General features: G+C 36.1%; 43 protein-coding genes (1 of these 43 only partly in view). 8 read left to right on the forward strand and 35 right to left on the reverse strand.

Going from position 1 to position 52,523, the window contains the following annotated elements; translation table 11 throughout:
* Nucleotides 1-826: the 3' portion of a GGDEF domain-containing protein gene (locus C794_RS19965; RefSeq protein WP_017798318.1), read on the forward strand. It extends 452 nt beyond the left edge of the window; the window shows 826 of its 1,278 coding nt (coding positions 453-1,278); its start codon lies off the left edge, out of view; the stop codon is at nt 824-826.
* A gap of 103 nt (nt 827-929) precedes the next feature.
* On the opposite strand, the gene C794_RS16730 is transcribed toward C794_RS19965, so the two are convergent.
* From C794_RS16730 to gltB, 4 genes are all read right to left on the reverse strand, one after another.
* Nucleotides 930-1,403, reverse strand: coding sequence for a GNAT family N-acetyltransferase (locus tag C794_RS16730; protein WP_017798319.1), 474 nt, complete (start codon nt 1,401-1,403; stop codon nt 930-932).
* Between the two features lie 62 nt (nt 1,404-1,465).
* Nucleotides 1,466-2,533, reverse strand: a complete 1,068-nt coding sequence (gene rlmN / locus C794_RS16735; protein WP_017798320.1) for a dual-specificity RNA methyltransferase RlmN — start codon at nt 2,531-2,533, stop codon at nt 1,466-1,468.
* 388 nt (nt 2,534-2,921) lie between these two features.
* The gene (locus tag C794_RS16740) at nt 2,922-4,406 is read right to left on the reverse strand and encodes a glutamate synthase subunit beta (protein ID WP_017798321.1); all 1,485 of its coding nucleotides are present in this window, start codon (nt 4,404-4,406) and stop codon (nt 2,922-2,924) included.
* 34 nt (nt 4,407-4,440) lie between these two features.
* On the reverse strand, nt 4,441-9,033 hold the full coding sequence (gene gltB / locus C794_RS16745; RefSeq protein WP_017798322.1) for a glutamate synthase large subunit: 4,593 nt from the start codon (nt 9,031-9,033) through the stop codon (nt 4,441-4,443).
* Nucleotides 9,034-9,483: 450 nt separating this feature from the next.
* On the opposite strand from gltB, the gene C794_RS16750 reads away from it, so the two are divergent.
* A complete protein-coding gene (locus C794_RS16750) occupies nt 9,484-10,503 on the forward strand; it encodes an LLM class flavin-dependent oxidoreductase (RefSeq protein ID WP_017798323.1) in 1,020 nt (339 codons plus the stop codon).
* A gap of 488 nt (nt 10,504-10,991) precedes the next feature.
* Here the strand turns inward: C794_RS16750 and C794_RS16755 are convergent, their stop codons facing one another.
* From C794_RS16755 to C794_RS16795, 9 genes are all read right to left on the reverse strand, one after another.
* Nucleotides 10,992-12,239, reverse strand: a complete 1,248-nt coding sequence (locus C794_RS16755; RefSeq protein ID WP_017798324.1) for a cytochrome P450 — start codon at nt 12,237-12,239, stop codon at nt 10,992-10,994.
* Between the two features lie 98 nt (nt 12,240-12,337).
* Nucleotides 12,338-12,937: an NAD(P)H:quinone oxidoreductase gene (wrbA, locus tag C794_RS16760; protein ID WP_017798325.1), complete on the reverse strand. Its 600-nt coding sequence runs from the start codon at nt 12,935-12,937 to the stop codon at nt 12,338-12,340.
* A gap of 399 nt (nt 12,938-13,336) precedes the next feature.
* The gene (locus C794_RS16765) at nt 13,337-13,807 is read right to left on the reverse strand and encodes a Na+/H+ antiporter subunit G (RefSeq protein WP_017798326.1); all 471 of its coding nucleotides are present in this window, start codon (nt 13,805-13,807) and stop codon (nt 13,337-13,339) included.
* Nucleotides 13,785-14,069 (reverse strand): Na(+)/H(+) antiporter subunit F1, encoded by a 285-nt coding sequence (locus tag C794_RS16770; protein WP_017798327.1) that lies wholly within the window; start codon nt 14,067-14,069, stop codon nt 13,785-13,787. Before C794_RS16770 ends, C794_RS16765 begins: the two co-directional genes overlap by 23 nt.
* Nucleotides 14,069-14,551, reverse strand: a complete 483-nt coding sequence (locus C794_RS16775) for a Na+/H+ antiporter subunit E (protein ID WP_017798328.1) — start codon at nt 14,549-14,551, stop codon at nt 14,069-14,071. Before C794_RS16775 ends, C794_RS16770 begins: the two co-directional genes overlap by 1 nt.
* 27 nt (nt 14,552-14,578) lie before the next feature.
* On the reverse strand, nt 14,579-16,060 hold the full coding sequence (locus tag C794_RS16780) for a Na+/H+ antiporter subunit D (RefSeq protein WP_017798329.1): 1,482 nt from the start codon (nt 16,058-16,060) through the stop codon (nt 14,579-14,581).
* On the reverse strand, nt 16,053-16,391 hold the full coding sequence (locus C794_RS16785) for a Na(+)/H(+) antiporter subunit C (RefSeq protein ID WP_017798330.1): 339 nt from the start codon (nt 16,389-16,391) through the stop codon (nt 16,053-16,055). Before C794_RS16785 ends, C794_RS16780 begins: the two co-directional genes overlap by 8 nt.
* Before the next feature lie 2 nt (nt 16,392-16,393).
* The gene (locus tag C794_RS16790) at nt 16,394-16,816 is read right to left on the reverse strand and encodes a Na(+)/H(+) antiporter subunit B (RefSeq protein ID WP_017798331.1); all 423 of its coding nucleotides are present in this window, start codon (nt 16,814-16,816) and stop codon (nt 16,394-16,396) included.
* Complete coding sequence (locus tag C794_RS16795; RefSeq protein ID WP_017798332.1) at nt 16,803-19,220, reverse strand: Na+/H+ antiporter subunit A; 2,418 nt, start codon at nt 19,218-19,220, stop codon at nt 16,803-16,805. Before C794_RS16795 ends, C794_RS16790 begins: the two co-directional genes overlap by 14 nt.
* A 571-nt stretch (nt 19,221-19,791) precedes the next feature.
* Here C794_RS16795 and C794_RS16800 point away from each other — a divergent pair.
* Nucleotides 19,792-20,481, forward strand: coding sequence for an adenine nucleotide alpha hydrolase family protein (locus C794_RS16800; protein WP_017798333.1), 690 nt, complete (start codon nt 19,792-19,794; stop codon nt 20,479-20,481).
* A gap of 87 nt (nt 20,482-20,568) precedes the next feature.
* On the opposite strand, the gene C794_RS16805 is transcribed toward C794_RS16800, so the two are convergent.
* The gene (locus C794_RS16805) at nt 20,569-21,354 is read right to left on the reverse strand and encodes a carbon-nitrogen family hydrolase (RefSeq protein WP_017798334.1); all 786 of its coding nucleotides are present in this window, start codon (nt 21,352-21,354) and stop codon (nt 20,569-20,571) included.
* 351 nt (nt 21,355-21,705) lie between these two features.
* Between C794_RS16805 and C794_RS16810 the strand changes: the two genes are divergently transcribed.
* Nucleotides 21,706-22,335, forward strand: coding sequence for an NUDIX hydrolase (locus tag C794_RS16810; protein WP_017798335.1), 630 nt, complete (start codon nt 21,706-21,708; stop codon nt 22,333-22,335).
* A gap of 27 nt (nt 22,336-22,362) precedes the next feature.
* On the opposite strand, the gene C794_RS16815 is transcribed toward C794_RS16810, so the two are convergent.
* The 4 genes from C794_RS16815 to C794_RS16830 all read right to left on the reverse strand — a co-directional run bounded on the left by C794_RS16815 (nt 22,363) and on the right by C794_RS16830 (nt 28,730).
* Nucleotides 22,363-24,222, reverse strand: coding sequence for a DUF2207 domain-containing protein (locus tag C794_RS16815; RefSeq protein ID WP_017798336.1), 1,860 nt, complete (start codon nt 24,220-24,222; stop codon nt 22,363-22,365).
* Nucleotides 24,223-24,314: 92 nt separating this feature from the next.
* Entirely contained in the window at nt 24,315-26,219 is a 1,905-nt protein-coding gene (locus tag C794_RS16820; protein WP_017798337.1) for an ATP-dependent DNA helicase, read from the reverse strand.
* 221 nt (nt 26,220-26,440) lie between these two features.
* Nucleotides 26,441-27,955, reverse strand: coding sequence for an acetyl-CoA hydrolase/transferase family protein (locus C794_RS16825; RefSeq protein WP_017798338.1), 1,515 nt, complete (start codon nt 27,953-27,955; stop codon nt 26,441-26,443).
* A 130-nt stretch (nt 27,956-28,085) separates the two neighbouring features.
* Entirely contained in the window at nt 28,086-28,730 is a 645-nt protein-coding gene (locus C794_RS16830) for a LytTR family DNA-binding domain-containing protein (protein ID WP_017798339.1), read from the reverse strand.
* A 338-nt stretch (nt 28,731-29,068) separates the two neighbouring features.
* Between C794_RS16830 and C794_RS16835 the strand changes: the two genes are divergently transcribed.
* Nucleotides 29,069-30,130: an NAD(P)/FAD-dependent oxidoreductase gene (locus tag C794_RS16835; protein ID WP_017798340.1), complete on the forward strand. Its 1,062-nt coding sequence runs from the start codon at nt 29,069-29,071 to the stop codon at nt 30,128-30,130.
* Nucleotides 30,131-30,479: 349 nt separating this feature from the next.
* Here C794_RS16835 and xylB read toward each other — a convergent pair whose 3' ends face one another.
* Nucleotides 30,480-31,979, reverse strand: coding sequence for a xylulokinase (gene xylB, locus C794_RS16840; RefSeq protein WP_017798341.1), 1,500 nt, complete (start codon nt 31,977-31,979; stop codon nt 30,480-30,482).
* Between the two features lie 82 nt (nt 31,980-32,061).
* Nucleotides 32,062-33,381, reverse strand: a complete 1,320-nt coding sequence (gene xylA, locus C794_RS16845) for a xylose isomerase (RefSeq protein WP_017798342.1) — start codon at nt 33,379-33,381, stop codon at nt 32,062-32,064.
* Between the two features lie 113 nt (nt 33,382-33,494).
* On the opposite strand from xylA, the gene C794_RS16850 reads away from it, so the two are divergent.
* Nucleotides 33,495-34,109, forward strand: coding sequence for a YesL family protein (locus tag C794_RS16850; RefSeq protein ID WP_017798343.1), 615 nt, complete (start codon nt 33,495-33,497; stop codon nt 34,107-34,109).
* 5 nt (nt 34,110-34,114) lie between these two features.
* On the opposite strand, the gene C794_RS16855 is transcribed toward C794_RS16850, so the two are convergent.
* The 3 genes from C794_RS16855 to C794_RS16865 all read right to left on the reverse strand — a co-directional run bounded on the left by C794_RS16855 (nt 34,115) and on the right by C794_RS16865 (nt 37,215).
* Nucleotides 34,115-34,936 carry a carbohydrate ABC transporter permease gene (locus C794_RS16855; RefSeq protein WP_017798344.1) on the reverse strand — a complete coding sequence of 274 codons (822 nt, stop codon included), beginning with the start codon at nt 34,934-34,936 and terminating at the stop codon, nt 34,115-34,117.
* Nucleotides 34,937-34,951: 15 nt separating this feature from the next.
* Nucleotides 34,952-35,830: a carbohydrate ABC transporter permease gene (locus C794_RS16860; RefSeq protein WP_017798345.1), complete on the reverse strand. Its 879-nt coding sequence runs from the start codon at nt 35,828-35,830 to the stop codon at nt 34,952-34,954.
* An 80-nt stretch (nt 35,831-35,910) separates the two neighbouring features.
* Nucleotides 35,911-37,215, reverse strand: coding sequence for an extracellular solute-binding protein (locus tag C794_RS16865; RefSeq protein WP_017798346.1), 1,305 nt, complete (start codon nt 37,213-37,215; stop codon nt 35,911-35,913).
* A gap of 160 nt (nt 37,216-37,375) precedes the next feature.
* Here C794_RS16865 and C794_RS16870 point away from each other — a divergent pair, with 160 nt between their 5' ends.
* Complete coding sequence (locus tag C794_RS16870) at nt 37,376-38,578, forward strand: ROK family transcriptional regulator (RefSeq protein WP_017798347.1); 1,203 nt, start codon at nt 37,376-37,378, stop codon at nt 38,576-38,578.
* 124 nt (nt 38,579-38,702) lie between these two features.
* On the forward strand, nt 38,703-40,322 hold the full coding sequence (locus C794_RS16875) for a glycoside hydrolase family 43 protein (RefSeq protein ID WP_017798348.1): 1,620 nt from the start codon (nt 38,703-38,705) through the stop codon (nt 40,320-40,322).
* Nucleotides 40,323-40,616: 294 nt separating this feature from the next.
* Here C794_RS16875 and C794_RS16880 read toward each other — a convergent pair whose 3' ends face one another.
* The 12 genes from C794_RS16880 to C794_RS16935 form a co-directional block, all read right to left on the reverse strand.
* Entirely contained in the window at nt 40,617-41,285 is a 669-nt protein-coding gene (locus C794_RS16880; RefSeq protein ID WP_017798349.1) for an NAD(P)H-dependent oxidoreductase, read from the reverse strand.
* Between the two features lie 229 nt (nt 41,286-41,514).
* Entirely contained in the window at nt 41,515-42,399 is an 885-nt protein-coding gene (locus tag C794_RS16885) for a Cof-type HAD-IIB family hydrolase (protein WP_017798350.1), read from the reverse strand.
* A gap of 51 nt (nt 42,400-42,450) precedes the next feature.
* Nucleotides 42,451-43,830, reverse strand: coding sequence for an argininosuccinate lyase (gene argH / locus C794_RS16890; protein WP_017798351.1), 1,380 nt, complete (start codon nt 43,828-43,830; stop codon nt 42,451-42,453).
* Complete coding sequence (locus C794_RS16895; protein WP_017798352.1) at nt 43,827-45,080, reverse strand: argininosuccinate synthase; 1,254 nt, start codon at nt 45,078-45,080, stop codon at nt 43,827-43,829. Before C794_RS16895 ends, argH begins: the two co-directional genes overlap by 4 nt.
* A 438-nt stretch (nt 45,081-45,518) precedes the next feature.
* The gene (locus C794_RS16900; protein ID WP_017798353.1) at nt 45,519-46,166 is read right to left on the reverse strand and encodes an SDR family oxidoreductase; all 648 of its coding nucleotides are present in this window, start codon (nt 46,164-46,166) and stop codon (nt 45,519-45,521) included.
* A gap of 81 nt (nt 46,167-46,247) precedes the next feature.
* Nucleotides 46,248-46,937 (reverse strand): LrgB family protein, encoded by a 690-nt coding sequence (locus C794_RS16905; RefSeq protein ID WP_017798354.1) that lies wholly within the window; start codon nt 46,935-46,937, stop codon nt 46,248-46,250.
* Complete coding sequence (locus C794_RS16910; protein ID WP_039819845.1) at nt 46,930-47,307, reverse strand: CidA/LrgA family protein; 378 nt, start codon at nt 47,305-47,307, stop codon at nt 46,930-46,932. Before C794_RS16910 ends, C794_RS16905 begins: the two co-directional genes overlap by 8 nt.
* A 121-nt stretch (nt 47,308-47,428) precedes the next feature.
* Complete coding sequence (locus C794_RS16915) at nt 47,429-48,187, reverse strand: class I SAM-dependent methyltransferase (RefSeq protein ID WP_017798356.1); 759 nt, start codon at nt 48,185-48,187, stop codon at nt 47,429-47,431.
* Between the two features lie 291 nt (nt 48,188-48,478).
* The gene (gene pstB / locus C794_RS16920) at nt 48,479-49,309 is read right to left on the reverse strand and encodes a phosphate ABC transporter ATP-binding protein PstB (protein ID WP_017798357.1); all 831 of its coding nucleotides are present in this window, start codon (nt 49,307-49,309) and stop codon (nt 48,479-48,481) included.
* Between the two features lie 25 nt (nt 49,310-49,334).
* Nucleotides 49,335-50,225: a phosphate ABC transporter permease PstA gene (gene pstA / locus C794_RS16925; protein WP_017798358.1), complete on the reverse strand. Its 891-nt coding sequence runs from the start codon at nt 50,223-50,225 to the stop codon at nt 49,335-49,337.
* Nucleotides 50,226-51,176, reverse strand: a complete 951-nt coding sequence (pstC, locus tag C794_RS16930) for a phosphate ABC transporter permease subunit PstC (RefSeq protein ID WP_017798359.1) — start codon at nt 51,174-51,176, stop codon at nt 50,226-50,228. It lies immediately after the preceding gene.
* Between the two features lie 93 nt (nt 51,177-51,269).
* Nucleotides 51,270-52,241, reverse strand: a complete 972-nt coding sequence (locus C794_RS16935; RefSeq protein ID WP_017798360.1) for a PstS family phosphate ABC transporter substrate-binding protein — start codon at nt 52,239-52,241, stop codon at nt 51,270-51,272.
* Between the last annotated feature and the right edge of the window lie 282 nt (nt 52,242-52,523).

The following is a 52,523-nucleotide window of genomic DNA, read 5'->3' on the forward strand; positions in this document are numbered from 1 at the left end:
TGATATTTTATCTTCTATTCTATTACTTATAATATTCCATTTTGCAGGCAATATTAGTACTGGCCAAGATGCATGGGCGTTTATAAAAGGAAAAAGCATGTTAGACACGTTAAAAGGTGCTATTTCCAATGGTTTACTTTTTTTATTTTTAACACAACAACATTGGGAAGCACTTATTGGATTGTTTATACTAAACTACTTAGTAAGCCGATCAGCAGTTCTTCAATCTCGAACTCTACAACATAAGATAGAAAGAGATCGATTTGAACAAATGGCGTATACTGATTTCCTTACAAAACTACATAATCGCACCTATATGAATAAGATAATGAACGAACTCAATGAATCTGAACAGTATGTAGGCATAGTTGTAACCGATATTGATACCTTCAAACGAATTAACGACACGTATAACCACAACGTGGGTGATAAGGTAATTCAACACTTTGCCAACCATATTAAAAGTAAACTTAATCACCATGATTATGTATTTCGTAGTGGTGGAGAAGAATTTACAATTATACTAACAAATAGAACATATGAGGAGTGTCAAAAACTTGTTATGCTTCTAAAAGAAGAAGTAGAACGAACTAGTGCACCAGCAGAATACAGGGGAAATACTATTGATGTAGACTACACTGCTACATTTGGTTTAAATTACTATCGTAGCGAAGAAAACAATGATATTCGAAAAGCCTATATCCAAGCTGACGAACTATTAATCAAGGCGAAAAATAATGGGAAAAATAGAGTACACTTATTCAATAGTACGAGCTCTACCGACCAAGAGGAAATACTAACTATTGAAAATGAAAATCCAACGTAGCAATTAAATAGTCCAGATTTAATTAAAACATTACTCTGGACTATTTAATATAAACTAATATCAAAATTTGCTTCATATGATACTCTCTGAGAAGAATATAATACTATAGTTCAATTATGTACCAACGATCCATAAATGAATGTTCTGAGCCTTCTATTGGACTCGATAATAAAGCAAAGCCATTTTGTTCGTATAATTTATTGGCTTGTATTAGCTCATGTCTGGTTTCTAAGTAACATTGATTATATTTCTTTTTAGCAAAGTCCAAAGCAGTATTTAACAACCTTCTACCAACTCCTTTACCTTGTTGATCTTGGCGGACGTAAAATTTTTGTAATTCACATACACCTTTCTCTATTACATACGGGGCAATACCAATTCCCCCAATTATTTCTTCACCTTCACACGCTACCCAGTACGAAGCATCTTTAATTGAATTATAGTAAGTAGATAAACGGGGTAATTCCGGATCATAATAAGCCGTCCCTTCTCGATCAAGATCTAGCGATTCCAATGAATCTTTTATTAGGTTTTCAATTTGATAATTATCTTTTTCCTCAATTTCTCTAATGAACATGCACCATCTCTCCTCCATATATAAAAAGCTCCCTTATCGAAAAGGAAGCTTTCTTATTAAACTTAGACTGCTTTTGATTTCTTAATTTGTTTACTTCGTAGTTGTCCACATGCTGCGTCAATATCTGCGCCATTTTCCCAACGAACACCGCAGTTAATACCCTGTTCCGTTAATGTTTCATAAAAAGCTTGAATATTTTCTGATTTACTACGACGATAGTCAATATGTTCATCTACCGTATTATATGGAATTAAGTTAACATAAGCAAGATGACGATGATTTTTAATTAAATTCGCTAGTTCTATCGCTTCTTTCTTATGATCATTTACGTCATCTAACATAATGTATTCATACGTAATTCGGCGATTTTTCTTCTGTAAGTAATATTCAACAGATTTCATCAACTTATCTATTGGAAAAGCTCGGTTGATCTTCATTATTTTCGTGCGTAGCTCATCATTAGGTGCATGTAATGAGATAGCCAAGTTTACTTGAATTGGATCGTCTGCAAACTCATAGATTTTATGTGCTAATCCACTAGTAGATACCGTTATATGCCTTGCACCAATATTTAGCCCTCGGTCATCATTGACTGTGTACAAGAAGTCCATGAGATTTTTATAATTATCAAATGGTTCGCCAATCCCCATTACAACAATGTGACTTACTCGTTCCTTTTCACCACGTTCATCGAGATGTTTTTGTACATTCATAATTTGCTCTACAACTTCTCCACTAGAGAGATCCCTACTTTTCCTCAAAAGACCACTAGCACAGAAGGTACAGCCAATATTACAACCGACCTGGGTAGTTACACAAACCGATAAGCCATAATGGAATCGCATCAATACAGTCTCAATTAAGTTCCCATCTTCCAGCTTAAATAAAAACTTTATAGTGCCATCTTGAGATTCTTGGCGTATCTCCTCACCCATTGTATGTAACACAAAGTTATCTTTTAACAATTGAATTGCTGATTGATTCACATTATTCATTTCATCAAAATTATTAATTCTCTTTTTATAAAGCCAATTCCATACTTGTTCTGCACGGAAACGCTTCTCACCGTGTTCCATTAGCCAATCTTTCAACTTTTCATACGTTAAGCCATATATAGATGATTTACTCATCAATAACCCTCATTTCCATTTTTACTCCTACACTATATTACTTGATATAGATTTGTATATCAAATAGTTTTTCAAGAATTTAGCTAATTGAGTCTTTGTTTAATTTCCATTACAGACAGACGAATTCCGTAGACACAGCTTCAATATACTTGAAAAGAAGAACACTTTTAAATGGATCTTCAGCTCGCGCTATTCTGAGCAGAGATAGCCGTCTTTTATTACAATAAACGCCAAAGTTAATGCTATAATTCAAACATTATTATATAACCATCACAAAAGGTTCGTTTTTTAACTTAGCAATTATGAAATTGATTCAATTAAAAATATAAAAGCACTCCCTGTTAATTTTGACTAACAGGAGTGCTTTTAGACATTTTATAATAAATATTTATGGAAGCATCGTATCTCCCATCAAGAAACGATCACACTCCCGTGCCGCTCCTCGACCTTCATTGATCGCCCAAACGATTAGACTTTGTCCTCGTCGCATATCTCCGGCTGCAAAAACACCTTCAATATTCGTTTGAAATTCGCCGTATTTTGCTTTTACAGTAGTACGAGTTGTAGTTTCTACATCTAGAGATTCTATTAGCCCTTGATCTGGACCTTGGAAACCAATAGCAACTAATACTAAATCTGCTGGCCAAACCTTTTCTGTTCCTGGTATTTCTTCACGTATTTTTTTTCCACCTTCATAACGTGTTTTTACATTAATCGTGTGTACTTCTTTAACATGACCATTTTCATCGCCAACAAACTTTGTAGTCTGAACTGCAAAAGCACGTGGATCATCACCAAATTGCGCTTCAGCTTCTTTATGACCATACTCCACACGATGAATTTTCGGATATTGGGGCCATGGATTAGCTTCTTCATCACGTAAGAGATTACGTTTTTCATAGATATCAAATTGTGTAAGACTTTTACAATTATGACGAACTGAGGTAGCAAGACAATCCGTTCCTGTATCACCACCACCAATGACGATAACATCCTTATCTTTTGCAGATATATAATTCCCATCTTCCAAATTAGAATCTAGTAAACTTTCAACATTTGCATGTAAAAAGTCCATAGCAGGATGTACTCCTTTAAGATGACTACCTTCCACTGGCATGTCACGATGTAAGCTTGCTCCGCCACAGAGTACAACAGAATCATATATCTCTTGTAACTCTTCATTGGTAATATCTTTACCAACTTCCGTATTCGTAATAAACTCAATGCCCTCTTGTTCTAAAATGGACACACGCCTGATTACAATATCATAAGATAGTTTCATTTCTGGAATCCCATATGTTAAAAGTCCACCAACGCGCTTGTCTCTCTCATAAACTGTAACAGAATGTCCTGCTTTGTTTAACTGATCGGCTGCAGCTAAACCGGCAGGACCAGACCCAACGATTGCTACACGTTTACCGGTACGGATTTTTGGTGGGTTTGGTACAACCCATCCTTCCTCAAATCCTTTTTCAATAATTGATCTTTCCACCGTACGAATAGCTACCGCAGGTTCATTAATTCCTAACACACACGCGCCTTCGCAAGGCGCCGGACATGCAATCCCAGTGAACTCAGGAAAATTATTCATCTGATGTTCCTTATCTAGTGCTTCTCGCCATTTCCCCTCGTACACTAGGTTATTCCACTCTGGAATTAAGTGATAGACAGGGCAACCTGATGTTACCCCTGCTATCTCAATTCCTTGATGACATGTAGGAACACCACAATCCATACAACGAGCACCTTGTTTTTGCACTTCCTCATCTGACATCGGAGCCGTATAATCGTTCCAGTCTTTAACACGCTCTTGTGGATTTCTGCCAGGACGTGCTTGCCTTTCATACTCCATAAAACCTGTTTGTTTTCCCATCAAAAGCCTCCCTTTCTGCTGACATGAATCATACTTATACGTTCACCTTATCTTTTTGTACTTTAATTTGATTGGTTTCCTCAAAAGCTTGTAGTTCTGCTTGATATTTAGTTAATCCTGTATTCATTAACATGGATATACGTTCTCTCATTGCTAAATATGCTTTTGGAATTACACGAATAAATGATGTTGAATATTTTTCCCAATACGAAAGGATTCTTGCAGCATGACCACTATCTGTATATTCCACATGCTTTTCAATTGAATTGTATAAGTCTACCAATTCTTTTTCATCCGTAACACGTTCAACATGAACGAGAGAATTATTTACCATATTATTAAATTCGTCTTTTTCATCAAATACATAAGCAACTCCACCTGACATACCAGCAGCAAAGTTTCTACCGGTTTTTCCAAGGACGATTACTTGGCCACCAGTCATATATTCACAGCCATGATCACCGATACCTTCTACAACAATCGACGCTCCACTATTTCGAACTGCAAAACGTTCTCCTGCTATGCCTCGAATGTATGCTTCACCTGCAGATGCACCATAAAATGCGACGTTTCCTATGATAATATTCTTTTCGGGCTCAAATGTAACCGTTGAAGATGGTCTAACGATTATTTTTCCACCAGACAATCCTTTACCAACAAAGTCATTGGCATCTCCTATTAATTTTAGAGACATTCCTTTTGGAATAAATGCACCGAAACTTTGTCCTGCGGAACCATTAAAGTTTAGTTTAATCGTATCTTCAGGTAAACCATGTTCACCATATTTTTCTGTAATCGCGTGACCTAATAAAGTCCCTGTTACACGGTTAATATTTCGAATGGCAACTGAAAATTCTATAGGTGTTCCATCTTCTATTGTCGATTCACAAATCGGTAGTAACTCCTGATAATCCAATGTTTTATCAATACCATGATCCTGCTGTTGCGTTGCATACTGATCTATTTTAAAAGGTAGCTCCGGTCTATATAATAATGCAGATAAATCAATATCTTTCGCTTTCCAATGATCCAGCTGTTTTGCCTCTAGCACATCGGAGCGTCCAATCATTTCATTAATCGTACGGAAGCCAAGTGATGCCATAATCTCTCTGGCTTCTTGAGCGATAAATTGCATGAAATTAACGACATGATCCGGGTCACCAGAAAACTTTTCTCTTAAAGCAGGATTTTGTGTTGCAATTCCAACTGGGCAAGTGTCTAAGTGACAAACACGCATCATTACACAGCCTAATGCTACCAATGGCGCTGTAGAGAAGCCGTACTCTTCTGCTCCTAATAAAGCAGCAACAACTACATCTCTACCAGTCATCATCTTACCGTCTGTTTCCACAGTAATACGGTCACGTAATCCGTTTAATAATAATGTTTGATGTGTTTCAGCCAAACCAATTTCCCAAGGAAGTCCAGTATGCTTCAAGCTAGTACGAGGTGCTGCACCTGTACCGCCATCATAACCACTAATCACAACATGGTCCGCTCTTCCTTTCGCTACACCTGCTGCAATTGTTCCAACTCCTACAGCTGCCACTAGTTTTACACTAATACGCGCATTAGGATTGGCATTTTTCAAGTTATAGATTAATTCCGCAAGATCTTCGATGGAATAAATATCGTGGTGAGGTGGTGGAGAGATTAATTCAACTCCAGGAGTTGATCCACGCACTTCCGCTACCCATGGGTATACTTTTTTGCCAGGGAGCTGGCCACCTTCACCTGGTTTGGCTCCTTGTGCTACTTTTATTTGAATCTCATCTGCATTTACTAAATAATTACTAGTTACACCAAAACGTCCAGAGGCAACTTGTTTTACGGCACTTCTTCTTAAGTCACCATTTTCATCTGGTATAAACCGATCGATGGACTCACCACCTTCTCCAGTATTACTGCGTCCACCTAATCGATTCATTGCGATCGCTAAAGCTTCATGTGCTTCTTTACTAATCGATCCAAAAGACATTGCTCCTGTTTTAAATCGTTTTACAATATTTTCTACAGGCTCTACTTCTTCAATTGGTACCGGCGTCCTGTCTTTAAAATCTACTAATCCACGCAAGGATTGTAAGTTTAATGCATCATCGGTAAGCATATTAGAATACTCTTTAAAGAGCTCGTAGTTATTGGATCTTACAGAATGTTGCAATGTTTGAATCGTCTGTGGATTATATTGATGATCTTCACCATTAACTCTGTATTGGAACTCATCACCAGGTATTAAATTACGTTTTCCATCTCGAGCTTCTGCAAATGCTAGCTGATGTCTCATCATTGCTTCTTTTTCGATAGTATCAAGCTTAATGCCCCCTAATCGAGAAGCTGTTCCAGTAAAGTAATAATCGGTAACATCCTGATGTATACCTACCGCCTCAAAAATTTGAGCACCACGATAACTTTGAATTGTAGAAATGCCCATTTTAGATAATATTTTGATAATTCCGTCAGTTACAGCAGTAATATATCTCGTATACGCCTCATCTACTGAATCTACCTTTATTTCATCCGCTTGGAATAAATTAAAATACGTATCGAAAGCAAGATAAGGGTTAATCGCTTCTGCTCCATATCCTAATAAAGCTGCAAAATGATGTACCTCTCTAGGCTCTCCTGACTCAACTAATAAACTAACTTTCGTACGAACTCCCTTACGAATCAAATGATGATGCAAACCAGAAACTGCTAACAAGGCTGGAATTGCTGCTTGTTTCTCATTTACTCCCCTGTCTGACAGGATAAGTAAACTGACGCCTCTCTTCATTGCTCTATCCGCCTGTACAAATAGTGTATCAAGCGCTTCTTTCATATTTCCTTCTTTTTCAGTATCAAACAATGTAGATAGCGTTTCTACGGATAGCCTTTCTAAGCGCTGATGTCGTATTGCTTCTAACTCTTCATTACGTAAAACGGGTGTCTCTAGACGAATATGTCTACAATTATCCGCTGTAGGCTTCGTTAAGTTCCCTTCAGCTCCGATTGTCGTCTCCACCATTGTAATTATCTTCTCTCGAATCGCATCCAAAGGTGGATTAGTTACTTGAGCAAACAGTTGTTTAAAGTAATTATATAGCAGTTGAGGGCGTTTCGATAAGACTGCTAAAGGCGAATCATACCCCATCGAACCTACTGGATCTTTTCCATCTGAAACTAATGGTTTCATAATTTTATTTAATTCTTCTTGTGTATAACCAAAAGCTAACTGCTGTTCTAACAATTTATCACCGTGGTTAACAGGATAATCACTTGTCGGTTTCGGAAGGTCTTGCAAATCAACTTTATTTTTTAGCCATTCTTTGTAAGGTTTTTCAGAGGATATTTGCATTTTTATCGTTTCATCAGGAACGATAACTCCTTTTTCTAAATCAACAAGTAACATTTTTCCTGGTGCTAAACGATCTTTATACAAGATATCATCAGCAAAAATATCTAATGCCCCTACTTCAGATCCTAAAACAACCATTCCATCCTTTGTAACATAATATCTTGCTGGTCTTAATCCATTCCGGTCTAAACATGCTCCGATTTGGCTTCCATTCGTAAACACTAGTGCAGCTGGACCGTCCCATGGTTCCATTAATGTACTATGATATTCATAAAAATCACGCTTTTCATCTTTAATATTGTCATCATTCGACCAAGGTTCTGGAACCATCATCATTGCCGTATGAGCTAATGATCTTCCTGAAAGATGTAAAAATTCAAATGTATTATCAAATATAGAGGAATCACTTCCATCTGTATCCATAACTGGTAATATTTTTTCCAAATCTTCTTCACTAAAATGATCAGATACACAGAGTTGTTCTCTGGCTTGCATCCAATTTACATTACCGCGTAACGTATTAAATTCTCCATTATGGATGGTATATCGATTAGGGTGAGATCTTTTCCAACTTGGGAATGTGTTGGTACTAAAGCGTGAGTGAACGAGTGCTAACGCAGATTTAAAATCTGGATGGTTGAGGTCAATATAGTAGGCATCTAATTGTTCCGGTACTAACATACCTTTATAAACAATTGTTCTTGTAGATAAACTACAAATGTATACATCCTCATATTCTGGTTGACCTGCAACAATATTTTCGATGCATTTACGTATCACAAATAATCTACGTTCAAATTCCATCTGATCCTTAATGCTATCCGAGCATTGAATAAAAAATTGTCGAACCGATGGAGCACTCTTAGATGCAACTTTCCCTATAAAAGATTCATTCGTTGGTACAGGCCTCCAGCCTAGAAATGTTTGTCCTTCATCTTCAACAATTTGTTCTATCATTTTTCTACAAGTCATTCTTAATTGACGATCTCTAGGTAAGAAAATCATCCCTACGCCATAGTCACCTTCACGAGGTAAGTGAATATTCTCTTTCACACATTGAAGTTGAAAGAAACGATCGGGTATTTGGGTCATAATACCAGCCCCATCACCCGTGCTTGTATCTGCTGATTGTCCACCTCGATGTTCTAGGTTACACAATATATTAATCGCATTTTGTACTATATTGTGAGTTTTCTTACCATTTATATTGGCAATCATCCCTATTCCACATGCTTCATGTTCAAAGTCTGGATGATATAGTCCCTGTTGATCAGGATATCCTTGTTTACTCATCACAACAGCTCCTCTCTTGTATAGTTTCCGTTTTAAATCAATCTGTTTTTTGAAGGACAACGCATGTTGTTTTGTTATTATATCATAAATTCAATTTAGACATAAAATTCTGATTACATGTTTTTATTGATTTATTCTTGCTTCTCAAAATGTAATCGCTACCATCGTTAACATATTAACTTTTAAATTTTTAAAATTTTTTATGCTAAAAATCGATTTCGAATCAGATATGGCGTAATTGAGCCTGAATACTACTATTCTTATTACTGATTTATCAAACAGTCGTTTTCTTTTTCAATTTTTAAGAACATTCTTTTTTCGTAAGTTAGTTGATTTTTCCTATTATTCCGTTATATTGGTAACTCTCATAATCCCAAACAAATAAGTAGACTCTAAAAGAAGAAACACTTATCATTGTTCTCATAACCTAGAAAGCAAGGAGGTTACTTGATGTTAACAAACAACGAACACAAAACATTTCAAGATATACCACTCTCTGTATTAGATTTAGCACCTATTGTTCAAGGTTCTAATGCCAAACAAGCTTTCCAAGACAGTGTGCGATTAGCACAACATGTAGAAAAGTTAGGTTTCAATCGTTATTGGCTAGCAGAGCATCACAATATGCAGGGTATTGGTAGTTCTGCAACGTCGGTTCTAATAGGACATATAGCTGGTCATACTAATCATATGCGTATTGGATCCGGCGGAGTAATGTTGCCGAATCATGCTACTCTTGTGATTGCAGAGCAATTTGGAACATTGGAATCTCTATATCCAGGACGAATTGATCTTGGTCTGGGTAGAGCTCCTGGAAGCGACCAAGCTACTGCCTACGCATTAAGAAGAACGTTACATGCAGGATCTGAAGAGTTCCCAATGCAAGTAAACGAACTTCAAGATTATTTTTCTAATGATCCTGTATCACAAGTAAAAGCAGTTCCTGGTCAGGGCTTGGATATTCCCATATGGTTACTAGGATCTAGTGACTTTAGCGCTCGATTAGCAGCTGAAAAAGGACTTCCTTTCTCATTTGCTTCTCATTTCGCACCACAGTATACAGTACCAGCGATACAGTTATATCGAAGAAATTTCCAGCCATCTACAATAATGGATAAGCCTTATGCAATGGTGGGGATAAATGTTATTGCCGCAGATACGGATGAAGAAGCAGATTACTTAGCTAACTCCCACCGTATTCAATTTCTTAATTTACGTAGAGGAAAAGAATCGAAGCTTCAGCCACCTGTAGAGAATATGGACACCATATGGTCTCCAATGGAGAAAGCTGCTGTCGAAGAATCTCTTGATCCTCGTACAACGATAGTCGGCAGTAAAGAAACAATCAAAAAAGGAATCGAAGCATTTCGTAAAGAAACAGATGCTGACGAGATGATTATTACCTCCCAAATATATGATATGAAGGCACGTCTTCGCTCTTATGAGATTATTGGAGAGATTATGGATTAACATTAAAATATCCGAACCATCCTAGGTTGGCACAAAAGTATTTACTCAAAAGATAATCTGAATGAACTGGTTATGATACTCGTTTCAGAAATGTACTCTGCTTATCCTAAGGCGGCCGGTGAGCCTCCGAATGCCTATGCATCGGGGCCTCACTCCCACAGGACAAGGAAGACCTAGGCAGCATTGCAACACACGGAAAATCGTCTTTTGATTTCAAGGAGTCTCCGTATATTTCTTACGCTTATTTTAGCTATCATTCGTCTTTTGACCAAAATCTTTTGTTATAACTTATTCTCTTGGTTCGGATATTATATATATATATTTGAATCAATTTTGTAACTGCTATGTCTATTTAAAAAAACGACTATTTGGTAATAGTTTTATTTCATGTTCGGAATATAGGAAAAAACAATGACTTCTATTATACTGGAAACCGCGACTCTTCTAAAGCCAAAAAAACTCATTATGGGACTGACTCGTTTTTTTGATTATCCTTTATTCCGTATATTTTGCAATCTAATTTTACTAGGTTGAGCAGGGATTTGATTGAGCTTAAAATTCAAGTCTTGATCAGGCAAATCATAATCTAATTGCAACAAGTACTCCAAGCTTATTCGCATCATTTGTGTTGTTATCTCCTCTCCCACACAACGGTGACCGAACTCTAAGTCACCCGCCCCTTGTGGAATAAGTCTGTAACGGTCTTTTTCATCTAAAAATTGAAACCGTTCAGGTACAAAATTTTCTGGTTCATCCCACGTATCTGGATGATGATTAGATCCGTATAAATCTAGCAAGACAAGTCTGTTTTTTGGAAAATAGATATCTTCCCAAATAAAACTCTCTCGTGCCTTTGCTATAACAAAAGGAACTGCAGGATAAAATCTCTTCACTTCTTGAATAAACCAGCTGACATATTGTGAATCTTTACGAAGTCTTTGCCTTACATTTGGATTTTCTAGTAATGCTAATTGACTAAAACAAGCATATCTTGTAATTGCAACAAACGGACGTATTATATTTAATACCTCTTCCGCAGCATTTGGAATAGATAATAATTTACCGTTAGAACGTTCATACCAAGCTAATTGATACAAGGGAGATTGCTCTTGTGGGTGGATTCTACCTGTTCGTACTTGTCTAATAATGTAAGATATCCATTTAAGCGCCCGCTTTTTCGCTTGATTTCCCTGGAAATAATTTAATCCTTTGTTTGTAAAAGCCGTCAGCATGGAACGAATATCTTTTGTACGTAAGGAAACATTTTTGGCATACAAAGGAATGCCTATCCAATTACAAACAATAATGGTGAATAATTGTTCCAATTCATCTAACAATACTACTTCACCAGTTTGTTCCCAACGTTCTATAGCAATTTTCCATTGATTCCTGCTAATTTGTTCTAGTTTTATTCGCTGTTCTTCATTCATTACATTTATCAGCATTTGTTTTCGTTTATGATGTTGTCCATCATCGAATTGAAATACACTATTCTTTCCAATGATTACATCTGCTACATTTTTGGGAATTGCACCATAACGAATAAAACGGGATGAATCGTAGAATAACTCAGCCGCTTTAGGTCCACGCATTGCTATAAACTTTTTTCCAAGTATCTTCGTTTCTACAACATCTGAGTTAAATTGATTCATACGATTGGAGAGAAATAAATACCCTTCATTCATCCAAGCAACTGTATGATCAAGACCTTCTTCTTTTGGTATTGGTTTTACCATGGCAATATCCTCCTACTATTTGTAGCATTCCCTTATCCAATATATTAAAACGAAAAAAAGAGCTTATCAACGTTTAACGCTAATCAGCTCTACAAACATTACTCTGAAATTATTTTTTTAGTTATTTCAATTAATCTTTTTGTCTGTACAGAAACTGCAGGTTGAACATCCTTTGTAAAGTTCCCATCTTGATCTACCGTAGCACTTGCTCCATATGGATTACCACCTGTGGTGAAAAGTACTGGGTCAGTATATCCAGGAGGAACAATAATCGCTCCCCAGTGCATTAATGAAGTATAAAAACTTAAGATACTTGCCTCTTGTCCTCCATGGTCATTTTGAGCAGAAGACATTGCACTGACAGTCTTATTTATTAAAGCGCCTTTTGCCCAAAGCCCTCCCTGTATATCTAAGAATTGTTTCATTTGCGACGCATAGCCTCCAAACCGAGTAGCCGTGCTAAAAAGTATTGCATCCGCCCATTCTAGTTCATCCGAAGAAGCCACTGGTATATCCTTTGTTTCTTCTACGTTCTTTTTCCAAGCTGGATTAGATTCGATTGCTTGATGTGGAGCCAGTTCTTGAACTTTTAAAACTTTCACTTCAGCTCCTGCTTCTTTCCCGGCTTCTTCTGCCCACTTTGCCATCTGATAATTTGTTCCAGTTGCACTATAATATATAATCGCTAATTTAACCACTTTATAACCCCTTTAAAACTTATTTTCTATATTTACTTTCTCCATCTATGTGAGGAACTATACGAAGATAAAGGTGAAAGCGATCGTTTAGCAACGCAGCGAGTGATTCGACAGTAGTAGAACTTCCTTTTCCTTTGAGATAAAGGTATCACGATGAGGTGCTCACCCAAGGGTATAAGTGCGACTAAGCCTCATATAATACATTCGGCAGTCTTCTTTTCACCGCAAGGGTATAAGTGCGACTAAGCCTCATATAATACATTCGGCAGTCTTCTTTATCGTAGGGCGATTCGTGAAGTCACCTAGTTGATGGACGATGGAGTCAAAAGTGGCTATTTAATTATTTCGTTATCCACAAGTACCTAATTTAAAAACTCCACCCAAGGAATGGATGGAGTCTCAACTATTCACGTTTCTCTCTGCGTTCGAATCATTTTTGTCTATTTTTTCAACATTTACTTCATCTGTATTTTCTTTAAATTCCTCTATACTTTTCTTTTCTTCTTGCGTTTCTTCTTGGACTTCCTTGATAACATCCTTTAATTCGTCTTCTATTGTTGTATCAGCCATTTTCACACTCGCACGGTAAGCCGCTCTTGTTATTAAATGTCCAGCCACTGGAGCAGTTAAGAATACAAAAGCTATACCTAATAAAAGACGTACACTATAAAACCCTTGTTCAGAAGCAAAGTAAATAAAAGCGCCTAATAAAGTCATCAAGACTGCTAAAGTAGAACTTTTTGTACCAGCATGAGAGCGAGTATATACATCGGGGAAGCGAATTATTCCGATTGCACTAATTACTGCCATAATTGCTCCACCTAACATAAATAGTGCTGCAACAAATTCAATCATTTCGTTTCCGCTCAATGATAACCCCCCTCTCAATATATTTCGAGAAGGCAATCGTACTTATAAAAGCAAGAATTGCAAGTATTAAAATAACCTCTAGATAAGCTTTTGTTCCCTGAAGCACAGATATTATTGCTATGGATGATACAAGCATAACACCGATCATATCTAAAGCCACAACACGATCAGGTAGGCTAGGCCCAATAATAATGCGGTATGCACTTATCGCTATTCCAATACCATACAAAGTTAGTGCTGCAATTAACATACCTTGAATCATCACCTAGTCACCCCCATAATCGCTTTCTCAAATTTATTTAATGACCGTAACAACATATCTTTTGATTCTTCTACATCCATCGCATGAATATAAAATGCATCTCCTTCTTGCGTTACCTCTATAACTACAGAACCGGGAGTCAGCATTAATAATAGTGCTAGAGCGGTTATTTCCCAGTCCCCACGAAGTACTGTTTCATATTTAAACAACCCTGGTTTAATTTTAATTTTCGGGCTTAAAATATGCCTTAAAACTAGTTTCGTTGATAAAACTAATTCTCGGATATAGATAAATATCAACTTAATCAAGGCAAAGAATCTACCTAAGTAGAAACGTTCACCAAAAAATCGATGCATTAAAAATACGATCACGATACCTACTAGATATCCTGCAACAAACGTTGTAAATCTTAACTCATCTTCATCACTTATTAATGTCCACAAAACTGCTATAAACACATTTAATAAAAACTGGGCGGGCATTTATATCCACCTCCTCTAAGACAATCCTTAGTTATCATATAAAACCGCATCAATGTAAATTTGTGGATTTGCTAGGACCTCAGCTGCATCTTTTACATAAACAGTTAAAGGTTCAACCCCTATTCCAAGAATAAATGATCCTGCTGCTAATATCACACAAGGGATGATCCAGCCTTTTTTCATTGGAATTTTGTCTTCTTTACTTATAATCGTCTCTCCCCAAAAACTAGTAAGGAAGACACGCATTAAAGAATATAGAACAAAAATGCTGGAAATAAACGCTAATGCAAGTAGAATATATGCCCCGCCCTCAACAGCTCCTTGTCCTACCAAGACTTTTCCAATAAATCCACTTAACGGTGGAATACCTGCTAACGCAAGTGTAACAATGAAGAAAATCCAACCAAATAACGGATAATTTCGGATTAGTCCACTCATATAATCAATTCTCGTCTCTCTTGTCACAGCAATCATCGTTCCAGCAAGTAAGAATAAGAGTGCTTTTACAATCATGTCATGGATTAAATAAAATATAGATCCTTCCAACGCAGTAGGTGTTGCAACAGCTAACCCTACCAATATAAATCCGACCGCTATAACCACATTGTAAGAAGCGATTAACCGCACATCTTTATATGCTACCGCCCCAATACTTCCTAGTATCAATGTAACACCTGCAAGTATTCCAATAAATGTATGAGTAATATGTGGTTCATGATAAAACATCAATGTAAACACACGGAACATAGCATAGATACCAACTTTTGTTAGCAATGCACCAAATAGTGCGGCAATTGCTGTTGAAGGTACACTATACGAACCTGGCAACCAGAAAAATAGTAACAATCCTGCTTTCAAAGCAAAGACGATTAAAAATACAATGCTAACAACAGTCAGCATTGGTGTCTGTCCTTGTTCAGCAATTCGCTCTGAAAGATGAGCAAAATTAAGGGTTCCTAATCCTCCATACGTGTAAGCAATTGCAATTAAGAATATCCAAGACGACACAACATTTATAATGACATATTTAATCGATTCCCTTAATTGACCCTTACGACCGCCAAACGCAATTAACACATAAGAAGCTAAGAGCATAATTTCAAAACAAACAAAAAGGTTAAATAAATCACCAGTTAGGAAAGAACCATTTACACCTGCCACAAGAAAATTAATAAAAGGGTAGAAAAACATGTGCTCATAAGACTTTTCTGTGGAAGAAAAAGCATAAACAAGACATATTGCAGCAACAATACTTGTCGTTAATACAAGTAGCATTGAAAATGAATCAGCCACAAATAATATTCCAAATGGTGGTTCCCATCCACCGAAATCGAGACGGAGAATTCCATTTTGTTGAATCTGATGCAAAATATATGCACTGATTCCGATATTGACAATCATCACAGAAAAACTACCCCATCGTTGTAGTTTTAAATTATGACGGAAAAATATTAAAAGAATTCCAGCAAGTATAGGGATCATCATAGGCATAGCAATAATATTATTCATTTCGATCCCCCCGTAACTCGTCTAGTTTATCTGTTCCTGTTTCCTGATACGTACGGTAAGCTAACACTAGGGACACTGCTGTAACAGCAAAGCTAATAACAATAGAAGTTAATATTAGCGCCTGCGGCAATGGATCCACCGGAATTGCATCTCCTTCACCAATAATTGGTACGCTCCCGTTTTTTAGCCCAGCCATTGTGATGATCAATAAGTGGGCAGCATGAGATAAAATAGCAGTCCCTAAGATTACTCTAATTAAACTTTTAGATAAAATTAGATACGTAGCTACCGTTACTAATATACCTGCTAGGATGGTTATTAATGTTTCCATAGTTATACATCCTCACTAATACTTAAAATAATCGTAACTACGACGCCTACAACAGCCAATGCAACTCCTGCTTCAAATAACATCACTGTTGCAAGCTCTGTCTCACCAAAGAAAGGCAAATCAAAATATGAAAATGTTTGACTTAAAAATTCCTCTCCAAATATAAGTGCTCCTAAGCCTGTTCCGACCGAAAGAAATGCTCCAAACGCGGCCACCTTTTTAAAATCAAATGGTAGAGCGTTTCGAATTGTCTCGATATCATAAACGATAAATAACAATACGAGTGCTGAAGCTAATACAAGTCCTCCGATGAAACCTCCTCCTGGACTATGGTGTCCAGAAAGAAACAAATAAACTGCAAGGGTGAGTATGATAAATGAAACTAGCTTTGCAACGGTACGAAGAATAACATTATTTATCTTCATACTGCTCACCCTCCTTATTGTTATTCTTTAATTTAATAAATACATAGACACCTATTCCGGCAATGAGTAGAACCACTACCTCTAACATGGTATCTAATGCGCGAAAATCACCGAGGATGGAATTAACCATATTCTTTCCACCAGCAAGCTCATAAGAATTCTCGAAGAATTTCGAGATGGATTCAAATGTTTTTCCACTTTGGACCATTAATGCGACGACCGTAAATACCACTCCGACACAAATGGAAATTACCAAATTAGTGTTGCGCGTTTTCTTTGGAGCGTCTTCCTTCTTCCATTCAGGAAGGAAATAGTAAGCTGCTAAAAATAGTACAGTTGTAACAGATTCTACGATGGTTTGCGTTAGAGCTAAATCTGGTGCTCTAAATAATACAAAGAATATCGCTACTCCAAACCCTAAAATACTATTTAAAAGAATTGCAGTAAGTCTTGATTTGGCAAATAATATAGCAATTGCCGCTGACATCATCACCAAAGCAGTAATTAGCTCAAAATTAGAAATAGCAGCATTTGTTGGCAATTCAAACTGATAAGCACCTGTATATAAGAGCATTCCACCTATAGAAATAATAAAGAATAAATAAATATATACTAAATAGTCTCTTAAGTTTTGTGTCATATACGAATTAGTAAATCCAGTCGATTTCTCTTCTATTTGATCTAGAATGAAGCCATAAAATACATTAATTGACCACTTTTCTGGAAATAGTCTATATACTCCCGTCCAGTACTTCCTTGTATAGAATAATGCTAAACCAAGAAGTACCACTCCGATGGTCATAAATAATTCAAGTTCAAATCCATGCCACGCATAGATAGATTCGCCAAGTTCTACACCTTCAGCAGCAAGAGTTGGAAATATTCCAGACATAGCTGGTGTAATTAAATTCTTTCCAATAATATTCGGGAAGAAAAAAACACCAATAACTAACAAAGCTAAAATAATTGGAGAAACAAGCATCCCTGGTTTTGGTTCATGGGCAGGATGTTCTAATTTTTCTTCTTGATATGGACCTAGGAAAGTCTTTACAACTATTATTGCGGAATACACAAAAGTAAATACACTTGCAACCCAGGCAACTATCGGTAGAAGGATTCCCCAAGTTTCTAAAGCAAAGAATCCTGCTTCACTTATATTAACAACCGCCATGAAGAACATTTCTTTACTTAAGAACCCATTAAATGGTGGTAAACCTGCCATAGACAAGCTTCCAATTAACGCAATAGAGAAAGTCACAGGCATCAAGGTAATCAATCCACCAAGTCGACGTATATCTCGAGTCCCTACACTATGGTCGACGATACCTACCACCATAAATAGCGCACCTTTAAACGTAGAGTGATTTACAAGATGGAATAGAGCGGCAAAAGAAGCACTTGTAAATGCGACAGATTCTGTGGAGTATCCTAAATTTAGTGCGGCTGAACCAATACCAAACATACTCATAATCATACCAAGCTGGCTAATTGTTGAATATGCGAGTAACGCCTTCAAATCGATTTGACGTACTGCATTAAAAGAACCCCAGAATAGCGTGAATAGCCCTACACCTGTAACTGCCCAGAACCAGGTAGCTTCTCCACCAAAAACAGGTGTAAATCTAGCAACAAGGTAGATACCTGCTTTTACCATGGTAGCTGAATGCAAATAAGCACTAACTGGAGTAGGTGCTTCCATCGCATCAGGTAACCATATATGAAATGGGAATTGAGCAGATTTTGTAAATGCTCCAAGCAGTACTAATATCATTGCTGCAATAAACAGATAATGATCATTAAAGGAACTAACATTACCAATTACTTCACGTATAGACCATGTGCCTGCCATTTGACCGAGCATAATAAAACCGACTAACATGGCTATACCACCTGTGACGGTAATTAGTAATGATTTTTTCGCACCATCTCTTGAACGTTTCCTTTGGTACCAGAAGGCGATTAGAAGGAACGAAGAAATACTTGTCAGCTCCCAAAAGACATATAAAACAAGCATATTATCGGATGTTACTACTCCTAACATTGCCCCCATAAATAACATCAGGTATGTATAGAAGTGTCCAAGCGATTCTTTAGAAGAAAGGTAGTAAATCGAATATAAAATAACAAGTGCACCAATACCAGATATTAATAGGGAAAAAGTCAAGCTTAATCCATCTAAATATGAAGTAATGTTAATACCGTAAGACGGTATCCAGTTTAAGGTGAGGGTAATAACATCTCCACTAGCTATAATAGGGATAAATTGAGCGAAATAGATAAATAAAGCAGTAGATACGAATAATGCGAACCAACCAACATGAATTCGCCGTACATATTTGTAAAGGAAAGGTATAATTGCTGCTGCAATAAAAGGAAACATTATTGCAATAATCAATGTTGTCAAACTGTAACCTCCAATCAATATAGGTTAACGTTACTGTTATCACACAATAGAGATAACAGGATATACTATTTAATGAATATCTAAGACACCCATCTGTTGCAAAAATAGGTGGAAGAATTGTTCACAAATGGAAAGGCATGATAAAAGTGGATGTGCATCCATTTATTTGAATGTAACGTGGTATAAAAAGTGTTATTTTATTTACTCTATAGATGTACCCTGCTTCGAAGTTATTCCGCAATTTACATTAGTAATTATACAGGAATTCATTAACAAGTGCACGCTTGAACACTTTACCACGATATAGACTAGAATTTCTTATTCTTTTCAAGTATGCTAGTAGAAAGAATGACTCCATGTATAAATCGTCTTAAAAAATAGAAATAAGGTATATACGAATAGATAAATACATGTTAGAATAATACAGTTTCATGGAAAAATAAAATAAAATTAATATTTATTATAAACAAAATAAACGTTACCATCCGGTTATTCAAAAACAACTAAAGGATGTATCTACTAACCGGATAAACATCGTTAAATGAATATATTAAAGAGGTGAGTTGCCGTTATGAAAAAAATTAGAGGCCGCATGGACGAAAGCATCCTTGTCTGCGTATACTATGGTCCAAATGGAGAGCGTTTAATACAACGAGGACATAAGCTTGCGCGAATCATGGACTGTCCTTTATATGTATTAACTGTAGATGCTTTACCTTACGATGAATTCGATGCAGATAAATCCGGTTACGTAGAACGCTGGAAAGAGCTATGTGATGAACTTGATGTTGAAGACTTCATTATTCGAGATAATGAAAGGCGCTCATCTGTAAAAGCGATTAAAGAGGTAGCACATCAACATAATATTACACAAATTATTATTGGACAGAGTGCACAAAATCGATGGGAAGAAATCACAAAAGGATCATTTGTCAATGTATTACTACGTGAGATTACTTTTATCGACCTTCATATCGTTTCTGTGGATCGTACATTGAAAAGTACAGATGATACGATCTATGAAAAAGGTGTCCGTGGATTCTTGCAAAAAGATGAAGAAAAAGAGGCTTATCGCTTAAGTTTTGCTCGCTCGAAGCATAATTTATATGAAGGTATTTTTTATAAAGAGATCGGCACAGATTTTAATAACGGTATTTTTAAATTCGTCAATAGTAAAGGTAAAACCTGCCAGGTTCATGTAACCGAAGATATTTGTACAGGAAAATTGACCGATCCACCAAACGTAAAAAATAACAATTAATTATAAAAGATCCAAACCATTAATCGTTAAAATCGATAATAATAGTTTGGATCTTTATTTTTTTTGAAAAATGTTCCCTTTTTTAGTTTAATAAAGCTTCGGAACCCTACTTTCAAAAATAGGTACATTCTTTCTTGCTTCACTTACTTTCTGTAGATCAATACTATCAATAATCGTTTCCTCGTGATGATCCGAACCTAATGTTTGAATCTCTCCCCAAGGATTAATCACCGAAGATAGTCCACAAAACTCCACGTTGTTATATATGCCTACTCTATTCGCTGAAATAATATAACACTGGTTTTCAATCGCTCTTGCTAGTTGTAATGCTTTCCAATGATCTTTTCTTGCAGATGGCCATTCTGCCACAATATAAATCACTTCGGCTCCTGATACCGCTAATGAACGGGTAAGCTCTGGAAAACGAAGGTCATAACAAATAATAAGTCCCATTTTTACACCGTCTAATTCAAATGTACACACCTTCTCTTCCCCACCATCCAAATAGGTTGGTTCATCTAACATAGGAACGAGATGGATTTTATCGTACTTATATACTTTTTCTCCGTTGCTATTTACAACAATTGCAGTGTTATTTATTTTTCCATTCCGCTTATTCGCTATCGATCCTCCTATAATGTGGACCTGATTATCCCGAGCTAACTGTTGTAAAAATGAACAAGTCGGTTCTTCTTCCTCATCTGCAACTTCATTTAACTCAGCAAGTGTATATCCAGTTGTCCACATTTCAGGAAGTACTATTATATCAATATCGTTCATGGAAACTGTTTTTTCTATCCATGTTTTCACCTTTAATCGATTTGCCTCTGGATTCCCCGGCACAATATCCATTTGATATATCGCATAGCGCATTCTACCCATCCCCCCTTTATTTATTTTATTGTATCAAAGTTGAATTTCAAAATCAGATGCGTCGTTAATAAATTCGAATGTTGCTTTTTTGATTCTCATTTCAGACGGTCGCTTTTTAATAGAAACGGCTTGAACTAACTAGAAGAAGATAGCCACGTGTATTTTCAGGTCGTACTTTCCTGCAGAAGTCGCCGTCTTCCACAATCAAACCAAATTGTTCCTAAAATCCTACATATATAATGTATAAAGGAATTAGTTAAAATAATTCCTCTCAAGTGACAGTCAACAGAAACAATTATAAAATGAAAGTATGGATATCATTAAATCCATGTTTTTACAGGAGGTAATGTAATGAATATTCAAGAAATATTTAAACAGCTTCATGGTCGAACTCCATCCCTTATGGGGCATGAACATTTTAAAGAATCCTCTGTAATCATTCCACTAATCGAAATTGATGGTGAAACCCACATATTATTTGAAGTGCGTTCCATGCAAATGCGTAGTCAGCCAGGAGATATATGCTTTCCAGGTGGCCGAGTTGATTCTACGGATAAGGACCCTTCTCACTGTGCCATTAGAGAAACAATGGAAGAACTTGGGCTTTCGAAACAAGATATTACTGACCCAATTCCCCTGGACTACATCGTGAATGACCTTGGAAGGATTATCTATCCGTTTGTAGGTAGGATTATTCAACCTGACAAAATAAAACCCAATCCAGATGAAGTCGATCATACATTTACCGTACCCCTATCTTTCTTCTTGGAAACAGAGCCAAAGAGATATAACGTACATTTACATGTAAAACCGGAAGATAACTTTCCTTATCATTTAATTGTCGGGGGCGAAAATTACGATTGGCGTATGCGTCATGTCGAGGAATTGTTCTATCAATATAACGATCAGACAATCTGGGGATTAACAGCCAAAATATTAACTCATTTTATTGAACTTATTAAAACAAACGAAAGGAGCTAGCACGATAACTAGCTCCTTTTCTATACATTAAAACGCTCCTGCACCTCCACCACCTGTACTGCTAGTTGTATTACTACTACTTGAGCTACTACCGTATACGGCGGGATTTATCATCATATAATTTGTATTAAATGTATTGACTGTGGCAGAAGGATAATAAAGTAAGGGGAAAGCACTCTTAAGATCCTCAGAAAGATTTAAATCTTTACATGTTTTTGCGAATTTATCTTCTGCTCCAATGACAATCGCATATTCTAATCGTTGTTCCAACTTATCCGGTTCTGAAGAAGTTGGGTAACGATTTGTTGCAAATAAATGATAAGCATGTCGTACTGCATATTTCCGCTTACGAATATCCTTTATCCAATAGCTAGCAGGAGTAATCAATACGACTAAACCTGTAATTCCATAAAATACTAAAGATACAATAGTACCTGTATTTATTGTAAAGAATAAAGTAGGGAAAATTAAAAGATAGAAATACAGTACCCCTAATATCCATTTCTGTCTTCGGAACCAAATACATAGAATCGTGATAACACCTAGGATTATAGTTAGTATCCATTGTTCCATTTGAGAAATAGGTTGAATCGTTAGAAGATAATAACACAAAGCACTTACAGCAATCGTTGAGAGAATTGATAGTACAGTATATCCAGCAAAAGGACGACGTAAATTTTGAAATCTATCTTGTTCCATTACAATTTCTTTCCATTGTTGGAATTTATTATGAAATATCTCTGCTTGTTTTTCTTTTTCTTTATCGGAAAGATCCTTATCTTCTTGTATCGATTCAAGAAGAAAGTAGGCACCCTTCTCATCACTATTTGCAAACAACCATTTCTTTAAATACTGATCTGATTCATTTATATGGGATCCTGAATTTCCCCATGAAAATCGATATGTATATTCTCCTTCTGTTCTCTCAGAAGGTACTCGCGACATGGTAATGATGCCTCTTTGTTTTAATGAGAATAGCGCAGCAATGAAACTTTCCGGCATCAGTGAGCCTTTTTTCAAGAAGCTATTCATTAAAGGGTCCGTCTCTTCAAAAACCCGTATCAAATAATCAGAACCTTTATTTCCCCGATATCGATTCGGGTGCACAAAAAATAGATAAGTCCCCGCTAATAGTACTACTCCAATACCTCCCCAAATCATTGGAGTAATTACACTCGTTGCTGCATCTAAATGCTGAATACGATTTTCGAGTTCTTCTTCCGTTTGTAATATAGCTAATTCCATTTCTTTATGTTTATCAATATCCTTACCGGAGAGTTGTTCAGATGGAAACAACAATCGAATTTCCGAATCCTTCCCTGCCGGTAAAGTCGAATTGGTGTACTGAATACCACTATCAATGGTACTTAGCTGTCCACTTGCATCATCATGTAAAAAGAAATGTATATTTTCATCTTTTTGATGTGGTGTGTGGATAGAAATCGATACATTATCAAGATCTGTTTCATTATCACTATCAAAAAATGAATACGTTAATTCAGCAACATCTTCATACTTCGTGATGGAACCATGGACATCATAGCTGTACAATACTTTTTTCGTCTCATTATTTGATTCAGTATAGATTTTCCACATATCATCCTCTTCTTCGGTTGTTAACTTCTCTAGACCTTCCGTAGATATAGTGGGATCATCACTTGTCGTTAAAAACGCTTCAAAATCTTTCGCATCTGAATGAATAGACCTGGTTGTACCTTCATATGCACCTTCAAAGGTATATGTATATAGTTCTTGTACAGTGATCGTACCGTCTTCTTGTATTTGAGCATCAATTTGTACTTCATCGATTGTAAACGAATGATCATCGGAACAACCGGTAATAATAAATACCATGGATAACATCATTATAATAAAATATTTTTTCATCGTATCACTCCACCTTTATATGAGTAATACGTACATCTGTTAAAAAAGTTTCAAAAACTCGAGCAATGCAGTCATCACTCGAGTTTACCTCATCAACTATTTAATAATGAATCTAGCACTGTTGTATCCGTAGCATGTTGCCAAATACGGACGACTCCTGAATCACTTTCAGTACGAATAAGTCGACCAACCCCTTGTTTCATCCGTAACATCATGTACGGTATGTCAATTTCTTGTGAAGAATTTTTGGCGTGTTTTCGCTTTGCCTTAAATACAGGATCATTCGGCGGGTATGGTAAGGATGCAATAATAACTTGGCTAAGTGCTTTACCCGGGATATCTAATCCCTCCCATAAATGGTAGGCACATAAAATAGATGGTATATCATACTGAAACCTGCGGACAATTTCACTGATTTCTTGATCTCCTTCATAAAGCATCGCATATTCCCAACTCTGCTTCTTAGCCCATTGGCGAAAATCATTCATATCTCCTTCTGAACGGAACAGGACTAGGCTATGCCCCTGATTGTCATTTAACTGTTCCTTGATTCCTTTGAATCGCTCATCTGAATCCTGATAAGAATGAAATGATATTTCTCGATTCGATTCATAATCAAACGGAGAGTCCACCGAAAAAGAATCGTACTGTCCTATACCTAAACTCTTTTGCAGATAGGAAAAGTCATTGTCCTGTGACAAAGTAGCAGAAGAAAATATAAATGGAATATTTTGTGAAAATACCTCTTCTCTTAATACGTTCTCAACCAATCTCGGCATAATAACAAGACTACTATTCATTTCATCTTGTTCTAACCAGTAAATTCCTTCATCATCATTTAATAGAATGGATAATCCATATGAAAAAAACTCTAGATATTCTTCAATAATCTTGGTGTGGTAAGCATCAATTGTAAAAAGCTCAGCATCAAATACAAGCTGTTCTAATAATTCCTCCACCATTCCATTTAATCGTTGAGCCATTTCTAACAATGGTTCACTACGAGGAATTTCTAATCGATCAGACCCTTCAATTCTTACTGCACTGCTTGTAATAACGTCAAACCATTCATCATGCAAGGATAAAATATCCTCTGCTAATTGTAACGATTCTTCTCGAACATCTTGACCAGTATATCCAGTCAAAACACTTGTAATATTATTGAAGTTAAAACGATAGGTAAGTCCTTTTTGTGCTGCAAACTCTAATAAATGTCCTTCATCAAAAATAACAGAACTCGCTTCCGGAAGCAGAGGCAATTGACCTTCACGTTTACGTGATTCTTTTGTCCAGACATGTTCCATATAAAAATCATGAGAACAAATAATAATATCTTGTGCATGACGGTAATATTCACGGTTTAAGGTTTGCGCACTTCGATGCCTCCAGTCACATGTCGCACATTGTTTTAATGGATCCCAACCAATGCGCTCCCATTGTTGATCAGACACCCATGGGTACTCTTTACGATCTCCATATCGGTAGAAAGTTTGCATAGATACTCCTTGATCAAATACAAAATCAGGAATTTGATCATGTACAGCTAGTATATCTTCATCATTGGTTTTCTCAACTAAAGGATCTAATTTTTTCATACAAACGTAGTTTTCTCTTGCTTTTGCAAGTCTAACATCTACTTCTAGGTCTAGTGCTTGCTCCAATTTATCAATATCTCCGCCTTCTTTAACAAGCTGTTCAATAAGTGTTTCATCAGCGCATGAAATAATTACAGGTTTTCCCATGTAACGGGCGTAACAAATCGCATATAGTAAATAAACGATTGTTTTACCAGTACCTACACCAGCTTCTGCAAACATCGTTCTTTTATGTTTAAAAGCTTGCTCCAGTTGAAAAGCCATAAATATTTGCTCATCACGGAGTTCAAATCCTTTTTCAGGCAATATATCATAGAAGACATCGCCAATATAATCTCCTAATCGATCAAAAAATTTTTCGTTTTTTGAAATAGTAAATGGTAATGTTTTTTTTCCAGTCATTATAGACTCCTTCAGCTAACGTATTTAAATGCGAGTTCAAAAATGTATGATCACACCGGACTTTTTGAACATCATCATTAAGCAACCCTCATCGTACCATTATAGTCAATTTTCTAGCAAGTTATCATACTTTTTCTATTAAGTTCGTTTTTTTTATAAAAAAACACATGAACAGCCTGCCCGCTACTCATGTGTCTTCTAATATAATATCCCCTTTTGTCTTACACTTGTGGCACTGCTGGACGCATCGTACCATGTTCTCGAAAGCTAGAATGCCAAGAAAAAGCTTTTTCTAGTATATGCGGAGTCTGCCCACCCCGTTCTAATGCTTCTTGGTAATACTCCCATAGCGCTTCCTTATATAAAGGGTGCGCACAATTTTCAATAATTTGTGGCACGCGTTCTCGAGGTGCCAATCCACGAAGATCTGCGTATCCTTGTTCCGTTACAATTACATCCACATCGTGTTCTGTATGATCGGTATGCGATACATATGGAACAATACTAGATATATCCCCGTTTTTTGCAATTGACTTTGTTACAAAAATTCCTAATCTAGCATTTCGAGCAAAATCTCCCGACCCTCCAATACCATTCATCATCTTCGTTCCACCTACATGAGTGGAATTAACATTACCGTAGATATCAAATTCTAATGCTGTATTAATTGCAATTAGACCCAGTCTGCGAATAATTTCTGGATGATTAGAGATTTCTTGCGGACGTAAGACAAGCTTATTCTGATAGTCCGCTAGATTATTAAACACATGATTCATCTTTTCTTCCGATAATGTAATGGAACATGCAGACGCAAAACTCACCTTGCCTGCATCAATCAAATCGAAGACAGCATCTTGAAGCACTTCTGAATAAACCGTTAAATCTTTAAACTCAGAGTCTAGCATTCCGTGTAATACCGCATTAGCAACAGAACCTATTCCGGATTGCAAAGGCATAAGTTTCTCTGTTAATCGTTCCGCCTTAATTTCTTCCCTAAAAAAATTCAGTAGATGATTCGCAATGTTTTGCGTCTCCTCATCTGGCGGAACAATCGTCGAAGGTGAATCAGGTTGATGCGTAAAAACTATCCCCTTAATTTTATCCATATCAACCTGAATACCAATCTTTCCAATACGCTGATCAACTTCTTTTAAAGGAATTGGATCACGATCTCCTTGTTTCCCAGGGCTATAAATATCATGCATCCCTTCTAATTCCATCGGTTGAGCAGTATTGAGTTCAATAATAATGTTCTTTGCAGTCTCAGCAAACGCTACTGAGTTACCTACAGATGTACTTGGTATTATATATCCATTTTCTGTGATAGAAATCGCTTCCAAGATGGCATAATCCACTGCTTCCATCGCATCACCACGAAGCATTTCTGACGTATGAGACAGATGTTGATCGACAAATAAATGTTCCCCAGCATTTATCGCCTTTCGCATAGATGGCTCAGCCTGAAAAGGAATTCGTTTATTCACAATCCCTGCTTCAGCAAACAGCTTATCGATATTAGACCCTAAAGATGCCCCTGTGTATACATTGACTTTGATGGATTCTCCTTCCTCTGCTCTTTTTACTAATGCCGTCGGAACTGCCTTTGCATCTCCCGCACGTGTAAATCCACTAAGTCCTAATGTCATACCATCTTGAATCCAAGCAGCTGCTTCTTCTGCAGTTACCACTTTTTGTTGCATACCTTTGTTTTGTATGCGCTTTAATTTTTCTCCCATCCTACTCCTCCCCCCTTTGTAATTGTCCTTTCATCTTAACTGATTTTTCTAATTAATCGGGAGATTGAGAGGGAAACAAGAATAATACGCTTCACATACAACAAAAGATGATTCAAACAGAAATATTCCGTTAAAAACCTAATAATTTCCGGAAATAACTAGAATAAGATTGACTTACCGGAACCTGTTCACCATTCTTCATACCGAGCATAAAAGTTGAATGGGTATCCGGATAAATCTCTTCTATATTGTTTACATTGACAATATAGGAACGATGGCAACGTATAAAGACATCTGTAGGCAGCATAAACTCAAACTCTTGTAATGTATTTGTGTGAAATCCAGCATAACCCTGTGCTACAGCATATGTTTTACGTTCCTTTGCTTCTAAATATATAAGATCTGAAAAAGGTATCGGCTTCCAGCCGTCTTGACTACGTACTGTGACCACTGATTTTCCTTCTGTATAAGCAGGATATATGGCAAGTACACACCCTTCCATCTCATCTTCATTATAATAGGGGACCGCCATACCATGATAAGGAACCCCATATATATTTCTATCAATAAATTCGGATACTTTTTTATTTGTTGTAATTGCTTTATGCGCTAATGTCCCTTTTTTAATTGGGTCGCCTTCATGAATTTTTAAATCAATCCGCTTACTTCGTCGATAATACACATATTTATGCTTATTAGTAATTGCAATTGATACTTCTTCTGAAAACAATTCTACCATTACATCTAATAATGAACTTAAACTTAGTTGCTTCATAGAACATTCCCCTTATCGATACTCTCACTTGATTATATCATGAATTAGAAAACACCCAAGACAAGTGCTTTTCTCCCCCTGGATTTTCAAGTTCCTGCTTCCCTATAGGAATTAGGGTTTTCCATTACAATCGAAGCCAAGTTGTTCCTATAATCCGAACATTAATATACAACTATCACTAAATATTCGTTTTTAAATTATAACTTGAAATTCTTTAAGTACAAATATGTAAAACGCGTTTAAATTAATAATCGTTATAATGCAGATGACAGGTTAGTCATAATTTGATACTCTAGAACCTAGGAAGAAGGTTTCATACATATAAGGGGTGTGCTTGCATGAAGAAGGTCGTAATACTCGGGGGAGGATATGGCGGAATTAAAGTATTAACTGGATTACTTAATCAGTCATTATCTGAGGATATACATATAACAGTTGTAGATCGAAACCCATTTCGTTCGTTAAAAACAGAATTTTACTCTATCGCAGCAGGAACATCAGCTGATCATGATGTTCGTGTGGATTTCCCAGAGGATTCAAGAGTAAATTACCTGTTTAAAGAAATTACAAAAATAGATGTCGAACAAAAGCGAATTTTATTTAACGACCCAGACATCATTGTAGAATATGATTATTTAGTTATTGGAATTGGTTGTGAAGATAATTTCCACGGAATTCCTGGGGCAAAAGAATACGCAGAAAGTGTTCAAACCTTTTCCAAAGCTAGGCATACTGGAGTAGCAATTGGAAACCTGAAAGCTTATGGAAAAGTTTCTGTAATCGGTGCAGGTTTGAGCGGGATAGAAGTTGCATCGGAAATTAGAGAAAGTCGACCTGATTTAAATATTCGTTTATTAGACCGTGGTGCTAATGTATTAAAAGCTTTTGATTCTAAAATACAAGACCATGTCGAACAGTGGTTTATTAAAAATGATGTTGATGTTATTCACCATTCTACTGTTGAATATGTAGAGAAAGATGGCGTTTGTAATAACGGGGTTTGTTATCTAAATGACGTTACTATATGGACTGCTGGAGTTCAGCCAAATTGGCTAGTACGTCAACTTCCTTTTAAAAAAGACATACAAGATAAAGTCATCGTAAATGATTTTTATCAAGTACCTGAAGACCCAAATGTATACGTCTTGGGAGACTGTGCATCAAGTGAATACTCTCCAAGTGGACAATTAGCTGGATTACAAGGAGAGCAAATAGCAGAAGTACTATTATCCGTTCTCGCAGACAAGGAACCCAAACAACCGAAACCTTTAAAGTTAAAAGGTACACTCGGTTCACTAGGAAAATCAGACGGATTTGGCAATATGGTGAAAACACCCTTAACTGGCTTCTTACCTCGACTTGCTAAAACAGGAGTTTTATGGCTAAGTAAACGACATTAAAAAAATCATCACTCACTAACTCAACTTGTAGATACCACATTAATGGTAAGGAAGGTTGGGTTTTTTATTTAAGGTAACAATGTACATATTATTGAATAAAAAGGCAAGTCGAACAAAACATATTCATTAAATACAATTATTAACATTTTGCATGATCAAGTAAAAAGAGGAACAGTAAATATGTAACCATCCTCTTTTTCAATAGCTTTGCAAGCTCACACACTGCAAAATATCTGTGTCCATATTCTTAAATATAAAGCCTTTTATCTTTAAATAATGAAATTAATTATCTAACTGATCCATGAAGGTCAACCCAAAAACTATTCCCTACTTATCATCTATCTATTTCCTACATTCGAATTTTATGAAGTTGATTGTTTATTTTATTAGTTGAAGAATATACTTGTTTGTATAAGTGAAATAAGTCATGATATAGTTCGACGTTTTCCTCTATTGGTTTGTATACCTTTTCTTCTTGAATAAAGACATCACCGCAGTCTGCTAGACTATTGAACCAGCCAACTCCGACACTGGCAATCATCGCCGCTCCCATTCCCGGCCCTTGCTCACTTATTAAACGAATAACCTTCGTTTGAAAAATATCGGCTTGCATCTGTATCCATAGATCACTCTTTGCTCCACCACCTACAGAAATTATAGTTTCTATTTTCTTTCCACTTTCTCGTAAAATACTTACACTTTCTTGCAAGGAGAAGGTAATACCTTCTAAAATTGCTCTAGTGAAGTGTTGACGCTTATGGGATGCATCTATACCGATAAAACTTCCCCGAATGGTTGCGTCCACATGTGGGGTCCTCTCTCCATTAATATACGGTGTAAATAGTAGTCCTCCTGCCCCAGGTTTCACAGTAGATGCTTCTTGTACTAATTCATCAAAACCTATATCATTTGCAAACGTCTCCTTATACCAAGAAAGACTGTGGCCAGCAGCTAGTGTTACTCCCATCGAGTAAAATGCATCCGGAGCTCCATGATTAAAGTAATGAACTTTCCCTTCAAAGTTTTTATCACCTGACTCTTCATAACTAAGCACAACACCGGAAGTACCAATACTTACTAATGTTTTGTCTTCTCTGAGTACACCTGAGCCAATAGCTGCACAAGCGTTATCCGCTCCTCCAGCAAATACTTTCGTAGCCATATTTAACCCTGATTTCTTTGAAGCTTCTTCTGTTAGAGTACCTACTTCGGCAATTGAATTGATTAATTCCGGGCAGATTTCCGTTGGAATTTCCATCAATTCACAGATTTCCTCACTCCACTTATTCTTTGCTAAATCTAATAATAAAGTTCCTGCTGCATCAGAATAATCCATGTGTAATTTTCCGGTTAAACGGTAACGAACGTAATCCTTTGGTAATAAGAAGGTTTGTATTTTATTGAAATTATTTGGTTCATGTTTTTTTATCCACAATAACTTAGGAAGCGTGAACCCTTCTAATGCTAAATTTTTTGTAATATCTAGTAATCGATCTTTTCCTACACTACGATAAATATCTTGGCATTCCTCAGTTGTTCTCGTATCATTCCATAAAATGGCATTACGAATAACCTGATTATTACTATCTAATAAAACTAGGCCATGCATTTGTCCAGCAAAGCTTATACCTTCCACTAGATGAGGATTTATATTTGATTCCGATAACAAAGTACTGATTGCCTCATACGTTTGTTCTACCCATTCATTTGGATCTTGTTCGGCATAACCGGTCTTTTCTTGGATTAGCGTTAATGACGCTGTTTTTTCATATTCGACGCTTCCTTCTCTATTAACTAAAAGTACTTTGACACCACTCGTTCCTAAGTCAACACCTAATACATATGACATCCACCATGTCTCCTTTCGTATCTACATAAAATCACACAGAGTAGTTAACTCTTTACTACCCTATGTGATGATTGCCCTACTTTTATGCAAATGTTGTTAACAAATATTGATTAATTTTACTCTTAATAACTTCCAATTGACCAGATGGTTGCGTAATATCAGATAGCGTTAAGGCATGCTCTTCTAATTGATGAAAATCTGCCTTTCCAGAAACAATATCTTTTCCTATTCCATGATTAAATGAATCATAACGTTCATCTATAATATTTTCTATTACTCTATCATCTAGTAAACGCTGCGCTGTTTTCAAGCCTACTGCAAAACTATCCATACCAGTAATATGTGCATGGAAAAGATCTTCCGGTGTAAATGAACCACGTCGAACCTTCGCATCAAAGTTCAATCCACCTTTTCCTAATCCACCATTCTTTAGAATTTCATACATCGCTAAAGTAGTTGCATACAGGTCAGATGGGAATTCATCTGTATCCCAGCCTAATAATGGATGCCCCTGATTTGCGTCTACTGATCCTAACATATTATGAATACGTGCATAATGTAATTCATGCTCAAAAGTGTGCCCAGCTAGAGTCGCATGATTTGCTTCGATATTAAATTTAAATGTATCTTGTAAATCATAATTTTGTAAAAATGCATATCCACTTGCTACATCAAAATCATATTGATGACTGGTCGGCTCTTTTGGTTTTGGTTCTATTAAGAATTGTGCATCAAATCCTATCTCATTCGCATATTCTTTTGCCATATGGAAAAAACGTGCTAAGTTATCCAATTCTAGTTTCATATTGGTATTTAATAAAGTTTCATACCCTTCTCTTCCACCCCAGAAAACATAATTTTCCGCTCCAAGTTCTTTCCCAACCTCTAGACCCTTCTTCACTTTCGCCGCCGCATAAGCAAATACATCTGCATTATTAGAAGATACTGCTCCATGGACAAATCGAGGATGTGTAAAGTTATTTACGGTATTCCAAAGCAATTTTGTTTTACTATCTTTCATATAGTCTTTTATCATCGCTACGATAACATCTAAGTTGTCATTTGATTCTTTTAAATTACTTCCTTCTGGTGCAATATCAACATCATGAAAACAGAAATAAGGTATTTGTAGTTTATCGAAAAATTCAAATGCCGCTTCTACTCTTGCTTTTGCTAGGTCCATTCCACTGAATTTATCCCATGGACGTATTGCTGTGCCAACTCCAAAAGGATCTGATAAGTCTTCTGTAAACGTGTGCCAATAGGCAACTCCGAAACGTAGATGCTCTTCCATTGTTTTTCCGTTAATGGGTTCACTTGGATTATAAAATTTAAAAGCATATGGATTATCTGATTTTGCTCCTTCATACTGAATGTTTCGAATCTCATTAAAATAACTCATTGTTCGTTCCTCCTTAAAATGTTTGTTTAATTGATGAACAAAGTTGATAGATGAAAAGTTTAACCCTATACTATCTATAAATGATATCCCTTACATAGAAGGAGATTTTTCAAATGAACCTAATTGCAAGTCGTCTTTATACTATAATGGAATGGGTGATGAAATTTGCTTATCTTCACCTATTATGGGTTGCTTTCACCCTGTTGGGATTAGTAATAGTTGGGTTTTATCCTGCCACTCTTTCCACATACTCTATCGTAAGAAAATGGCAAACCTCAAACCCGGATATCCCAATATTCTCTACTTTCTGGACTACATATAAAGATTATTTTAAGAAAGGTAATATATTAGGTATCTTTGCTAACTTATTCATTGCTTTAGCAGTATTAAATATAATCTTTATTCAATCCTATCAAAGCGATTTTTCTCTGATTCAAGTCCCATTATTGGCTTATTTATTTTTTGTTTGTTTATTTTTCATTTACTTATTTCCAGTTACAGTTCACTTCGACTTACCTGTTACTAAAATATTCAAGCACTCTTTTCTGATCATGCTCATTAGTCCAGTCCATACTTTACTGATAATTATTAGCTTTGTTTCGATCTATCTTATTTGTACACAATTACCAGCACTTTTCTTTATTTTTGGGTTTAGTATTATTGCGTCTGTTTCAACATGGATCATTCAAGATCGCTTTGATACGATTCAATCTTTTAAAAAAACATAAGAAGATTATCCTTTTACTGCACTTGCAGATAACCCCTCCATGATTTTATCGCTAAAGAAAATGAATGCAATAATAATTGGAAGTACACTAATAACTAACGTAGCCCCAATTGCTCCCCAATCGGTCATATATTGTCCTATGAAGTTTTGAATACCGACAGTTAACGTTTTAAACTTATCAGAACTAATAAAAGTATTTACAAATACAAATTCATTCCAGTTATAAATCATATTAATTATTACGGTAGTTGACATGATAGGTGCTGATAACGGTAAGATGATTCTGAAAAACAAACGATGAACCGAGCTGCCATCAATGATAGCTGCTTCCTCAATTTCTCTAGGTAACGTTGTGTAAAACCCTAAAAGAATCATCACTGTTATTGGTAGGTTATATGTCATATACGTAACGACAATTGATAAAGGATTATCAATTAAATTCACATTCAGAAACATGTTATATAGTGGAATTAATGCTGAATGGATTGGAATCATTAACCCTACCATAATAATGCCTAACACAAGACTTGATAACTTCCATTTCATTCTTGTTATAGCAAATGTCGCCATACTTGCGATTAAAACGGTTAATATCGTAGCAACCACTGTAATCCAAATACTATTCCAAAAGTAAGTACCAATCCCACCTTCAAAGACTTTTAAGTAATTTTCCCATTTAGGATCTGTCGGCAATGCAAATGGGTTTCCTGCAAAGATTTCTTGGTTTGACTTTAAAGAAAAAGAAACCAACCATATGATTGGGAAAATCTGAAATACGCCGACGATTCCTAAACAAATGTAAAGTAGAATATATCCGATACGATGCATTTTAATTTCCTCCTTTCAATATTGAATGGTATCTTTCGTTTCTGTTACCTTACGGATAAAGTAAGTAACAATTAATGTTATAATTAGAAGCAAGAAACCTATTGCACTTCCATAACCAAAGTCATAACTAGAAAAAGCTAACTTATACATATAAGAAGCCATTACTTCACTAGCTCCATTCGGTCCTCCACCAGTCATTACATAAATGAGATCAAAATACTTAAGAGATCCAACTATAGCAAGGACAATCGTTACTTTAAAAACGGTCATAATCAATGGAAATTTAATTTTAAGTGCAATTTGAATCGGACTTGCCCCGTCAATTTTTGCTGCTTCAATAATAGATTCAGGAATATTTTTTAAAGCAGCATAGTAAATCAAAATGTAAAACCCTGCATATTGCCAGATAATTGGTATAAATATTGCATAAAGTACAATGTTTGGATCAGCTAACCATGCTGGTGGATTTTCCACACCTAAGCTCACTAAAATGCTGTTTAACATCCCATTACTAGGGTTATAGACTTTGATCCATAACTGAGCAATAGCTACAGACGAAAGCAACATTGGTATAAGATATATCTTCTTTAAGAAGTTTGCTCCTTTAATTTTTGATGCAAGAATTAACGCTACTACTAAGTAAATTAATAAACTTAATGCAGAGAATACTGCCAATAAAAAGGAATGTAATGTACTCTCCCAAAACTTCGAATCCTCCATTGCTGCGATATAATTATCAAGACCAATAAACTCCATTGCCCCGATCCCATCCCAATCCATTAATCCAAAGTATCCAGACAATAACAATGGAATAACAATGAGAACCGCAATAAATAACAGCGCGGGAAGGATATAAAGTGTAATAACCCATTTATTGGACATAACTTTATCCATATTTGTTCAACCCCAATTGGAATTTAATTAGTAAGGCTGCCAAGACATATGAATGTGTTTTAGACAGCCTTTTAGATTAATTACTCTTTTGCGAGTGTTTCTTCGTGTGTTTTCACAAATTCTTCTGGTGTAATTTCGCCACCAAATAATGCTTGGATCATATCCAAATGAACTTGAGCAGCACTTGCACTCATTTGAACATCTGCATATAAAGTAATATTTGATGCATTATTTAAATCATTTAATACCTCCACATAAAGGTCAGGTAAATCTAATGCTTCTCCATCGATTTTTGTAGCAGGAATTATGCCTACTTCTGTTACTGCCCGCTCTCCCCATTCTTTTACAAAGTATGATACAAAAGCTTTCGCCTCATCTTTCACCTCTGAATTTTCAGAAACAAACAGCCCGACACCAGGGCCTCCTACATAACTATTGAAGTCGCCATTTCCATCAACTTGTGGAAATGGAAAGTACCCGACAGAATCACGGAATTCTTGAGGTACATCTTCGTTCGTTGTATAGTTCGGCAAATCCCATGTTGCAATTAAGTACATCGCAGCTTGACTTTCCATAAACATACTTTTTGCTTCTTGATCAGCCAAACCATTGAAACCGCTAACAAAAGAATCATTGTTTACTAAGGCTTGAAGCTCTTCTGCTGCTTGTAATAGTGCCGGATCTTCAAATGAACCACTTCTATCGATCGCATTTGTTAATACATCTTCTTCTCCACCTAGACGATTTGCTAAATACATATACCACATAGAACCTGTCCAAGCATCACGATTTCCTAATGCGACTGGATTAATACCATTTTCTTTTAATGTATCTACCACTTGATTAAATTCCTCTAGTGTTGTTGGCTCTTTCAATCCATACTCATCGAAAATTGCTTTATTATAATAAATGGAAGATATATTTAACTCTAAAGGTAACCCATAAGCTGTATCGTCAATAGAAAAAGCTTCTGTTGTACCTGTTACGAAATTTCCTGCTAAGTTATCCTCTTCTAAGATATCCTCTAGTGAAGCGAACATACCACCATCCACAAATGGCTCCATATAACCTGCAGCCCATGTCATACCTACATCGGGTAATTCGTTCGAAGTTGATTGAACTTTGATTTTTTCTTTATACTGTTCATTACTTAAAACCTCTACTTCTATTTCTATCCCTTCATTTTCAGCTTCAAAATCTTCTATAATTTGATTTACAACTTTATAATGTTGTGCAGAACTTCCTTCTGGCCATAAATGCATAAATTTAACCGTTTTAGAATCTCCTGAAGCATTACCTTCATCTTCTCCATCAGAACAAGCCACCAATAACATGCTACTAAGCCACACAAAGGCAATAATCGAAAACGCTTTCTTTATTTTCATCGTGAACCCCCTATTAGCAATATTCTCATAATTTATGAGTTGTCATAATTTTAGCAAAGATAACTTTGTTTGTCTACTGGTTAAACAAAGTTTTGTAATCGAACCATAACATGCTATACTTAGAACTAATAGTCACGCATATGGGAGAAGGAGCGAATACATGAAAATAAATCGAACATGGAATCAGTATGTGGTTAAGCAAGAGAATAAGTCTCTAGTATTTAATACTATAAGACAAGATTCTCCCATTTCAAGAGCAGATATCGCACAACAAGTAGGACTTAACAAAAGCACTGTTTCTTCATTAGTAAGTGAACTTATTAACGAAGAACTGATTGGTGAAGTTGGACCAGGAGAGTCAAGTGGGGGCAGACGACCGGTTATGCTGTTCTTCAATAATACGGCTGGTTACTCTATTGGTATCGATCTCGGTGTAAATTATATATTGGGGGTGTTAACAGATTTACAGGGAAATATTTTAGAACAAGAACAAAGTACATTTGATAACTTAACGTATGAAGAAATTCTAGTTCATTTAAAAGAGATTATCCAGAAACTGATCACATTGGCTGCTAAAAGTCCGTATGGCGTTATCGGTATCGGGGTTGCGGTACCTGGAATCGTTAATAAAGAAGAAAAAATATTGCTTGCGCCTAATTTAAATTGGCGGAATATTTCTTTAAAAGAAGAGTTAGAGAATCGTTTTAATATTCCTGTCATCATTGAAAACGAAGCAAACGCGGGTGCGTATGGAGAAGTACAATTTGGTATTGGAAAAGAAAATAAAGATATTGTTTATGTCAGTGTTGGTGTAGGGATCGGTGTAGGTCTTATACTAAATAATCAATTGTACAAAGGAAACCATGGATTCTCAGGGGAAATGGGGCATATGACAATTGATGCACATGGTGCAAAATGTAGCTGTGGAAGTGAAGGTTGCTGGGAACTATATGCATCTGAAAAAGCACTGTTACAATTGGCTAAAAAAAATAATATCTACACAACTGATCCTTATAATTTATTAGACCATATGATCCAATTAGCAAAAAACAACGACGTGGTCGCTCTGGAAACATTTAATGAAATCAGCAAATATTTAGCAATCGGAATCAATAATATTATTAATTCATTTAATCCAGAACAAGTCATTATTGGTAATCGAATGTCAGCTGCAAGACAATGGATTGAAAAACCTTTGCTTGATTCCATTAATAATCAATCACTATGGTTTAGTCAAAAGGATTTAAAAGTGGATTTTTCAAGCCTTCATACACATTCGAATGCACTTGGAATGGCAGCATTCTCCGCTGAGAAGTTCTTAAAAGGAAGTAGTTCTGGAAATGAAGAAATGAACATAAAGTAAGCTTCATCAGTGGGATTATTCATACTCGCTGATGGTTTGCGAAACTTATCAAGGAGTAATCGTCCATTATCACACTCCCTACAAATGGTTACTCACTCTTAATAAAATAAAATGAGGTGAAGATATGACAACGATTCAAAATCCTATTTTAACTGGTTTCAACCCAGATCCGAGCATTTGTCGAGTTGGAGAAGACTATTTCATTGCTGTATCTACCTTTGAATGGTTTCCAGGTGTAGGAATCTATCATTCAAAAGACTTAAAAAACTGGAAGTTAGTTTCGAGACCCTTAAATCGTCTATCTCAATTAAATATGATGGGTAACCCCAATTCTGGCGGGGTATGGGCTCCAGCCTTATCTTACAATGAAGGAAAGTATTGGCTTATTTATACAGATGTAAAAGTAACCGAAGGGCAATGGAAAGATTGTCATAATTATCTAGTGACTAGTGATTCTATTGTTGGAGAATGGTCTGAACCAATCCATTTAAATAGTTCAGGATTTGATCCATCGTTATTTCATGATGAAGACGGGAAAAAATATTTAGTTAATATGGTTTGGGATTCAAGAGTAGGAAATCATCCATTTTATGGAATCGTTTTACAAGAATATGATTCGATTAAGCAGAAATTAGTTGGGGAAAAAGAAATTATTTTTAAAGGTACTGATGTTATGCTTACAGAAGCACCCCATCTTTATAAAATAAACGGCTACTATTATCTCCTTACCGCTGAAGGTGGCACTAGATTTAATCATCAAGCTACAATCGCACGATCTAAAAATTTACGGGGAACTTATGAAGTACATCCCGAGAATCCGATTATTAGCTCGTATACTCATCCTAGAAATCCCTTACAAAAAGCTGGTCATGCATCAATTGTGCACACGCATACTGATGAATGGTTTATGGTACATCTTACCGGCAGACCACTGCCAAGAGAAAAACAACCAGTTTTAGACTCAAGAGGATATTGTCCTTTAGGCAGAGAAACTGCAATACAGCGGTTAGAATGGAAAAATGACTGGCCTTATGTAGTTGGTGGAAATCAACCTTCATGGGAAATAAAAGGACCATCCATACCAGAATATCCTTTCGAATACTCTCAACCTATCATGGATCATTTTGATGGGGATCAATTAAGCCTAGACTATCAGACATTACGGATTCCATTAAATGAAAACATAAAAACATTACAAGAGCGTCCAGGATATTTAAGACTATATGGAAGAGAGTCTTTAACATCCAAATTCACTCAATCTTTTGTCGCTAGAAGATGGCAACATTTTGCTTTTACTGCAGAGACTAAAGTCAATTTCCAGCCAACATCATTTCAACAAGCTGCTGGTTTAGTGAATTATTATAATACAGAGAATTGGTCTGCACTTCAAATTACATGGGATGAGGAAAAAGGCAAAGTATTATCCTTAACCACTTGTGATAATTTCAAGTTTGACCAACCGTTACTGCATAATGAAATTGAAATCCCGAACAGGCAAGAAAATGTCTTTTTAAAGGTAGTCGTAAATTATAATGACTACCAATATTATTATTCATTGGATGGTGACGATTGGATTGCTATTCCTGTTATCTTACAATCTTACAAACTATCAGATGATTATGTACAAGGTGGAGGATTCTTTACTGGAGCATTTGTTGGTATGCAATGCCAAGATACAAGTGGCGAAGGCCTTCATGCTGATTTTGATTATTTTTCCTATCAGCCTAAAACAGATTTAGGGTGAAATAATGCATAGAACGCACCGCTATTTGTCTTTTTAAGTAATGTAAAGAACCACTATATTATGAATCAATTTCATAATTAGATATTTGGCTGAAATCCGGCTACCTTCTGCAGGCAAGGCTTTAACTAACTAGGAAAAGAGGGCCTCTTTTCCTAGTGGATTTTCACCCCTCCTCTCCTGAGCATGGACAACCGTCTTCCATTACAATCAAAGTCGAGTTTTATTATATGACCATCACTAAAATATTCGTTTTGTTAAATGAAACTTAGTGATTATCAATTCAACTCGGTTGAGCTACAACCATTCCACAATTTCATTTAAACTTTTTCTTGCTTTAAGTCTGTTCGGTTCTTTCTTCCGATATCCAAAAGCCGCCATTACGGAAGGCTTATATCGTCCTTCTTCTAATAAGCCTTCACTTTCAAGCAGGTTATATACATCCTTATATATAAATCCTTCTATTGGTGTAGAATCAATGCCAATTTGAGCAGCAGCTGTCATCATATTCGCTAATGCGATATATGTTTGCTTTGAGGACCAATCAAATAAACTACGATCATTAGTTAATTGCCAAAAGTTTTCTTGAAATAGTTTTAACCCTTTTAAGATCATATTTGTAACTTCATCAGGCATTTGTTGAACAGTTTTTAGATGATTAGCCACATATTCTGAATCATATTGAACATCTACTCGAGCAAGTATAATCACAAAATGACTTGCTCCACTAAGTTTTTGCTCTGCTCCTGAAGCTAGTTTCATTAATTTCTCTCTAAAATCAGAACTTTGCACGATTAAAAATTTCCAAGGCTCAAAACCGAATGAGCTCGGTGATAATCTACCCGTTTCTAATATAAAATTAAAATCTTCGTCTGTAATCTTCTTGCTATTATCGTATTCTTTTGTAGCATGTCTAAATTGGAAAGCATCGAGAATTTCTTGCTTCTTTTTAGCCTTTTCAGTCATAGAGTACTCCTTTCCCGTCGAATGTTGTACATATTATCGTTTTAGTTATTTATGAACAAATACTAGCACACTCTTAACAGTAGTGCACTTTAAAAATCAGAACGAATACTGCCATGTTGATGTTCTATACAAACATACGATTTCAGCAATTAATACAAAAATGTAATAAAAAACTATAACCATTTGTATTTTCATATACACTGGTTATAGTTTAGTTCTTTCATCAATATTACAAAGATGCGTCTATTGCCCTTTGTTGTTCCTTAAGCATTTCATCAATCGCAATTGCAACACCATCATCACGATTAGTTAAAGTTGTATAACTACATAACATTTTTATTTCATCTGCTGCATTCCCCATTGCAACACCACGACCTGCCATCTGAAGCATACTTGCATCATTCCAATTATCTCCAATTGACATAACATCTTCCATCGTCCATTGTTTTTGTTGAACATATTGCTCTACCGCTAACCCTTTTTGTGCTTTAGGGTGGTTGAATTCTAAATTAATTTCGCCAGAAGAAGTAATGACAACCCCTTCTTCACTTCTTAACTTTTCACTTGCATTTGATAACTGCTGAGGTTCTGTAGCAAATACTAATATCTTATAAACTTTAATTTCAGTTGAATCCATCACTTCATGATAATTATCTATAAATTCTACCGGTTCAAATTGAAAGCGACGTTCTGCTTGTTGACGAACATCTGCCTCCGATATATCCGGATTTGCAGAAGTCATAATATCAACCATTACTTCTAGAAAATACTCTCTACTTCCGGAAAATATCCCTCTATTTGTGAAAAGTTCAATATACATGCCTTCTTGATCACAAACATCGGTAATTTGTTTCGCCACATCTTTATCTAATGGGATACTTCGGATAATTTGTTTATCTTTAGTATACGTGACAGCACCATTCAAACTAATCACTGGACAGTTTATCCCAGCTTTTTTAAGAGGAATACTTGCAGCATCATAAGATCTTCCGGTAGCAACAATAAATTCAATTCCTTTGTCTATAGCTGTTTGTATTGCTTTTTGATTTGCTTCACTAATTGTTCCATCTTCTTTCAGAAGTGTACCATCTAAATCAGATGCAATTAATTTCATATGCCATACCGCCTTTTCAAACAGAGTAACTATCCTCTACTATACCCTATTCTACTTAGCGGATTCCAATAATTTCTCTGCCTTCGTAATTTGATGAAGAACGCTATCTTTTGCAGTGCCACCTTCAACCGACCGAGCATTTACAACTGCTTCTGGCATTAAAACATCAAAGATATCTTCATCAATAACTTCTGTGTATTGCTTAAACTCCTTTAATGTGAGATCAAGTAAATATTTATTTTGCTCTATACAATTTAAAACAACTTCTCCTACGACTGCATGTGACTCTCGGAATGTCATTCCCTTATTTACAAGATAATCCGCAAGGTCAGTTGCATTAGAATAATCATTGGACACTGCTTTATACATACTTTCTTTATTTACTTTCATCGATTCTATCATTGGCGCAAATAATTGCAAGGCACCTTTTAATGTTTCATGTGCATCGAACATACCTTCCTTGTCTTCTTGCATATCTTTGTTGTACGCTAGCGGAAGACCTTTCAATGTGGTTAACATCCCCATTAAATGTCCATATACTCTCCCTGTTTTTCCTCTGACTAATTCAGCGACATCTGGATTCTTCTTCTGCGGCATCATGCTGCTTCCTGTGGTAAAAGAATCATCTAACTCAACAAAGTTAAATTCAGCACTAGACCACTGAACAAGTTCCTCACAAAGTCTCGATAAGTGAGTAGAAACAAGTGCAGAATTGGATAAGAACTCTACAACAAAATCACGATCACTGACGGCATCTAGACTATTCTCACAAATCCCATCAAATCCTAGCTCATCAGCAACGAAGTGACGATCAATTGGAAAAGTAGTTCCTGCAAGAGCTCCAGCTCCTAAAGGTGATTTATTGACTCGCTTTAGACTATCTTGAAAACGTTCAACGTCACGCTGAAACATAAATACATAAGCCATCATATGATGCGCAAAAAGAACAGGTTGCGCCCGTTGCAAGTGCGTATAACCTGGCATTACTGTATCAATGTTTGCTTTCGCCTGAGTAATTAATGATTGCTGAACTGTCTTCAATAGATCGGACAGTTCGGCAATCGCATCCCTTAAATACAAACGCATATCTAAAGCTACTTGATCATTTCTGCTACGGCCAGTATGAAGTCTCCCGCCGACTGGACCCACTTCATCAATTAGTAGTTTTTCAACATTCATATGAATGTCTTCATGTTCATTAGAAAGTTCTGCTTCACCTGCTTCAATTTTAGATAAAACTTTTTTCAGACCTTCAGCAATCGTGTTTGCATCTTCAGAAGGTATAATCTCACATTTTTTTAACATTGCAACATGAGCGAGACTGCCCTGTACATCGTATACAGCTAGTTTTTTGTCAAATTGAATAGACGACGCATATTCATCTACCAATTCGTTGGTAGGTTTTGTAAATCTTCCACCCCATAGTTTCATGGTTTCACAGCTTCCTTTACTTCCAAATCTACTTTTTCAATCGACTTTTGATCTTGAGGTCCATTTACTGAGGAGTGAACCTGTGTAGGTAGTCCCCATAGTTTGATAAATCCTAATGCAGCATCATGATCAAATGCATCTGCTTTGTTGTAAGTCGCTAAGTCAAAATCATAAAGGGAGTTTTTAGACTCTCTTCCAATTACTTGTGCATGACCTTTATATAACTTCACTTTTACTGTTCCAGATACATGCTCTTGTGTCTTCTGAATAAAAGATTGTAATGCTTCTGTTAAAGGTGAATACCATAATCCATAATAAACAGTTTGTGCTAATTTCTGTTCAATTGTCGGTTTGAATTCCGCTACTTCTCTCGGTAATGTTAATGCTTCTAATTCCTGATGTGCAGCAATTAACGTAGTTGCTGCTGGCGCTTCATATATCTCTCTTGATTTGATTCCTACTAAACGGTTCTCCACGTGGTCTATTCTGCCAACGCCATGTTTACCAGCAATCATATTTAATTCTAGAATTAATTCATCTAATGGCATTTCTTTACCATCGATAGAGACTGGCTTCCCTTTTTCGAATGTGATTTGGATAACTTCTGGATCTTCAGGTGCATCTACTGGATCTGTAGTTAAATCAAAAGCATCTTTAGGTGCTTCTGCCCATGGATCCTCCAAAATGCCACATTCATTACTTCTTCCCCATAGATTCTGATCAATACTATAAGGGCTATCTAGGTTAATTGGAATTGGAATGCCATGTGACTTCGCATACTCAATCTCTTCTTCTCTTGACATTGCCCATTCACGTACTGGTGCAACAATTTTAAGGTCAGGGTTTAGTGCAGTAAACGATACATCAAATCGCACTTGGTCATTTCCTTTTCCAGTGCAACCATGTGCAACGGCAACAGCTCCTTCTTCCTCTGCAATATCTACTAAAATCTTAGAAATAAGAGGCCTAGACAAAGCTGAAATTAAAGGGTACTTTCCTTCATATAATAGATTTGCTTGTAATGCAGGTAAAACATACTCTTCCGCAAATAAATTTTTCGCATCAATTACATAAGATTTGATAGCTCCTACGTCCAATGCCTTCTTCTTCACAAAATCTAAATCCTTACCTTCTCCTACATCTAAAGCAACTGCAATCACATCATAATTGTATTTATCCTGTAACCATTTAACTGCAACAGAGGTGTCTAATCCTCCAGAATATGCTAATACAATCTTTTCTTTCGCCATTTTGCATTCCCCTCTCCGATATATCCTGTTAATGAATTATTATGCATTAATATGCATAATAATTCAAGAGGTTCGCAAAATGTTTATTTTTTCTGATTATTTGATTTAAAAAAGGCATATCAATCATTCAATTTGTAAACTACCGAGTAATTAGAACAAACTAGAGACAACCCTTATTAATTAATAAGGGTTGGAATATAATGTTCAGAATAAAAAGAGGCTGGGACAAAGTATTTACGTTCAAAAGATAAATAAGAATAGATGGCCTTTGAAAAATCGTTTTTAGAAATATACTCCGCTTATCCTAAGGCGGCTGGTGAGCTTTCCTCTCATAAGAGTCTCAATATATTTCCTACACTTATTTCTAGTTATCATCCGTCTTTTGACTAAAACTCTGTGTTATGTCCCAACCTCATTGTTTTATCATAATATTCAATATTATATTTTTTCTACTGCATCTTTAATGGAAGTTTCGCCAGATATTAAATCAAAACCTTTATGGTACGTGTTTTGGGCATCTAGCACTTCTACAACGGTCGATGCTACATCTTCACGAGGGATAGAGCCTCTTTCTAGATTTTCACTAGCTTGAATCTTGCCAATAGCAGGATCATTTAACAATCCACCTGGTCGAATGATTGTATAATCAAGGCTGCTTTCTGTTAATTTTTCATCGGCAAAATGCTTCGCTACCATATAATGCTTAATTGGATTGTCTGCCCAACTATCACGATTATGAGCTTGGAAAGCACTAATCATAACAAAACGTTTTACACCAGTTTTTTCAGCAGCTTCGATGGATTTGACAGCACCATCTAAATCGATGAGTAGTGTTTTATCCGCGCCTGTGTTACCACCTGAACCAGCCGTAAATACAACTGCATCGGCTCCTTTCATTGCTTTGGCAAGATCTTCTACACTATCCTCTAAATTTGCTAGGACTGCATTAATTCCACGTTGCTTAAACTCTTCTAGTTGTTCTTCTTTACGTACCATCGCAGTAACATCATGATCTTTATTGGCTTGTAATTGATTTACAAGATGCGTTCCAATTTGTCCATTTGCTCCAATTACTAGTACATTCATTTATAACAACTCCTTCTAGTTAACTAATTCATCTTCTAATGTATGTTGTTCCCATTACTAATTTCTTTCAAACTTAATCATTTAAAAAATCAAAGACACCAATAACGGAGCAAGCATCGATACAATTACCGCGCTAACCACCATGGCCACTGTACCTAATGTGCCTTCCAACTCATCTATTTCTAATGAATGCGCAGAACCTATTGCATGGGATGCACTGCCGATACCCACTCCTCTTCCTACAACATGTTCTATTCGCATGGTTTTAAAAAGGAAGCCTCTCATAAATACTCCACTTATTCCAGCCATAATAACAAAAACAGCCGTTAAAGAGACTTCTCCACCAATAATATTTGTTACTTCTATAGCAATTGGTGTTGTGACCGATTTTGGAACAAGAGAGTAAATGATTGTTTCGTCTACTTGTAACAACTTCGCTAAAATAATACCAGAGAGAATCCCAATAAACGCCCCTACAATTGTACCCATGAATATCGGAAATAGCCATTTTAACAACAATCGTCGTCGTATATAAAGCGGATAAGCTAGTGCAACTACCGCTGGTCCTAACAGATAGTGTATCCATTCTCCACCAACCATATATGTCTCATAGGGGATTTTACTTATTAATAAGATAACAATGATGACAACCGAACTTACTAATACGGGTAATGTCAGTGGATGATTCCATTTCTTATTTAATTTGCGTGACAAAATATAAATAGACATTGTGCCAATGATAAATATGATCGTCAATACTAAATTAATCATGTTTTAATTCCTTCTTCCTAACCAGCCATTGACTAACATGTCCAGATATCACGATTACTAGTGCAGTACTTATAATGATAATAACAATTAACAGTAAACCACTTCCCGTAAAAAGATCTAAAAAAGAAACAATACCTACTGTTGCAGGAATGAAGAATAACGGCAAGTGTTTTACTAAGAGTAATGCTCCTTGGTCTACCCATGATGGTTTGACCAACCCGGTACTTAATAAAACAAATAATAAAATCATTCCAATAACACTTCCTGGTAGGGTTAAATCAAAAAACTCATGTATCCATGTTCCAATTTGATATAAAATAATAAGTAATAACGTATGTATAATTACTTTCCCAACGTAAACCACCTTCATCACTGTTCCTTTCTCAACTCTTGCAATCATGACTTAAAACAAATGGTGAGCCTCTCCAAACTAATGTATGAGGTCTCACCTTAATTGTTTTTAGTTAAAAATTTTTATACTTTGAACTAGCTTAACCTTTTTTACTTAATTGAAATACAATGAAATTTGGACAATTTAAATCCTCTTTAAACTTCGGGTATAACAACAAATCTTCAGAAGAAGCTTTCGGTTCAATAATATCATTTAAAGTAAACCCTGCATTCCGAAATGTTTTCATATAACTCATGAGTGTCCGATGATAATAAACGACTTTCTCATCAGAATTAGCTGGAAAGTTTTGATCATACACTCCTTCATAGAAATAACGATCTACTTTCCAATATAATTTCTGTCCTTTCGTATCCTTTATCCACCCACTATTTGGCGTAATAAAGCAGGGATGTAATATGGAAAACACAAAAGTACCATCCCTTTTCAGTAAGCGATACATTTCTTTTATCGCCAATTCATACTTCTCTAAATCTTGAATAACCATGTTAGATACAATCTTATCAAAAGATTGTGATGGAAGGAAATGCATATTTTCTATATTTCCAAATTCATATTTAATGGAATTATCTGTTGTCCTTTCCTTTGCTAGTTCCAACATTCGTTCAGAATAATCGACTGCAGTTATAGAAGCTCCCTGTTGAGCTAATATTCTACTTAAGTAACCTTCCCCACAACCAGCATCTAACAATACTTTTCCACTTACTTCACCTAATAATTCAAATATTGCTGGGTTAAGCAGTACTTTTCTGTTCACTCCACCATTCTCGTCATAATTAGAAATAAAGCTATCCGCCGCTTTATTCCACCTCATTATTGCTTCCTCTGTTGACATCTTCATTCCTTCTCCTCCTTAAATTAGTGATAAAGAGGAGTAACGTTACTCCATTTAATTGTGCGCATCTATTATTTTCCCATAATTAAAAAATAATTATAGACTTATATTTTAATTTTTTATATCATGTAGATAGAGGCATACCTATTTTAAGGTCTGCTTTTTTATTTACTTCTTCCAAGATGAATTACTTTCATGAATGCGATATTTTGTATGAAACTTGGCAATCATGAAATTAACCAAACAAAAAAGTTGCTGAGATATTTTCTCAACAACCAAATAGGGAGATTATATATTTTAACCAAATCGACCGGAGATATAATCTTCGGTTCTTTGATCTGAAGGTTTAGTAAAGATACGATTTGTATCATCAAATTCTATAACTTCTCCGTTTAAGAAGAATGCTGTTTTATCAGAGATTCGTGCAGCTTGTTGCATATTATGGGTTACAATTATAATGGAATAATCTTTTTTCAATTCCTGCACAAGTTCTTCAATACGAAGCGTGGATTTAGGGTCTAAGGCAGATGTTGGTTCATCCATTAGGATTACATTTGGTTCAATTGCTAAGCAACGTGCGATACATAAACGTTGCTGTTGTCCACCTGAAAGTCCATAAGCATTCTCGTTCAGACGATCTTTTACTTCGTCCCAAATAGATGCACCACGTAAACTCTTTTCTACAATCTCATCAAGTATTTTTTTATTCTTAATACCGTGGATTTTTGGACCATATGCTACATTTTCATATATAGACTTCGGAAAAGGATTTGGCTTTTGGAAAACCATACCTACATGTGTACGCAGGTCCTCTACTTTAAACGAGCGATCTAAAATATTCTTCCCTTTATAAGTGATAGCTCCAGTTGTTTTTACCGTTGGCACTAATTCCACCATTCGGTTCAACGTCTTTATATACGTTGATTTTCCACAGCCAGACGGTCCAATAATTGCAGTTACTTCTTTTTCATTTATAGCTAAGTTAATATCTTTTAACGCATGTGTTTCCCCGTACCATAAGTTGAGATCTTTTGTATCATATACTATTTTTTTATTACTAACAGGTGCTTTTTTTTCATTATTATTAATGTCTACTTGTACTTTCTTGTCCGCTGTTAATAAACTCATATTTTTCCCTTCCTTTCACTAACCTTTAATATCGCTGCTGAAATTTATTTCGGATAATAATAGCAATCGAGTTTAATAGGAACAGTAAAACTAGCAATACAATAATTGTTGCTGCTGCTAGATATGCATACTCTGCGACCAATGAAGAATCTAACGTCCAGTAATAAATTTGCATTGGTAAGGCAGTAAACGTATCAAATAGTCCTCCAGGAAACGGAATGAGCAATGCCGGGATTCCTAACACCGTAAGTGGTGCAGTTTCCCCAATCGCTCTAGATAAGGCTAGAATCGACCCGGTTAATATCCCCGGTAAGGCAGCTGGTAACACTATTTTTTTCACGGTTTGCCATTTTGTTGCTCCCATACCATATGATGCTTCACTAAGGTGACCAGGAACCGCGCGAATTGCTTCTTGTGATGCCACAATAACAATTGGTAATACTAGAAGAGATAAAGTTAATCCTCCAGCTAAGATGACATTCCCGAATTCTAAAGCACGGACGAATAAGGTTAAACCGAGTAAACCATATACAATCGACGGAACACCTGCAAGGTTAGAAATATTTGTTGCAATAAACGATTGGAATTTGCCTTTTTTGGCATACAACTCCAAGTATATTGCAGTCCCAACACCAATTAGCATCGTAACAGGGATTACAATCAGCATTAACCAAGCTGTTCCTAAAATTGCTCCCATAATTCCTGCTCTCTCAGGTGCTGTAGATAAGTGACCCGTTATGAAATCCCAATTAATATAAGTGACCCCTTGTGTCAGTACTCGAACAATTAAAACTGCCAATACTACTAATCCGAACATTGTTGCTGCTAAAAATAGATACTTTGAGAAATTATTTTTTCGGATACGAGATGACATCCGTTTCTGTACTTGTTCTATATCCACATACTTTGTGCTCATCTAGTATTCCTCCCTAAACTTACGGGAAATATATCTTGCTAGTAAGTTCATGATTAAAGTGAAAACAAATAGTGTTAGTGCTACTGCATATAAACTGTAATAGATTGTCGATCCTGCTGGAGCCTCTCCTCCAGAGACTTCAACGATATACGCAGTCATTGTTTGCATGGATTGCGTGATATCAAAAGTGAAGTTTTTCGAACTACCGCTTGCAATTGTCACAATCATTGTTTCTCCAATTGCACGGGATATACCTAGTACAAATGAAGAGATAATTCCAGATAAAGCAGCTGGAATTACGACTTTAAATGTTGTTTCTAATCTCGTTGCACCTAACGCTAATGCTCCTTCACGCATTGAGTTCGGTACAGAAGACATTGCATCTTCTGATAAAGAAGCAATCATAGGGATAATCATTACCCCCATGACGATACCAGGACTTAGGATATTAGTAGCTTCTACGGAAGGAAACACCATCCGAATCAATGGTGTTACGAAAGTGAATGCAAAGAAACCATAAACAATCGTAGGAATTCCTGCTAGTATTTCTAATAAAGGTTTTACTGCACGACGTACTTTATCTGAAGCAAATTCACTCAGGTAAACAGCTGACATCAAACCTACTGGTCCTGCAACTAACATTGCAATGATCGAAGATATTATAGTACCGGTTAATAATGGGAGGACACCAAATTCCGGATTTTGACTTAGTGGTTTTAATACTGTACCTGTGAAGAATTCAATAATCGGTATTCGTTGAAAAAACTCTATTGATTCAGCTAATAACGTATATATAATACCTGCCGTTGTTAGAATCGATATGGAGGCAATTAATACCAGAAATACTGGTACTAGTTTCTCTGTGATTTGAGAAACACTCTTCTTTTGCTTATTCGCCTCAATCATTTCTCTAACAGAAGCAGTATTTTTATTTTCGCTGCTTGCTGCCATTCTTAAAGCACTCCTTCTTCGCGCTTACACTTACAACAAGATGAGAACCAACAATATTATCGGTCCTCACCTCGACAAGAATATTCGACTAATTTATTTTAATGCTTCTAGTTCTTCTACAAGACCTTGAGCCTCTTCTTCAGGAATTGGCGCAAAACCTGTTTCACCTGCAAATGTATTCACGTTATTCATAATATAAATCGCGTAATCGAGGACTTGAGGTTTTTCTTCTGCGTTACCTACATTAAGATACGTAAATACTGGTCTAGTAAAGTCTGCATAATCACCATCTTCAGCAATTGTGTCTAGTGATGGTTCAACAGGTCCGTCTCCGAAATCAATGTTTACTGCTTGAATGGTCTCTTTATTGCTATCGTAGTAACCAAATCCGAAGAATCCTATTGCATTTTCATCTTGCGAAATCAACGTTACTAGTGTGGAATAGTCTTGTTGAAGATCAATTGTATCCACTAGATCCTGTTCTTCTAATATATTTTCATAGAAGAACTCATACGTTCCGTGATTTTCATTTGGTCCATATGTTTGTATTGGTTCATCCGGCCAAGAAGAATCAATATCTGACCAATTTGTATATTCTCCAGTAAAGATACCTGTAACTTGTTCTGGAGTTAATTCCGTTGCCCAATCATTATTTGGATGGGTAACAATAGTTAAGCCATCAAGTGCAACCTTTAATTCTTTCACATCAATACCAAGTTCATCGGCTTTTGCTTGTTCCTCTTCTTTTATTACACGAGAAGCATCATTAAAGTCTGTCCCATTTTCGGCTAAGAATTTCTCAAAGCCAGCACTTGTTCCAGCACGACTAACTTCTACTGATACTCCTGGTTGTTCATTAATCATATACTCTTCTGCGAGACGAGCCATTAGTGGATAAACCGTGCCTGATCCATCAATTGCAACGCTACCTTCTAATTCTTCGGAATTACCAGTGGATTCTGATTCATTATCAGATTCACCATTTGCGTCATCAGATCCACATGCTGCTAATAGTACAAACAACATTGGTATAAATAATACAAAAGCAAACTTCTTGAAATTCATTTTTTAGGTCCTCCCCCTAATTTGTGTTTGTATATTTATGGGCTTATTTCCTGCCCTTACTTGTAAGTATAGGAAGTTATTATTAAGAAAGTTTATGGTAAGTGTTAAGTATTTGTAAATTTCTAGTTCCATGAACTCATAAAACCAAACTTCATTTTTATGAACGGGGGCATTCTTCCCCACTGAAGTGGGAATTATTGTACGTTACATACAGGATAAACTATTTAAATAAAGAAAAAACCGTCTCATACGAGGCATGTATGAGACGGTTTCTTCTTTATT

The sequence above is a fragment of the Oceanobacillus kimchii X50 genome (assembly GCF_000340475.1).
In the GTDB taxonomy this organism is placed as follows: Bacteria; Bacillota; Bacilli; order Bacillales; family Amphibacillaceae; genus Oceanobacillus; species Oceanobacillus kimchii.

Excerpts from the sequence above, each read along its gene's own strand:
- C794_RS16865 (WP_017798346.1), bottom strand. The coding sequence starts at position 37,215 with ATGAAAATAAAGAAAGCGTTTTCGATTATTGCCTTTGTGTGGCTTAGT.
- C794_RS16900 (WP_017798353.1), bottom strand. The coding sequence starts at position 46,166 with ATGAATGTACTAGTAATTGGAGCAAATGGACAAATTGGAACGCATCTT.
- C794_RS16915 (WP_017798356.1), bottom strand. The coding sequence starts at position 48,187 with ATGAAGATGTCAACAGAGGAAGCAATAATGAGGTGGAATAAAGCGGCG.
- C794_RS16875 (WP_017798348.1), top strand. The coding sequence starts at position 38,703 with ATGACAACGATTCAAAATCCTATTTTAACTGGTTTCAACCCAGATCCG.
- C794_RS16935 (WP_017798360.1), bottom strand. The coding sequence starts at position 52,241 with ATGAATTTCAAGAAGTTTGCTTTTGTATTATTTATACCAATGTTGTTT.
- C794_RS16755 (WP_017798324.1), bottom strand. The coding sequence starts at position 12,239 with ATGGTAAAACCAATACCAAAAGAAGAAGGTCTTGATCATACAGTTGCT.
- C794_RS16805 (WP_017798334.1), bottom strand. The coding sequence starts at position 21,354 with ATGCGCTATGCGATATATCAAATGGATATTGTGCCGGGGAATCCAGAG.
- C794_RS16850 (WP_017798343.1), top strand. The coding sequence starts at position 33,495 with ATGAACCTAATTGCAAGTCGTCTTTATACTATAATGGAATGGGTGATG.
- C794_RS16785 (WP_017798330.1), bottom strand. The coding sequence starts at position 16,391 with ATGGAAACATTAATAACCATCCTAGCAGGTATATTAGTAACGGTAGCT.
- C794_RS16750 (WP_017798323.1), top strand. The coding sequence starts at position 9,484 with ATGTTAACAAACAACGAACACAAAACATTTCAAGATATACCACTCTCT.
- argH (WP_017798351.1), bottom strand. The coding sequence starts at position 43,830 with ATGAAACTATGGGGTGGAAGATTTACAAAACCTACCAACGAATTGGTA.
- C794_RS16825 (WP_017798338.1), bottom strand. The coding sequence starts at position 27,955 with ATGGGAGAAAAATTAAAGCGCATACAAAACAAAGGTATGCAACAAAAA.
- C794_RS16855 (WP_017798344.1), bottom strand. The coding sequence starts at position 34,936 with ATGCATCGTATCGGATATATTCTACTTTACATTTGTTTAGGAATCGTC.
- pstB (WP_017798357.1), bottom strand. The coding sequence starts at position 49,309 with ATGAGTTTATTAACAGCGGACAAGAAAGTACAAGTAGACATTAATAAT.
- C794_RS16910 (WP_039819845.1), bottom strand. The coding sequence starts at position 47,307 with ATGAAGGTGGTTTACGTTGGGAAAGTAATTATACATACGTTATTACTT.
- pstA (WP_017798358.1), bottom strand. The coding sequence starts at position 50,225 with ATGAGCACAAAGTATGTGGATATAGAACAAGTACAGAAACGGATGTCA.
- C794_RS16820 (WP_017798337.1), bottom strand. The coding sequence starts at position 26,219 with ATGACTGGAAAAAAAACATTACCATTTACTATTTCAAAAAACGAAAAA.
- C794_RS16740 (WP_017798321.1), bottom strand. The coding sequence starts at position 4,406 with ATGGGAAAACAAACAGGTTTTATGGAGTATGAAAGGCAAGCACGTCCT.
- gltB (WP_017798322.1), bottom strand. The coding sequence starts at position 9,033 with ATGAGTAAACAAGGATATCCTGATCAACAGGGACTATATCATCCAGAC.
- C794_RS16905 (WP_017798354.1), bottom strand. The coding sequence starts at position 46,937 with ATGATTAATTTAGTATTGACGATCATATTTATCATTGGCACAATGTCT.
- C794_RS16835 (WP_017798340.1), top strand. The coding sequence starts at position 29,069 with ATGAAGAAGGTCGTAATACTCGGGGGAGGATATGGCGGAATTAAAGTA.
- C794_RS16800 (WP_017798333.1), top strand. The coding sequence starts at position 19,792 with ATGAAAAAAATTAGAGGCCGCATGGACGAAAGCATCCTTGTCTGCGTA.
- pstC (WP_017798359.1), bottom strand. The coding sequence starts at position 51,176 with ATGGCAGCAAGCAGCGAAAATAAAAATACTGCTTCTGTTAGAGAAATG.
- C794_RS16870 (WP_017798347.1), top strand. The coding sequence starts at position 37,376 with ATGAAAATAAATCGAACATGGAATCAGTATGTGGTTAAGCAAGAGAAT.
- C794_RS16885 (WP_017798350.1), bottom strand. The coding sequence starts at position 42,399 with ATGAAATTAATTGCATCTGATTTAGATGGTACACTTCTGAAAGAAGAT.
- C794_RS16770 (WP_017798327.1), bottom strand. The coding sequence starts at position 14,069 with ATGATTCAAGGTATGTTAATTGCAGCACTAACTTTGTATGGTATTGGA.
- C794_RS16830 (WP_017798339.1), bottom strand. The coding sequence starts at position 28,730 with ATGAAGCAACTAAGTTTAAGTTCATTATTAGATGTAATGGTAGAATTG.
- C794_RS16790 (WP_017798331.1), bottom strand. The coding sequence starts at position 16,816 with ATGAAGATAAATAATGTTATTCTTCGTACCGTTGCAAAGCTAGTTTCA.
- C794_RS16860 (WP_017798345.1), bottom strand. The coding sequence starts at position 35,830 with ATGGATAAAGTTATGTCCAATAAATGGGTTATTACACTTTATATCCTT.
- C794_RS16895 (WP_017798352.1), bottom strand. The coding sequence starts at position 45,080 with ATGGCGAAAGAAAAGATTGTATTAGCATATTCTGGAGGATTAGACACC.
- xylA (WP_017798342.1), bottom strand. The coding sequence starts at position 33,381 with ATGAGTTATTTTAATGAGATTCGAAACATTCAGTATGAAGGAGCAAAA.
- C794_RS16810 (WP_017798335.1), top strand. The coding sequence starts at position 21,706 with ATGAATATTCAAGAAATATTTAAACAGCTTCATGGTCGAACTCCATCC.
- C794_RS16775 (WP_017798328.1), bottom strand. The coding sequence starts at position 14,551 with ATGCCCGCCCAGTTTTTATTAAATGTGTTTATAGCAGTTTTGTGGACA.
- rlmN (WP_017798320.1), bottom strand. The coding sequence starts at position 2,533 with ATGAGTAAATCATCTATATATGGCTTAACGTATGAAAAGTTGAAAGAT.
- C794_RS16880 (WP_017798349.1), bottom strand. The coding sequence starts at position 41,285 with ATGACTGAAAAGGCTAAAAAGAAGCAAGAAATTCTCGATGCTTTCCAA.
- C794_RS16730 (WP_017798319.1), bottom strand. The coding sequence starts at position 1,403 with ATGTTCATTAGAGAAATTGAGGAAAAAGATAATTATCAAATTGAAAAC.
- C794_RS16780 (WP_017798329.1), bottom strand. The coding sequence starts at position 16,060 with ATGAATAATATTATTGCTATGCCTATGATGATCCCTATACTTGCTGGA.
- C794_RS16815 (WP_017798336.1), bottom strand. The coding sequence starts at position 24,222 with ATGAAAAAATATTTTATTATAATGATGTTATCCATGGTATTTATTATT.
- xylB (WP_017798341.1), bottom strand. The coding sequence starts at position 31,979 with ATGTCATATGTATTAGGTGTTGACTTAGGAACGAGTGGTGTCAAAGTA.